General features: G+C 69.6%; 58 protein-coding genes (1 of these 58 running past the window's edge). 21 read left to right on the forward strand and 37 right to left on the reverse strand.

Features of this window, described 5'->3' with window-relative positions; genetic code table 11:
* From AB0J95_RS47250 to AB0J95_RS47270, 5 genes are all read right to left on the reverse strand, one after another.
* Positions 1 to 542, reverse strand: the 5' portion of a protein-coding gene (locus AB0J95_RS47250; RefSeq protein WP_364772897.1) for a RecB family exonuclease. 316 nt of this gene lie to the left of the window's left edge; the window shows 542 of its 858 coding nt (coding positions 1–542); the start codon lies at positions 540 to 542; the stop codon falls past the left edge of the window.
* 43 nt (positions 543 to 585) lie between these two features.
* Entirely contained in the window at positions 586 to 1,431 is an 846-nt protein-coding gene (gene hisG, locus AB0J95_RS47255) for an ATP phosphoribosyltransferase (RefSeq protein WP_364772899.1), read from the reverse strand.
* An 11-nt stretch (positions 1,432 to 1,442) separates the two neighbouring features.
* The gene (locus tag AB0J95_RS47260; RefSeq protein WP_364772901.1) at positions 1,443 to 1,706 is read right to left on the reverse strand and encodes a phosphoribosyl-ATP diphosphatase; all 264 of its coding nucleotides are present in this window, start codon (positions 1,704 to 1,706) and stop codon (positions 1,443 to 1,445) included.
* 82 nt (positions 1,707 to 1,788) lie between these two features.
* Positions 1,789 to 1,962 carry a hypothetical protein gene (locus AB0J95_RS47265; protein WP_364772903.1) on the reverse strand — a complete coding sequence of 58 codons (174 nt, stop codon included), beginning with the start codon at positions 1,960 to 1,962 and terminating at the stop codon, positions 1,789 to 1,791.
* A gap of 41 nt (positions 1,963 to 2,003) precedes the next feature.
* The gene (locus AB0J95_RS47270) at positions 2,004 to 2,663 is read right to left on the reverse strand and encodes an HAD family phosphatase (RefSeq protein WP_364772905.1); all 660 of its coding nucleotides are present in this window, start codon (positions 2,661 to 2,663) and stop codon (positions 2,004 to 2,006) included.
* A gap of 98 nt (positions 2,664 to 2,761) precedes the next feature.
* Between AB0J95_RS47270 and AB0J95_RS47275 the strand changes: the two genes are divergently transcribed.
* From AB0J95_RS47275 to AB0J95_RS47300, 6 genes are all read left to right on the forward strand, one after another.
* A complete protein-coding gene (locus AB0J95_RS47275; RefSeq protein ID WP_364772907.1) occupies positions 2,762 to 3,676 on the forward strand; it encodes a PAC2 family protein in 915 nt (304 codons plus the stop codon).
* A 212-nt stretch (positions 3,677 to 3,888) separates the two neighbouring features.
* Entirely contained in the window at positions 3,889 to 5,073 is a 1,185-nt protein-coding gene (locus AB0J95_RS47280) for a cation:proton antiporter (RefSeq protein ID WP_364772909.1), read from the forward strand.
* A gap of 56 nt (positions 5,074 to 5,129) precedes the next feature.
* On the forward strand, positions 5,130 to 6,554 hold the full coding sequence (locus AB0J95_RS47285) for an NAD(P)/FAD-dependent oxidoreductase (protein ID WP_364772910.1): 1,425 nt from the start codon (positions 5,130 to 5,132) through the stop codon (positions 6,552 to 6,554).
* Positions 6,551 to 7,954 (forward strand): NAD(P)/FAD-dependent oxidoreductase, encoded by a 1,404-nt coding sequence (locus tag AB0J95_RS47290; protein ID WP_364772911.1) that lies wholly within the window; start codon positions 6,551 to 6,553, stop codon positions 7,952 to 7,954. Before AB0J95_RS47285 ends, AB0J95_RS47290 begins: the two co-directional genes overlap by 4 nt.
* Entirely contained in the window at positions 7,951 to 8,976 is a 1,026-nt protein-coding gene (locus AB0J95_RS47295) for a methyltransferase (protein WP_364772913.1), read from the forward strand. The genes AB0J95_RS47290 and AB0J95_RS47295 overlap by 4 nt, the downstream gene beginning before the upstream one ends.
* Positions 8,973 to 10,022, forward strand: a complete 1,050-nt coding sequence (locus tag AB0J95_RS47300) for an FAD-dependent monooxygenase (protein WP_364772915.1) — start codon at positions 8,973 to 8,975, stop codon at positions 10,020 to 10,022. The genes AB0J95_RS47295 and AB0J95_RS47300 overlap by 4 nt, the downstream gene beginning before the upstream one ends.
* Here AB0J95_RS47300 and mshC read toward each other — a convergent pair.
* The 3 genes from mshC to AB0J95_RS47315 form a co-directional block, all read right to left on the reverse strand.
* Positions 10,019 to 11,257: a cysteine--1-D-myo-inosityl 2-amino-2-deoxy-alpha-D-glucopyranoside ligase gene (gene mshC / locus AB0J95_RS47305; RefSeq protein ID WP_364772916.1), complete on the reverse strand. Its 1,239-nt coding sequence runs from the start codon at positions 11,255 to 11,257 to the stop codon at positions 10,019 to 10,021. The genes AB0J95_RS47300 and mshC overlap by 4 nt on opposite strands.
* Positions 11,258 to 11,327: 70 nt before the next feature.
* Complete coding sequence (locus tag AB0J95_RS47310; RefSeq protein ID WP_364772918.1) at positions 11,328 to 11,711, reverse strand: hypothetical protein; 384 nt, start codon at positions 11,709 to 11,711, stop codon at positions 11,328 to 11,330.
* Positions 11,708 to 12,196 carry a SigE family RNA polymerase sigma factor gene (locus tag AB0J95_RS47315; protein WP_364772920.1) on the reverse strand — a complete coding sequence of 163 codons (489 nt, stop codon included), beginning with the start codon at positions 12,194 to 12,196 and terminating at the stop codon, positions 11,708 to 11,710. The genes AB0J95_RS47310 and AB0J95_RS47315 overlap by 4 nt, the downstream gene beginning before the upstream one ends.
* A 103-nt stretch (positions 12,197 to 12,299) precedes the next feature.
* On the opposite strand from AB0J95_RS47315, the gene AB0J95_RS47320 reads away from it, so the two are divergent.
* Positions 12,300 to 12,953 carry a hypothetical protein gene (locus AB0J95_RS47320; protein WP_364772921.1) on the forward strand — a complete coding sequence of 218 codons (654 nt, stop codon included), beginning with the start codon at positions 12,300 to 12,302 and terminating at the stop codon, positions 12,951 to 12,953.
* Here the strand turns inward: AB0J95_RS47320 and AB0J95_RS47325 are convergent.
* The 5 genes from AB0J95_RS47325 to AB0J95_RS47345 are packed head-to-tail and all read right to left on the reverse strand — an operon-like array spanning position 12,934 to position 16,859.
* The gene (locus AB0J95_RS47325) at positions 12,934 to 13,710 is read right to left on the reverse strand and encodes an alpha/beta hydrolase (protein WP_364772923.1); all 777 of its coding nucleotides are present in this window, start codon (positions 13,708 to 13,710) and stop codon (positions 12,934 to 12,936) included. The genes AB0J95_RS47320 and AB0J95_RS47325 overlap by 20 nt on opposite strands.
* Before the next feature lie 10 nt (positions 13,711 to 13,720).
* Positions 13,721 to 14,746 carry a nucleotide disphospho-sugar-binding domain-containing protein gene (locus AB0J95_RS47330; RefSeq protein WP_364772924.1) on the reverse strand — a complete coding sequence of 342 codons (1,026 nt, stop codon included), beginning with the start codon at positions 14,744 to 14,746 and terminating at the stop codon, positions 13,721 to 13,723.
* Entirely contained in the window at positions 14,683 to 14,949 is a 267-nt protein-coding gene (locus AB0J95_RS47335; protein WP_364772925.1) for a glycosyltransferase, read from the reverse strand. The genes AB0J95_RS47330 and AB0J95_RS47335 overlap by 64 nt, the downstream gene beginning before the upstream one ends.
* The gene (locus AB0J95_RS47340; protein ID WP_364772927.1) at positions 14,946 to 16,115 is read right to left on the reverse strand and encodes a cytochrome P450; all 1,170 of its coding nucleotides are present in this window, start codon (positions 16,113 to 16,115) and stop codon (positions 14,946 to 14,948) included. The genes AB0J95_RS47335 and AB0J95_RS47340 overlap by 4 nt, the downstream gene beginning before the upstream one ends.
* A 48-nt stretch (positions 16,116 to 16,163) precedes the next feature.
* Positions 16,164 to 16,859 (reverse strand): TetR/AcrR family transcriptional regulator, encoded by a 696-nt coding sequence (locus tag AB0J95_RS47345; protein WP_364772928.1) that lies wholly within the window; start codon positions 16,857 to 16,859, stop codon positions 16,164 to 16,166.
* A 130-nt stretch (positions 16,860 to 16,989) separates the two neighbouring features.
* Between AB0J95_RS47345 and AB0J95_RS47350 the strand changes: the two genes are divergently transcribed.
* The 5 genes from AB0J95_RS47350 to AB0J95_RS47370 all read left to right on the forward strand — a co-directional run bounded on the left by AB0J95_RS47350 (position 16,990) and on the right by AB0J95_RS47370 (position 21,310).
* On the forward strand, positions 16,990 to 17,448 hold the full coding sequence (locus tag AB0J95_RS47350) for a nitroreductase/quinone reductase family protein (RefSeq protein ID WP_364772930.1): 459 nt from the start codon (positions 16,990 to 16,992) through the stop codon (positions 17,446 to 17,448).
* Positions 17,449 to 17,543: 95 nt separating this feature from the next.
* A complete protein-coding gene (locus AB0J95_RS47355; protein ID WP_364772932.1) occupies positions 17,544 to 18,515 on the forward strand; it encodes a pyridoxal-phosphate dependent enzyme in 972 nt (323 codons plus the stop codon).
* Positions 18,512 to 19,567 (forward strand): D-alanine--D-alanine ligase family protein, encoded by a 1,056-nt coding sequence (locus AB0J95_RS47360; RefSeq protein WP_364772934.1) that lies wholly within the window; start codon positions 18,512 to 18,514, stop codon positions 19,565 to 19,567. The genes AB0J95_RS47355 and AB0J95_RS47360 overlap by 4 nt, the downstream gene beginning before the upstream one ends.
* Positions 19,564 to 20,226 (forward strand): M15 family metallopeptidase, encoded by a 663-nt coding sequence (locus tag AB0J95_RS47365; protein WP_364772935.1) that lies wholly within the window; start codon positions 19,564 to 19,566, stop codon positions 20,224 to 20,226. Before AB0J95_RS47360 ends, AB0J95_RS47365 begins: the two co-directional genes overlap by 4 nt.
* Positions 20,219 to 21,310 (forward strand): acyltransferase, encoded by a 1,092-nt coding sequence (locus AB0J95_RS47370; RefSeq protein ID WP_364772937.1) that lies wholly within the window; start codon positions 20,219 to 20,221, stop codon positions 21,308 to 21,310. The genes AB0J95_RS47365 and AB0J95_RS47370 overlap by 8 nt, the downstream gene beginning before the upstream one ends.
* 2 nt (positions 21,311 to 21,312) lie before the next feature.
* On the opposite strand, the gene AB0J95_RS47375 is transcribed toward AB0J95_RS47370, so the two are convergent.
* The 5 genes from AB0J95_RS47375 to AB0J95_RS47395 all read right to left on the reverse strand — a co-directional run bounded on the left by AB0J95_RS47375 (position 21,313) and on the right by AB0J95_RS47395 (position 26,948).
* The gene (locus AB0J95_RS47375) at positions 21,313 to 21,987 is read right to left on the reverse strand and encodes a response regulator transcription factor (RefSeq protein ID WP_364772939.1); all 675 of its coding nucleotides are present in this window, start codon (positions 21,985 to 21,987) and stop codon (positions 21,313 to 21,315) included.
* Positions 21,988 to 22,049: 62 nt separating this feature from the next.
* Positions 22,050 to 23,183, reverse strand: a complete 1,134-nt coding sequence (locus AB0J95_RS47380; RefSeq protein ID WP_364772941.1) for a winged helix DNA-binding domain-containing protein — start codon at positions 23,181 to 23,183, stop codon at positions 22,050 to 22,052.
* A gap of 42 nt (positions 23,184 to 23,225) precedes the next feature.
* The gene (locus AB0J95_RS47385) at positions 23,226 to 23,552 is read right to left on the reverse strand and encodes a YnfA family protein (RefSeq protein ID WP_364772943.1); all 327 of its coding nucleotides are present in this window, start codon (positions 23,550 to 23,552) and stop codon (positions 23,226 to 23,228) included.
* 64 nt (positions 23,553 to 23,616) lie between these two features.
* Positions 23,617 to 25,560 carry a VWA domain-containing protein gene (locus AB0J95_RS47390; protein ID WP_364772944.1) on the reverse strand — a complete coding sequence of 648 codons (1,944 nt, stop codon included), beginning with the start codon at positions 25,558 to 25,560 and terminating at the stop codon, positions 23,617 to 23,619.
* On the reverse strand, positions 25,557 to 26,948 hold the full coding sequence (locus AB0J95_RS47395) for an ATP-binding protein (protein WP_364772946.1): 1,392 nt from the start codon (positions 26,946 to 26,948) through the stop codon (positions 25,557 to 25,559). Before AB0J95_RS47395 ends, AB0J95_RS47390 begins: the two co-directional genes overlap by 4 nt.
* A 187-nt stretch (positions 26,949 to 27,135) precedes the next feature.
* Between AB0J95_RS47395 and AB0J95_RS47400 the strand changes: the two genes are divergently transcribed.
* Positions 27,136 to 27,879 (forward strand): hypothetical protein, encoded by a 744-nt coding sequence (locus AB0J95_RS47400; protein ID WP_364772947.1) that lies wholly within the window; start codon positions 27,136 to 27,138, stop codon positions 27,877 to 27,879.
* On the opposite strand, the gene AB0J95_RS47405 is transcribed toward AB0J95_RS47400, so the two are convergent.
* Positions 27,845 to 28,942: a hypothetical protein gene (locus AB0J95_RS47405; protein ID WP_364772949.1), complete on the reverse strand. Its 1,098-nt coding sequence runs from the start codon at positions 28,940 to 28,942 to the stop codon at positions 27,845 to 27,847. The two genes, AB0J95_RS47400 and AB0J95_RS47405, sit on opposite strands and share 35 nt — an antisense overlap.
* A 75-nt stretch (positions 28,943 to 29,017) precedes the next feature.
* Here AB0J95_RS47405 and AB0J95_RS47410 point away from each other — a divergent pair, with 75 nt between their 5' ends.
* Positions 29,018 to 29,812 carry a hypothetical protein gene (locus AB0J95_RS47410; RefSeq protein WP_364772950.1) on the forward strand — a complete coding sequence of 265 codons (795 nt, stop codon included), beginning with the start codon at positions 29,018 to 29,020 and terminating at the stop codon, positions 29,810 to 29,812.
* Here the strand turns inward: AB0J95_RS47410 and AB0J95_RS47415 are convergent.
* The 12 genes from AB0J95_RS47415 to fabG form a co-directional block, all read right to left on the reverse strand.
* Positions 29,702 to 30,802, reverse strand: a complete 1,101-nt coding sequence (locus AB0J95_RS47415; protein WP_364772951.1) for a BadF/BadG/BcrA/BcrD ATPase family protein — start codon at positions 30,800 to 30,802, stop codon at positions 29,702 to 29,704. The genes AB0J95_RS47410 and AB0J95_RS47415 overlap by 111 nt on opposite strands.
* The gene (locus AB0J95_RS47420; protein WP_364772953.1) at positions 30,799 to 32,076 is read right to left on the reverse strand and encodes a 6-phospho-beta-glucosidase; all 1,278 of its coding nucleotides are present in this window, start codon (positions 32,074 to 32,076) and stop codon (positions 30,799 to 30,801) included. The genes AB0J95_RS47415 and AB0J95_RS47420 overlap by 4 nt, the downstream gene beginning before the upstream one ends.
* 2 nt (positions 32,077 to 32,078) lie before the next feature.
* Positions 32,079 to 32,966: a carbohydrate ABC transporter permease gene (locus AB0J95_RS47425; protein WP_364772954.1), complete on the reverse strand. Its 888-nt coding sequence runs from the start codon at positions 32,964 to 32,966 to the stop codon at positions 32,079 to 32,081.
* The gene (locus AB0J95_RS47430) at positions 32,963 to 33,850 is read right to left on the reverse strand and encodes a sugar ABC transporter permease (protein ID WP_364772956.1); all 888 of its coding nucleotides are present in this window, start codon (positions 33,848 to 33,850) and stop codon (positions 32,963 to 32,965) included. The genes AB0J95_RS47425 and AB0J95_RS47430 overlap by 4 nt, the downstream gene beginning before the upstream one ends.
* 117 nt (positions 33,851 to 33,967) lie before the next feature.
* Positions 33,968 to 35,311, reverse strand: a complete 1,344-nt coding sequence (locus AB0J95_RS47435) for an ABC transporter substrate-binding protein (protein WP_364772957.1) — start codon at positions 35,309 to 35,311, stop codon at positions 33,968 to 33,970.
* 28 nt (positions 35,312 to 35,339) lie between these two features.
* Complete coding sequence (locus AB0J95_RS47440) at positions 35,340 to 36,545, reverse strand: ROK family transcriptional regulator (RefSeq protein WP_364773068.1); 1,206 nt, start codon at positions 36,543 to 36,545, stop codon at positions 35,340 to 35,342.
* A 309-nt stretch (positions 36,546 to 36,854) separates the two neighbouring features.
* Complete coding sequence (locus AB0J95_RS47445; protein ID WP_364772958.1) at positions 36,855 to 37,733, reverse strand: pyridoxal-phosphate dependent enzyme; 879 nt, start codon at positions 37,731 to 37,733, stop codon at positions 36,855 to 36,857.
* Positions 37,734 to 38,255, reverse strand: coding sequence for an AAA family ATPase (locus AB0J95_RS47450; protein ID WP_364772960.1), 522 nt, complete (start codon positions 38,253 to 38,255; stop codon positions 37,734 to 37,736). It lies immediately after the preceding gene.
* An 8-nt stretch (positions 38,256 to 38,263) separates the two neighbouring features.
* Positions 38,264 to 39,295, reverse strand: a complete 1,032-nt coding sequence (locus AB0J95_RS47455; RefSeq protein ID WP_364772962.1) for a ferrochelatase — start codon at positions 39,293 to 39,295, stop codon at positions 38,264 to 38,266.
* Positions 39,296 to 39,314: 19 nt separating this feature from the next.
* Entirely contained in the window at positions 39,315 to 40,907 is a 1,593-nt protein-coding gene (locus tag AB0J95_RS47460) for a Na+/H+ antiporter (RefSeq protein WP_364772963.1), read from the reverse strand.
* Positions 40,908 to 40,950: 43 nt separating this feature from the next.
* Positions 40,951 to 41,718 (reverse strand): enoyl-ACP reductase FabI, encoded by a 768-nt coding sequence (gene fabI, locus AB0J95_RS47465; protein WP_364772965.1) that lies wholly within the window; start codon positions 41,716 to 41,718, stop codon positions 40,951 to 40,953.
* Between the two features lie 26 nt (positions 41,719 to 41,744).
* Positions 41,745 to 42,449 (reverse strand): 3-oxoacyl-[acyl-carrier-protein] reductase, encoded by a 705-nt coding sequence (gene fabG, locus AB0J95_RS47470; RefSeq protein ID WP_364772966.1) that lies wholly within the window; start codon positions 42,447 to 42,449, stop codon positions 41,745 to 41,747.
* 178 nt (positions 42,450 to 42,627) lie between these two features.
* Between fabG and AB0J95_RS47475 the strand changes: the two genes are divergently transcribed.
* A complete protein-coding gene (locus AB0J95_RS47475) occupies positions 42,628 to 45,090 on the forward strand; it encodes an FtsX-like permease family protein (protein ID WP_364772968.1) in 2,463 nt (820 codons plus the stop codon).
* Here the strand turns inward: AB0J95_RS47475 and AB0J95_RS47480 are convergent.
* Both AB0J95_RS47480 and AB0J95_RS47485 read right to left on the reverse strand, forming a co-directional pair.
* Positions 45,075 to 46,355: an alkaline phosphatase family protein gene (locus tag AB0J95_RS47480; RefSeq protein WP_364772969.1), complete on the reverse strand. Its 1,281-nt coding sequence runs from the start codon at positions 46,353 to 46,355 to the stop codon at positions 45,075 to 45,077. The genes AB0J95_RS47475 and AB0J95_RS47480 overlap by 16 nt on opposite strands.
* A 78-nt stretch (positions 46,356 to 46,433) precedes the next feature.
* Entirely contained in the window at positions 46,434 to 46,658 is a 225-nt protein-coding gene (locus AB0J95_RS47485) for a nuclear transport factor 2 family protein (RefSeq protein WP_364772970.1), read from the reverse strand.
* Between the two features lie 111 nt (positions 46,659 to 46,769).
* Between AB0J95_RS47485 and AB0J95_RS47490 the strand changes: the two genes are divergently transcribed.
* The 5 genes from AB0J95_RS47490 to AB0J95_RS47510 all read left to right on the forward strand — a co-directional run bounded on the left by AB0J95_RS47490 (position 46,770) and on the right by AB0J95_RS47510 (position 51,387).
* The gene (locus tag AB0J95_RS47490; protein ID WP_364772971.1) at positions 46,770 to 48,077 is read left to right on the forward strand and encodes an MFS transporter; all 1,308 of its coding nucleotides are present in this window, start codon (positions 46,770 to 46,772) and stop codon (positions 48,075 to 48,077) included.
* Entirely contained in the window at positions 48,052 to 48,708 is a 657-nt protein-coding gene (locus tag AB0J95_RS47495; protein ID WP_364772972.1) for a response regulator transcription factor, read from the forward strand. Before AB0J95_RS47490 ends, AB0J95_RS47495 begins: the two co-directional genes overlap by 26 nt.
* Position 48,709: 1 nt before the next feature.
* Complete coding sequence (locus AB0J95_RS47500) at positions 48,710 to 50,077, forward strand: HAMP domain-containing sensor histidine kinase (protein ID WP_364772974.1); 1,368 nt, start codon at positions 48,710 to 48,712, stop codon at positions 50,075 to 50,077.
* The gene (locus tag AB0J95_RS47505) at positions 50,074 to 51,000 is read left to right on the forward strand and encodes a TAXI family TRAP transporter solute-binding subunit (RefSeq protein ID WP_364772975.1); all 927 of its coding nucleotides are present in this window, start codon (positions 50,074 to 50,076) and stop codon (positions 50,998 to 51,000) included. The genes AB0J95_RS47500 and AB0J95_RS47505 overlap by 4 nt, the downstream gene beginning before the upstream one ends.
* A gap of 114 nt (positions 51,001 to 51,114) precedes the next feature.
* Positions 51,115 to 51,387, forward strand: coding sequence for a GlsB/YeaQ/YmgE family stress response membrane protein (locus AB0J95_RS47510; RefSeq protein WP_364772976.1), 273 nt, complete (start codon positions 51,115 to 51,117; stop codon positions 51,385 to 51,387).
* A 200-nt stretch (positions 51,388 to 51,587) separates the two neighbouring features.
* Here the strand turns inward: AB0J95_RS47510 and AB0J95_RS47515 are convergent, their stop codons facing one another.
* Genes AB0J95_RS47515 through AB0J95_RS47530 form a run of 4 tightly spaced genes read right to left on the reverse strand, consistent with a single transcriptional unit; the run spans position 51,588 to position 55,218 of the window.
* Complete coding sequence (locus AB0J95_RS47515) at positions 51,588 to 52,184, reverse strand: DUF5655 domain-containing protein (RefSeq protein WP_364772977.1); 597 nt, start codon at positions 52,182 to 52,184, stop codon at positions 51,588 to 51,590.
* Positions 52,185 to 52,211: 27 nt separating this feature from the next.
* Positions 52,212 to 53,195, reverse strand: a complete 984-nt coding sequence (locus AB0J95_RS47520) for a VWA domain-containing protein (protein WP_364773070.1) — start codon at positions 53,193 to 53,195, stop codon at positions 52,212 to 52,214.
* An 8-nt stretch (positions 53,196 to 53,203) separates the two neighbouring features.
* Positions 53,204 to 54,088, reverse strand: coding sequence for a DUF58 domain-containing protein (locus AB0J95_RS47525; protein WP_364773072.1), 885 nt, complete (start codon positions 54,086 to 54,088; stop codon positions 53,204 to 53,206).
* A 53-nt stretch (positions 54,089 to 54,141) separates the two neighbouring features.
* Entirely contained in the window at positions 54,142 to 55,218 is a 1,077-nt protein-coding gene (locus AB0J95_RS47530) for an AAA family ATPase (RefSeq protein WP_364772978.1), read from the reverse strand.
* Positions 55,219 to 55,459: 241 nt separating this feature from the next.
* Between AB0J95_RS47530 and AB0J95_RS47535 the strand changes: the two genes are divergently transcribed.
* A complete protein-coding gene (locus tag AB0J95_RS47535; RefSeq protein WP_364772980.1) occupies positions 55,460 to 55,627 on the forward strand; it encodes a hypothetical protein in 168 nt (55 codons plus the stop codon).
* Positions 55,628 to 55,794 lie beyond the last annotated feature (167 nt).

Genomic DNA, 55,794 nt, shown 5'->3' on the forward strand with positions numbered 1-55,794 from the left:
AACTTCATCTGGAACAGGGCCTTCGCCTCGCCGATCTCGCGCGGCGCGGCGCCGGTCTTGTAGTCCACGACGCGGATCTCGCCGGTCGGCGCCACGTCGAGGCGGTCGATGTAGCCGCGCAGCAGCACGCCGGAGGGCAGCTCGGCCTCCACCAGCAGCTCGCACGCCTCCGGCTCCAGGCGGCGCGGGTCCTCCAGGGTGAAGTAGCCGTCGATTAACTCGTCGGCCGAGGCCAGCCAGTCATCCAGGGAGGTCTCGGCGAACAGCCCGGCCAGCTCCGGGGCTTCCTCGCTGAGTCTCGCCCAGGTGGGTTGCAGCAGTTCATGGGCCTTGGCCGGGACACGGTCGGACGCGGGCAGGGCGTACAGCTGTTCCAGCACCGCGTGCACGACAGTCCCCCGGACCTGGGCCAGGCTCGGGGTCTCCGGCAGCCGGTCGACCGCCCGGAAGCGGTAGAGCAGCGGGCACTGCTTGAAGTCACTCGCACGGGAAGGGGACAACGCCGGCCGCCGCCGGACCTGTACTTCCTCAGTCACCGTCACGCCCCGAACAGTAAAGGAGGGGTACGACAATTCCGGGGACGCCTCACAGGCGGCAGAACCGGATGTCCGACGCGAGGATGGCCTTGGCGCCGATCGCGGACAGCTCGTCCATCACCGGGTTCGCCCGCTTGCGCGGCACCATCGCGCGCACCGCCACCCACTCCGGGTTGGCCAGCGGCGCCACGGTCGGCGACTCCAGGCCGGGCGTGACCCGCAGGGCCTCGTCCAGCAGCGCCTTGGGGCAGTCGTAGTCGAGCATCATGTACTGCTGGGCGAACACCACGCCCTGCAACCGCGCCTTGAGCTGCTCGGCGTCCGCCGATGGGGCGACATCGCGGCGGTTGATCAGCACCGCCTCGGACACACAGATCGGTTCGCCGAACGCCACCAGGTTGTGCTGACGCAGCGTGCGGCCGGAACCCACCACATCGGCGATCGCGTCGGCCAGACCGAGCTGCACGGAGATCTCGACGGCGCCATCAAGGCGGATGACGTCGGCCTTGATGCCGTGCCTGGCCAGATCGTCCTTCACCAGCCGGGGGTACGCGGTCGCCAGGCGCTTGCCGTCGAGCTGCGCGACCGTCCAGTCGGTGCCTGCCGGAGCGGCGTACCGGAACGTCGAACCGCCGAACCCCAGACCCAGCAGCTCCCCCACCGGGGCGCCGGAGTCCAGCGCCAGGTCGCGGCCGGTGATCCCCAGGTCGAGGTCGCCGGAGCCGACATACGCGGCGATGTCCTTGGGGCGCAGGAAGAAGAACTCGATGTCGTTGCCCGGGTCGAGCACCGTCAGGTCGCGCTGCTCGGCGCGCTGCCGGTACCCGGCCTCGATCAGCATCTCCGACGCGGCGACAGCCAGCGCGCCCTTGTTCGGCACGGCCACACGCAACATTCTGGGAACTCCTAGAGGTACCGGTAGACGTCTTCGAGGGTCAGGCCCCGGCCGATCATCAGCACCTGGACCCGGTAGAGCAGCTGGGAGACCTCCTCGGCCAGATGCTCGTCGTCCTCATGCTCGGCGGCGATCCAGACCTCGCCCGCCTCTTCCAGCACCTTCTTGCCCTGCGCGTGCACACCCGCATCCAGCGCCGCCACCGTCCCCGACCCAGCCGGCCGGTTCTTCGCGCGATCGCTGAGTTCGGCGAACAGCTCGTCGAACGTCTTCACACCCCGATCCTTCCATCCCGCCCGGTCAACCGATCGAGTGACATCCGATACAGGCGCCCGCCGATAGCCTTGATCCGCGGGATCAGGGAGCCCTGGCGGGCAGAACACGCGAATCGCCGACCGGATCGCGGACGTCTTCGAGACGTGTCCGCTCGACGCCGAGGCCGCGGCGGAGCTCGCCCGCGCGGTGCGGGAGCTCCGAACGGTCGATCGGCTTGCCGAGATCATCGAGGCCCATCCGGAGTTCGGCGACCACCTCGGCCGAGTGGTCGGCGAACTGCGCGGGCGACCGATGGGTCAGAGCGCGCCGAGGGTGTAGGCGTCCACGCCTTCGAGGGTTTCGCGGACGGTCCAGGCGGGGCCGGGGGCGATGGGGACTTCGGCGGGGACCACCAGCACGGTGCAGCCCGCGGCCACGGCCGAACGCATGCCCATCAGGGAGTCCTCCACGGCCACGCAACGACTCGCTGGCAGGCCCAGCTGTGAGGCGCCCATCAGGTACGGGGTGGGGTCGGGTTTGTTGTGGCCGTTGACCTCGTCGCCGCAGATGCTCGCCCGGAAGTAGTCGCGGCCGATGCTGTCCAGCGCGATCTCGGTCAGCGACCGCTCGGTGGAGGTCACGAGGGCCATGGGGACGTCGTGGGCCTTGAGTGACTCCAGGGCCTCGCGCGCTCCCGGCCGCCACGGCACGCCTTGGCGGAACAACTCGGCTGTGCGCTCACCCAGCCAGACGCCCGCCTTGTCCATGGCCGTCTTCTCCAGCTCCAGCCCCAGCGACGTGAACATCACGATCATGGTGTTGTCCATGTTCGAGCCGACCACCGCGTCGCGGGTCTCCTGCGTGAGCACGCCGCCCAGCTGCGCCGCCAGCTCGTGCAGGCCGATGTCCCACAGCTTCTCCGAGTCGATCAGGGTGCCGTCCATGTCCCACAACACGGCGTCCGGCACTCGTCTCACAGGTCCTCCATCCTCAGGGCGGTCACAACCCCACCCTACGATCCGACACGACCTCGACAGGTAGTCCAGGTGGGGGTGTGGGGTCGTAGGCTTGGCAAGTGACCGATCACGACTCGCAGACGCCCGCCGAACAGCCCCGCCTGGTCGACCCGGTACTGGTGGCCGCCTTTGAAGGCTGGAACGACGCGGGGGACGCAGCGAGTACGGCGGTCGAGCACCTGCAGCTGACCTGGGACGCCACCCCGCTGGCGGACATCGACCCGGACGACTACTACGACTTCCAGGTGACGAGACCCACAGTCCGCCTGGTGGACGGGGTCACCCGGCGCGTGGAGTGGCCGACCACCCGGCTGTCCACCTGCCGGCCGCCCGGCTCGGGCCGCGACATCGTCCTGGTGCACGGCATCGAACCGAACATGCGCTGGCGGAAGTTCTGCGCGGAGCTGCTGGAGCACATCGAGCGCCTCGGCGTGACCACGGTCGTCACCCTCGGGTCGATGCTCGCCGACACCCCGCACACCCGGCCCGTCCCGGTCACCGGGACCGCGTACGACGCCGCGTCGGCCGCCCGGTTCGGCCTGGAGAACTCCCGCTACCAGGGCCCGACCGGGATCATCGGCGTGCTGCAGGACGTGTGCGTACAGGCCGGCATCCCGGCGATCACGCTGTGGGCCGCGGTGCCGCACTACGTGTCCCAGCCGCCGTCGCCCAAGGCGACCCTGGCGCTGCTGCACCGGGTCGAGGAGGTGCTGGACGTCGAGGTCCCGCTGGGCGCCCTGCCCGAGCAGGCCGAGGAGTGGCAGCGCACGGTCAGCGAGATGGCCGAGGAGGACGAGGACGTGTCCAACTACGTCCGCGCCCTCGAGGAGCGCGGCGACGCCCAGATCACCCTGAACGAGACCAGCGGCGACGCCATCGCCGCGGAGTTCGAGCGCTACCTGCGCCGCCGCCGTCCGGGCGGCCCGGGCCCCGGGCCGGGACCCGGCCGAGGCCCTCGCCCGTCGTCGAGCTGACCGCGTAACCCCGACACATTCCAGCCACCGGCGCCCGCGCCGGTGGCTGGTTTCGTTCCCGCGTACCAGCGGCTTCACCGGAACGCGCCCCGCGTAACGGCCGGTTGCTGGCTGATTCGCGCCGCCCATTGCCTGGTCATCCGTGGTTAACGTGGATTCACAGCACTTTTGATCGATCTCGCGTCGAATCCACCCGGAGAACCTCGCCCACCATGACCTCGCACCAGGCCGTCTTCCTCCTGCTCGGGCTCGCCGTGGTCCTCGTGGTCACGAGGGCCGCGGGCGTGCTCGCCCGGCGGCTGCGCCAGCCGCGGGTGGTGGGCGAGATGGCGGCGGGCATCCTGCTGGGGCCGACGTTCTTCCACGGTGTCGTGGCCAGGGCTGTGTTCCCCGTCGATGTGCGGCCGATGATCGCCGCGCTGGCGAACGTCGGGGTCGCGGTGTTCATGTTCATCGTCGGCCTCGAGGTCGACCACCGGCTGCTGCGGCGCGACTCGGCCAGCGCGCTGACGGTGGCGCTGGGCTCGATCCTGGTGCCGTTCGGTCTCGGGTTCGGCGCGGCGTACCTGATCGGCGGCCCGGATGCGCGGATGCCCGGGTCCGCGCTGTTCCTCGGCACCGCCATGGCCATCACCGCTTTCCCAGTGCTGGCAAGGATTCTCCGGGACCGGGAGCTCAGCCGGACCCGGATCGGCGGGCTGGCGCTGCTGGCCGCGGCCGTCGGTGACGTGATCGCGTGGTGCGTCCTGGCCGTGGTGATCACGGTGACCGGCACACAACAGGACCAGTGGCGGGCCGCGCTGCTGATCCCGTACCTGCTGCTCCTGGTCTTCGCCGTGCGGCCGTTGCTGCGCAGGCTGCCTCCGACGACCAGCGGCCTGGTCCTGGCCATGGCCGGGCTGCTGGTCTCAGCGAGCGCGACGGAGTGGATGGGGCTGCACTTCATCTTCGGCGCGTTCGCCTTCGGCCTGGTCATGCCCCGCAGCGGGGTGACCGCGGCGGTGCACGAGCGGGTGGAGACGTTCGGCACCGCGCTGCTGCTGCCGGTCTTCTTCGTGGTCTCCGGGCTGAACGCCGACCTGTCCGGGCTGAGCACCGACGGGCTGTGGCAGCTCGGGCTGATCCTGCTGGTCGCGATCGGCGGCAAGATCGCCGGCGCCTACCTCGGCGCCCGGCTGCGCAAGCAGACGCCCCGCGACGCGGCCGTGCTCGCGGTGCTGATGAACACCCGCGGCCTGACCGAGCTGATCGTGCTCGCCGTCGGCCTGCAGATCGGGGTCCTGGACGTCCGGCTGTACTCGCTGCTGGTGGTCATGGCGCTGGTCACCACCGCGATGACCGGCCCGTTGCTGAGCCCGCTGATGCGGCGCGGCGATCCGGCGTTCCTGCCCGCGTAGTCACAACGTCCACATAGGACTGACATTTTCCAGACAGAACAAGGGGTTTCTTTGTGATGACCAAGAACACACGGGTTCTCGTGGTCGGCGGCGGGCCGGCCGGCTCGGTCGCGGCGGCCGCGCTGGCCCAGCAGGGCGTCTGCGTGCGGTTGATCGAGGCCGCGCAGTTCCCGCGCTACCACATCGGCGAGTCGCTCACCCCGTCCTGCCGGACCATCTTCGAGCAGATCGGCGTGGCGGCGAAGCTGGACTCGGCCGGGTTCGTGGCCAAGCACGGCGGCGTGATCCGCTGGGACGCCGACAGCTGGGTGTTCGACTGGGGCGCGCAGATCAACGCCCGGTCCTGGCAGGTCGACCGCGGCGAGTTCGACGCGTTGCTGTTGGACCACGCCAAAAGCAGCGGCGCCGACGTCTCGATGGGCGTCGCGGCAAAGGAAGTCGTGTTCACCGGGCAGCGGCCAACGGCAGTGCACTGCGCGGGACCGGACGGCGAGTTCACCATCGACGACTTCGACTACCTGATCGACGCGACCGGCCGCGCGGGCCTGCTCAGCGCACGCCACTTCCAGGACCGCTACCCGCACCGCAACCTGCGCAACGTGGCGATCTGGGGCTACTGGGAGGGCGCGAAGGTGCTGCCGGGCACGCCGACCGGCGGGATCAACATCATCTCCTCGCCCGAGGGCTGGTACTGGATCATCCCGTTGAGCGGCGGGCGGACCAGCATCGGCTTCGTCACCGGCAAGGACGACTTCGCGGCGCGCAACGCCCGGCACGACTCGGTGGAGTCGATCTACCGCGAGCTGCTCGACGAGTCGGAGGCCGTACACGACCTGGTCGACGGCGCGAACTACCAGGGCCACGCCAGGGTGGAGACCGACTATTCGTACGTCAGCGGCCGGTTCAGCGGACCGGGCTACCTGATCGTCGGGGACGCTGCCTGCTTCCTGGACCCGCTGCTGTCCTCGGGCGTGCACCTCGCGGTGTACAGCGCCTTCAACGCCGCCGCCAGCATCGCCTCGGTGGCCCGCGGTGAAGTGTCCGAAGAGGACGCCACGGCCTACTTCGAGCACGCCTACCGCCGCGCCTACACCCGGCTGCTGGCGCTGGTCAGCGTGATGTACGAGCGTTACCTGGGCAAGGACGGCTTCTTCCACACCTCCGACCGCCTGGTCGGCACCGCCACACCGGGACAGGCCGACTCACTGTCCTTTGTGGAGATCATCGCCGGGGTGTCGGACATGCGCGAGGCCACCGACGCGTCCACCCGGATCCTCACCGAGCGGCTGGTGGACGAGGCCATGCGGATCCAGCAGCGGTTCGTCTCCGGCGAGGAGGGCGGGCCGGGCATGCCGGACTTCTCCTCGGTGCTGGAGAACCCGTTGCGGGACGCCGAGTCCGTGGAGTTCCGCCTCGTTACCGAGCCCCGCCTCGGCCTGCAACGCGTCCCGGTGGACGAGCGCGTGGAGTCGGCGGTATGAGCGAGCACGCCGACGTCCTCGTCATCGGTGGCGGCCCGGCCGGGTCGACGGCCGCGGCCATGTTGGCGCGCAACGGTTTCACCGTCGTCCTGCTGGAACGGGAGGTGTTCCCGCGCTACCACATCGGCGAGTCGCTGCTGGCGTCCTGCCTGCCAACGCTGCGGCTGTCCGGCGCGTTCGACAAGGTCAAGGCCGCCGGGTTCACCGTCAAGCGCGGGGCCGTTTTCCATTGGGACGACGACGAATGGCTGCTGGACTGGCGCAAGCTGGTCGACCCCGACGCGTGGTCCTGGCAGGTCGACCGCGCCAGCTACGACGACATCCTGCTGCGCAACGCCGCCGACCAGGGCGCGACCGTGGTCGAGGAGGCAGGCGTCCGGCGGGTGGTGTTCGACGGTGACCGGCCGGTGTCGGTCGAGTGGACCCGGCACGGCACCACGCACACGACGTCGTTCGACTTCCTCGTCGACGCGTCCGGCCGCAACGGTGTGCTGGCCAGGAAACACTTCGACATGCGCACCCCGCACGCGCAGTTCCAGAACGTCGGCGTGTGGGGATACTGGACGGGCGCACGGCTGCTGCCAGGCAGCCCGGAGGGCGCGATCAACGTCGTCTCCTCCCCCGACGGCTGGTACTGGCACATCCCGTTGTCCGGCGACCGGTGGAGCGTCGGCCTGGTCACGCACAAGAACCGGTTCGCCGAGCAGCGCAGCCACTACGACTCGGTCGCCGACTACTACCTGGACATGGTCCACGCGCCTGAGCAGCTGCGGAACCTGTTGCAAGGAGCAAAGTTCGAGGGGCAGGTCCGGGTCGAGCAGGAGTACTCCTATGTGGCCGAACGGTTCTGCGGGCCGGGCTATGTGATCATCGGCGACGCGGCGGCCTTCCTGGACCCGTTGCTGTCCACAGGTGTGCACCTGGCGCAGTACAGCGCGATGGTGGGCGCCGCCGCGGTCGCGACCACGCTGCGCGGCGAGATGCCCGAGCCGGATGCCTTGGCGTTCTTCGACTACACCTACCGCCGCGCGTACTCCCGGATGCTGGTGCTGGTCACCCGGATGTACCGCGACTACATCGGCACCGACGACTACTTCGGCCAGTCCCAACGCCTTGTGCACGACGACGGCGACCAGCCGGTGCAGTCTTTCACCAAGATCACCGCGGGGCTGACCGACGTGCGCGAGGCGTCCGGGAGCACGGCAAGGGTCGCCACAGCGGCGATTCTCGAGGCGGCCGAGGACGTTACCCGGCCGAACGAGCGGTACATGGGCGGGATCGACATGTCGCCGGTGTGGAACATCTGGCGAGACCCGCTCGGCCCGGACACCGCCATGGGCGACATCCGCATCACCACCGAGCCACGGCTCGGCCTCTACCGCCACGGGAGCGCCTCATGACCGCCACCACCCCCAGCCCGTTGCCGTTGATGGAACTCAGCTCCGGGCTGTTCGTGGCCAAGACGCTGTCCGTCGCGGTCCGCCTGGGGCTGTTCGCGTTGATCGATGAGCAGGGCGCCCTGACCGCCGCCGAGTTCGCCACCAGGAAAGGCCTGCACCCCCGGCCGGCGGAGATGCTGCTCACCGGGTGTGTGAGCCTCGGCCTGCTGGTCAAGAACGGCGACCGGTACGGCAACTCGGCGCTGGCCGGGCTCTACCTCGTGCCCGGTGGCCGGTACTACTTCGGCGACTACCTGATGATGCTCGACGGACGGGCCTACGGCGGCTGGATGCGGCTGGCCGAGGCGGTCGAGGAGAACCAGCCCACCACTTGGGATCCGAGGGTCCAGGAGTCCATTTTCGACGCCGGTGACCCGAAGATGGTCGAGTTGTTCTGGCGGGGCATGCATTCGCTGGCCGTGTTCACCGCTCGCGCCTTGGCCGAGGCGTACGACTTCTCGGGCGTCCGGCGGTTGCTCGACGTCGGTGGTGGCGGTGCGGCGTACACGATCGAGCTGTGCCGCGCGTACCCGGACCTCACCGCGACCGTGTTCGACCTGCCGTTCGTGTGCGAGCAGACCACCGAGCGGATCGCCGAGGCCGGGCTGAGCGACCGGATCACGTGTGTGGGCGGCGATTTCTTCACCGACGACCTGCCGGCCGGGCACGACGTGGCGTTGCTGTCCTCCGTGATGCACGACTGGAGCGAGCAGGAGGACCTGTCGATCCTGCGCCGGGTGCGGGCCGCGCTGCCGTCCGGCGGCCGGATCATCATCAGCGAACTGCTGATGGACGACGACAAGACCGGCCCGGTGCCCGCGGCCATGTTCAACCTGCTGATGCTGGTGGAGACCCAGCGTGGCTGGAACTACACCGGCGCCGAGTACACGAGGTGGCTACGTGAGGTCGGCTGCACCGACGTCACCCGGGTCGACGTGCACGGCCTCAGCGCGAATGGGGTCATCGTCGGAACGGTCGGATGACGGTCCTGATCGTCGGCGCCGGTCCGGCCGGCCTGGTGCTGGGCAACGCCTTGCTCCAGGCCGGTGTGGACTGCGTGATCATGGAACGCCGAGACCGGTCGCACGTGGAGAACCGGGCGCGGGCCGGGATCACCGATCATCGGACCCGGCTGATCCTGGAACGCCTCGGCCTGGCCGATGGCTTGCTGGGCAACGGAACGACGCAAACCAGCTGTGAGTTCCGGGCCGGGGATGAGAGTTTCGTGGTCCCGTACGCCGAACACACCGGCGGGATCGGGCATTACGTGTACCCGCAGCAGCTTCTGGTCCGCGACCTGATCGAGGCGTTCGGCAAGGCGGGCGGCGATCTGCGGTTCGGCACCACGGTGGACGAACCGCCGCCAGGGTCCATTGTGGCCTGCTGCGACGGCAATCCCAGCATCGGCCTGCCCCGGAATGCGACCGTCCACACGCGACAGTACCCGTACCGCTGGCTCACGGTGGTGGCCGACGTCCCGGCGACCGGGCTGGTCTACGGGCTGCATCCGGACGGGTTCGCCGGGCAGATGCCGCGCACGGAAGGCCAGTCGCGGTTCTACCTCCAGTGCTCACCCGATGAGAACCCGTTGTCCTGGAACGAGGACAAGATCTGGACCTTGCTGGCCCGGCGCCTGCCTGGGACGACGCCCGGACGAGTCCTGCACCGGGCGATCCTGGACCTGAGCACCCAGGTCACGGAGCCCATGCGGCACGGTGACGTCTACCTGGCCGGGGACGCGGCGCACATCCTGCCGCCCACCGGCGGCAAAGGGATGAACCTGGCCATCGCCGACGCGCACACCCTGGCCCGGGCGCTGATCCACGGGGACGTCGACTACACCGCCGCCCGTCTGCCGGACGTCTGGCGCGCGGTCACGTTCGCCGACTGGCTGTTAGCCCTGGTCAACACTCCCCTGCAGCTGCCCCGCGCGGACATCGAGGCCGACTACCGGATGCGGGTGAACCGGGTGACCGACCTGGTCGAGTCACCCGGCTGGTTCGCCCGCGCCTACACCGGGACGGCTTAGAGGTCGATGCCCAGCAGAGCGTCTACGGCGTCCCGCAGGTCGGTCGGACCGGTCGGGTCGCTGCCGCGGCCCGCGAGGGCCTCGTTGGCCCAGGCGTCCACGGCCAGCAACGCCGACGGGGTGTCGAGGTCGTTGGACAGGTGGTCACGCAACCGGGCGATGGTGTCGGTCGCCGTGGGACCGGTGTCCAGCAGCGCCGCGTCGCGCCACCGGCCCAAGCGGTGGATGCCCTCGTCGAGCAGTTGCCGGGTCCACGCCCGGTCCGACCGGTAGTGACCGGCGAACAACGCCAGCCGCACGGCCATCGGGTCGACCTGGTCGGCCCGCAGCCGGGACACGAACACCAGGTTGCCCTTGGACTTGGACATCTTCTCCCCGTCCAGCCCGATCATGCCCGCGTGCACGTAGTGCCGGGCGAACGGGTGCTCGCCGGTGAGCGCCTCGGCGTGCGCGGCGCTGTTCTCGTGGTGCGGGAACACCAGGTCGGAGCCGCCGCCCTGCACGTCGAAGGCCGTCCCGAGCCGGTTGAGCGCGATCACCGAGCACTCCACGTGCCAGCCGGGGCGGCCGGCCCCGAGCTCGCTCTCCCATGACGGCTCCCCCGGCCGCTCGACCCGCCACAGCAGCGCGTCCAGCGGGTGCCGCTTGCCCGGCCGGTCCGGGTCGCCGCCCCGCTCGGCGAACAGTTCCAGCATGGTCTCGGCCGGGTACTGGGACTCGTAGCCGAACCGGCCGGTGGCGGTGTGGTCGAAGTAGATGTCCGGGTGCTCGGCGTCGTCGACGCGGTAGGCGTGCCCGCCGGCCAGCAGCTTCGCGATGGCCTCGGTGATCTCCGGGATGGACTCCACCGCGCCGATGTACGACCGGGGCGGCAGCACCCGCAGCGCCACCATGTCCTCGCGGAACAGCGCCGTCTCCCGCATGCCGAGCACGACCCAGTCGTCCTGGTCGCGCTCGGCCCGCTCCAGCAGGGGATCGTCGATGTCGGTGACGTTCTGCACGTAGTTCACGTCGTGCCCGTTGTCCAGCCACTGCCGGTGCACCAGGTCGAACGCCAGATAGGTGGCGGCGTGCCCCAGGTGGGTGGCGTCATACGGGGTGATCCCGCAGACATACAGGCCCGCGGTGGATCCGGGGGCGGTGGGCCGCACCTCACCGGCCGCAGTGTCGTAGAGCCGCAACGGACGCGGGGTGCCCGCGACCCTAGGAACCGGTGTGGATGCCCAAGTCTGCATGTCCGCCAGGTTAATCGGCATTCGCCGAACCGGAAGACCGTTCAGAGGGTGAGACCGGCGATAGCGCCCCCTACTTCGCCAAGCACATCCCTGCCACCGAGGGCGGCCCGCTCACGGCGGCTGTTGGCGGTGTTGGGCTGCGGTGGCTCGTGGTCGGCGGCCGGCTGGAGAGGGTTGTCGACGGGGGCTCGCTCGGGCTGACCGAGGCCCCGCAGTTCGCTGGTGAGGGCGGGGTGGCGGGGCCGAAGCCGGCGGGTGGGCGGGGTGCGGTGATGAAGACGGCGGCGACTGCGACCGCGGCGACGCCGACGGCCGCTCCACCGAGCATCGTCGAACGGCGGTAGACGGCCTCGCGGCGCGCGAGGGCCAGCACCTTCCCGGCGTCCAGGCCGAGCTCCGGCTCGGTGCCCAGGGCTCGCTCCAGCAACTGGCGGGCCTCGATGTTCTCGTTCATTCGGTCTCCTCCAGCACCAGCAGTGTTCGGCGAAGCGTGGCGAGGCCCTTGGCGCACTGGCTCTTGACGGTGCCGGGCGCGCAGCCGAGCAGGCGCCCGACCTCCTCGACCGGGAGGTCCTCCCAGTACCGCAGCACGACGGCGGCGCGTTGCCGGACCGGCAGGGCGGCCAGTGCCCGGCGGACGTCCATCGACTCGTCGGTGTCCACGACGGACGTCGGCGTGTCCGGCAGGTCCCCGGCCGCCGTTTCGCGGTGCCAGAACCGGCGCGAGTCGTCGATCGCCACCCGCACGAGCACCTTGCGGACGTACGCGTCCTGCTCGCCGGGCCGCACGCGTGCCCACGCCCGGAACGCCTTGAGCAGCGCGTTCTGCACCAGGTCCTCGGCCTTGTGCCAGTCCCCGCACAGCAGGAACGCCGTCCGCCGCAGCGCGGCCATCCGTGACCGGACGAAATCGGCGAACTCGTCGTCCTGGTCCCCCATCGGCAGCTCCTCTCGCCTCGGCCATGAGTACGAGGTGGGACCGCTGGGAGGTTGCCCGGACAGTGCGGCCGCGGCCGAAACGTTCCGGCTCTAGCGTCACGGCATGGACATAGCCGACCCCAGGACCGTGCAGGCCATCATCGCCGACCCGCGGTTCGCGCCGCCACCACCCGAGCCCGGGCCGATGGGCACCATGCGCTGGCTACGGTCGTCGGTGGTCCGGTTCAGCAGCGGCGAGACGCACGCGAGGCGCCGGGCGCTGGTCGAGCGGGACCTCGCCGCCCTCGATCCGGCGGTCCTCCGAAAGCGAGCCGCGGAGTCCACAGTGGACCCTGAAGACGTGCCGACCGCCGTGCTGGCCGGGACTTTGGGCTTCACCGACGTGCCCGCGGCCCTGGAAGCGGTCCGTGAGGTGGCGGCGGCGTACCACGGCGGTGCCGAACCCGACGAGGCCGTGGCCACCCTGGTGAAACTCGCCCCGCCCGCCGAACCCGAGGTGCTGGCCAACCGGATCGGCCTGCTGATCCAGGCGTACGCGGCGACGGCCGCCATGATCACCAGCCCGGGCGAGCCCCCGGTCCGGTTCACCCGGCGCCAGGCGCTGCGGGACGCCGAGATCGACGGGGTCACGATCCCCGCCGGAACGGTGGTACGGCTGGACATCAGCACATTCCCGTTCGGCGGGGACGCCCGCCCCTGCCCGGGCCGCGAGCACGCCTTGGCGCTCGTAGCCGGTGTCAGTCAAGGAAAGCGTTGAGAATGCCCGCGTACTGCTCGGGGTGCTCCAGGTAGACGAGGTGGCCGCAGTCCATCTCGCGCACGGTCAGGCTGTCGCCGAGCGCGGCCCGGAACGCCTCGATGTGCTCGAACGTCACGAAGTCCGCGCCCTTGGCCGGCACCAGCAGGGTCGGGATGGACGCGGGCGGGGTGACCAGCGGGCGGGCCATCTCGCTCCAAGCGGTCACGCCCATCGCCGGGGAGTAGCGCCGCCGCCAGGTGCCGTCCTCGGTGTTCTGGTGCATGCCGTCGCCCAGTTCGTCGGACAGCTGCTCCTCGCTGGCGAACGGCCACCGCTCGGCCTGGGCCGCGCGGGCCTCGTCCAGGGTCGCGTAGACGTCCTCGGTCCGGGCGTCCTCCGCGTCCTGCAACGACTCCGCGGGGTCCAGGCCGATGGCGGGGTCGGCCAGGATCACCTTGCTGATCCGGTCCGGGGCCAGCCGGGCGAGGTACACCGCGATCGCGCCGCCGAACGAGTGGCCCATCACCGGCACCGGCCCCAGCCCCAGATCGTCCAGCACGGCGAGCACGTCCTGCGCGAACGTCTCCAGCGTCCACGGCGGGTTCCACGTCGACCCGCCGTGCCCCCGCAGGTCCGGGGCGATCACGCGCCAGCCGGGCAGGTGCGTCGCGGCGAACCGGCGCCAGCGGGCGCCGTGGCCGGTCAGGCCGTGCAACGCCAGCAACGGGCGGCCGTCGGCGGGACCGAACTCGTGGACGAACAATGGTGAGCTCACGCCTGGGAATTTACGCGGCGCGCACCAGCGCGGCGATCCTGCCCGCGCCGTCCTCCGCCCGCACCTGCCTGCCGACCGCTCGCGCTTGGGCGGCGTGCTCGGGTGCCTTGCCCAGCAACGTGGTCAGCGCCGCCGAGGACAACTTCCGCATCAGCACCGACCCCGGGCTCACGCCGATCGCCGCCAGCCGCGCCGCCCAGAAGGGCTGGTCGGCCAGCACCGGAACCGGCACGACCGGAACCCCCGCCCGCAACCCGGCGCCCGTCGTCCCCGCCCCGCAGTGGTGCACGACCACACTGACCTGCGGGAACAGCCAGTCGTGCGGCACCGTGTCGATGGTCAGCACGTCATCCCCGGTCGCGGTCAGCCCCGACCAGCCCGCCTGGACCACCGCGCGCATCCCGGTCCGGCGGACCACTGTGGACACGATGTCCGACAACCGGTCGCCGTCCGCGAGCGACATGCTGCCGAACCCGACGAACACCGGCGGCGGCCCGGCCGCGAGGAAGTCCACCAGGCCGGCCGGTGGGGTCCAGCCGGGCAGCCGCTCAGGCCACCAGTAACCGTCCACCTCGATCCCCGGCCGCCAGTCCCGCGGCCGCGGCAGCAGGACCGGGCTGTAGCCGTGCCGGATCTCGAAGTCCGACTCGAGCATCTGCCTGCGCACCTTGGCCAGCCCCAGCGGCGGCAGTCCGAGCTGGACGCAGAACTGCTTCACCAGACCGTCCAACGGCGTCGGCGCGTTCAGCGCGAGCTTGGGCAGCCACCAGTTCAGCAGACCGCCCAACGACTTCCCGCCGAACGCGGGCAGCATGAAGTCGTGGCTGGGCACGCCGGGGAACAGCTCCAGCGCGATCGCCCGGATCCCCAGCGCCTGGGCCACCAGGTAGCCGTGGATGAGCGCACCTCGTTGCAGCATCAGCAGATCCGCGCCCGAGGCGACGTGGGCCACCCCAGCGGCGACATCCTCCATCAGCCGGCGGCCGAACTCGATGTTCGTCCGCACGCCACGCAGCCGGTGCCGTTGCGCTGCCACTTCTGCCCGTCGGCCGAGGCCAGGTCGGTGCGGATGTCACCGGGCATCAACCGGAACTGCGCACCGCACGCGTTGACCATCGCCTCGAAAGCCCCCTGGGTCGCGATGGCCACGTCGTGCCCGTCCGCCATCAGCCGCACGGCCAGGCCGGTGTAGGGCGCCACGTCGCCGCGCGACCCGACGGCGATGATCACGATCTTCATGCGTTGTCCCAGGTGACCGGCAGGGTGTACACGCCGTAGATGGCCATCTCGGAGCGGAACCTCACGTCCCCGGCCAGCCGCAGCGACGGGAACCGGCGCAGCAGCGCGGAGTAGCCGACGCGCATCTCGATCCGCGCGAGCTGCTGGCCGAGGCACTGGTGGATGCCGTGGCCGAACGCCAGGTGCCCGTGCGCGTCGCGGGTCAGGTCGAGGGCGTCCGGGTGGGCGAACTTGGCCTCGTCGCGGTTGACGGCCGGGACCGAGATGGTGACCGACTCCCCCGCCGCGATGTGGTTGCCCTCGATGTCGACGTCCCGCAGCGCGGTCCGCACCGGTCCGATGTGGATGATCGAGAGGTAGCGCAGCATCTCCTCCACGGCCCTGGCCGGGTCGTCGAGCATCGCCTGACGCTGGTCCGGGTGCCGCAGCAGCGCGTACGTGCCGAGCGCGAGCATGTTGGCCGTCGTCTCGTGCCCCGCGATGAGCAGCACGGTGGCGATCGTGACGAGCTCCTCCCTGGTGAGCTCGTCCTTCGCGCACAGCCGGCCGAGCAGATCGTCGGTGGGCTGGGCCAGCTTGGCGTTGACCACCTCGGTCAGCAGTGCCCGCAGCTCGTTCCACGCCTTGATGGCGACGTCGGCTGCCACGTCGATGCGCAGCATCGTGGCGGCGGACTGCTGGAACGTCTCGCGGCGGTCGTACGGGATGCCGAGCAGCTCGCAGATGACGAGCGACGGGATCGGCAGCGCGAACGCGGGCACGAGGTCGGCGGGCGGGCCCATCCGCTCCATCTCGTCGAGGTGCCGCTCGGCGATCTCGCTGATGTGCGGCGCCAGCTGGTTCATCCGGTGCACGGTGAACTCGCTGATCAGCAGCCGGCGGACGCGGGTGTGGCCCGGCGGGTCCATCCGGTTGAACATGCCGGGCGGGATCCGGAAATCGGCGTCGGCCGCGATCGCCCGCGGGACCGGTGACCGGGCCAGGTCGATGCGGTTGCTCATGGCCGGGCTGGCGAGCACCTCGCGGGCCTCGTGCCGGCCGGTGACCAGCCAGCCCTCGTGGCCGTCCGGGTAGGTCATCCGGACGACCGGCTCCAGGCCCTTCAGGCCGTCGGCGGGATCAAGGGGACATCGTCGTTCGGTCGGCAGACCGTTGATGTGTGTCACCCTTCAAGCAATACTCGTCATTCACAAACTTGTGAAGTTAAGGAAGTGTCAAAACGGGGACTTGAGACCGACGAAGTCCGCCATCTGCCCGACAGCGTGGGCGAAGAACTCGTCAGCCGGGTCCACCGAGCCGACGAACTGACCGAACAGCTCGAAGCTGAGCATGCCGAACAGCTGGGACCAGACGATCCCGCCACGGTTGAGCACCTCGACCGGCAGTTCGGGCGCGACCTCCCGCCCCACGTCCGCCCACTGCTGGGCCAGGCCCGGCGTCAACGGCGGACTCGGTTCGCCATACTCGACCCGCATCCCCTGCCAGGCCTTGCTCAGCAGCCCGATCAGCAGGAGCGGCACGCGAGCCGCGGCCGCGACAGTCTCCCGCGGGGCCTTGTAGCCGGGGATCGGCGAGCCGTAGATCAGCGCGTACTCGTGCGGGTTCTGCTTGGCCCAGGCACGCACGGCGTGACACGCGGCGATCCACGCCTCTCGCGGCGCCCCCTGCGCGGCGTCCTCCGCGGCCTGCCCCATGGCGTTGTACGCGTCGATGATCAAGGCCGTGAGCAGGTCGTCGCGGCTCGGGAAGTAGCGGAACAGCGACGAGGACACCATCTCCAGCGCGCGCGAGATGGACCGCAGGGACAGCTTCTGCGGCCCGTCCACCGCCAGCTGCCGCCGGGCCTCGTCCTTGATCGCCTGCGTCAGTTCCATCCTCGCCAGTTCGCGAGCCGTCCGTGTGGCACCCATGGCCTCAGTCTGACAGTGCCGAGAGCACCAGTCAATTTCGAGAGCACTGCTCTTGACAACAACCGGCGCTCTCATGTCTACTGGTCACAACAGAGAGCACCGCTCTTGAAACAGATCAGGAGTCCCAGTCATGAACGACACCCGCAACATCCAGCCCACCGGCGCCGACAAGATCTTCAACAACGCCGTCCGCTGGCTGGCCAAGGTCGGCGTGAGCCTGTACGGCACCCGCCTGCTGGCCGTGAAGGGCCGCAAGAGCGGGCAGTGGCGCACCACCGCGGTCAACCCGCTGACCATCGACGGTGAGACCTACCTGGTGGCGCCGCGCGGCCACACCCAGTGGGTGCGCAACATGCGGGTGGTCGGCGGCGGCGAGCTGCGGCTGGGCCGCAAGCGCCAGACGTTCACCGTCACCGAGCTGGCCGACCAGGACAAGCCCGACATCCTGCGGCTGTACCTGAAGAAGTGGGCCTGGGAGGTCGGCAAGTTCTTCGGCGAGGGCATCAGCCACGAGTCCAGCGAGGAGACCCTGCTGGGCATCGCCCCCGGCTTCCCGGTGTTCCGCCTGCACCTCCAGTCGGACAAGTGACGCCGGTCACCTACGGCGACTAGTCGCCGTCACTGTTACACGTTCATGACATTGCCAAGACGTGACGCGGACGTGCGCCGCTGATCATCGCGGGCATGCTCTCCCTGCACACCGACTCACCGCCACTGGCCCGCGCGGACGTCCTGGCAGCGGCCCGCGGCCTGGCCGGGACCCTCGTGCGGACCCCGGTGCTGCACTCGGCCGGCATCGACCGGCTGGCCGGCCGCGAGGTCTGGCTGAAGGCCGAGAACCTGCAGCGCGCGGGCTCGTACAAGCTGCGCGGCGCGCTGCGAGCGGTCGGCCGGGTGGCCGGGGAGCGATCGTTTCCCGGGGTGGTCGCGCAAAGCACCGGGAACCACGGCATCGCGGTCGCCGTCGCCGCGAACCAGTTCGGACTGCCGGCCACGGTCGTGCTGCCGGAGGACGCGCCCGCCACCAAGCTCGCCGCCATCCGCCAGGCCGGTGCCGAGGTCGTGCTGGCCGGGACAACGCTGGCCGACCGGGTCGGCCGGGTCGCGGAGATCCGGGCCCGGACCGGGTACGCCGTGGTCGACGCCTACGACAACCCGGATGTCATCAGCGGCCAGGGCACGGCGACCCTGGAGCTGATCGAAGAGGTTCCGCGGCTGCGATCGGTGGTCATCCCGGTCGGGGGCGGCGGCGGGATCGCCGGGGCCTGTCTGGCCACTATGGACACCGGCATTCAGGTCTATGGGGTCGAACCGGTGGGCTGCGACTCACTGACGCGGAGCCTGGCCCGAGGCGAGCGCACACCGGTGGCGCCCTGCACGACCCTGGCGGACGGGCTGAAGCCGTCGACCGTCGGCGAGCTGCCGTTCGCCATCGGCCGCCGGCACATCACCGAGATGATCACCGTCGACGACGACGAGATCGCCGGTGCGCTGCGGTCCGCCTTGTTCCACGCCAAAGTCCTGCTCGAACCGTCGGCCGCGGCCGGCCTTGCCGGGGTGTTGAAGCACGCCGTGCCCGGACCGGTCGGCGTGGTGCTGACCGGTGGCAACGTCGATCCGGCGGTGCTCGCCGGGATCATGAACGGAGACAAGTGAATCCCCGCACCCGAGTGGGCCTGCTGTTCGGCGGGCCGTCCGCGGAGCACGAGGTGTCCTGCGCGTCGGCGCTGGCCGTCGCCCGAGCGCTGTCCGCTGAGAAGTACGACCTGACCGTCGTAGGCGTCACGAAGGACGGCGGCTTCCGGCACGTTCCGCAGGACCTGCTGGACAAGCTTCGCGACCAGCCGCCCGGCGCCCGGGCCATCGACGACCACCTGGAGGTCGCCGGTCCCGAGGTCGGCGTCGAGTTCCTGCGCCAGTTCGACGTCGTGTTCCCGGTGCTGCACGGCCCGTTCGGTGAAGACGGTGTGCTGCAAGGCCTGCTGGAGTGGCTGGGCGTGCCGTACGTGGGCTGCGGTGTGGCGGCGTCGGCGACCGGGATGGACAAGGTCGCGATGAAGCGGGCGTTCCGCGCCGAGGGCATCCCGGTGACCAACTACGTCGTCACCAACAAGGACCAGACCGCGCAGCAGCGCAAGGAGCTCGTCGCCGGGCTGAAGCTGCCGCTGTTCGTCAAACCGGCCAACATGGGCTCCTCCATCGGCATCTCCAGGGTGACCGACATGGACGACCTGGAAACCGCGGTGCAGCAAGCGTTCTCGTACGACCCGGTGGTGCTGGTCGAGCAGGGCGTCACCGCCCGCGAGCTGGAAACCGGTGTGCTGGGCGGGTTCTCCCCCGCGGCCTCGGTCACCGGTGAGGTCACGGTGGCCGGTGGCTGGTTCGACTACCAGCAGAAGTACTACGGCGACGCCGACCCGATGATCGTGCCCGCGCAGCTCCCGGACGGCCTGGACGAGCAGCTGCGTGAGCTGTCCATCCGCGCATTCCAGGCAGTTGGTTGCTGGGGTCTGGCCCGCATCGACTTCCTCTACGACGAGGCCAACAACCAGCCGTACGTCAACGAGCTGAACACGCTGCCGGGGTTCACCGCGCACTCGATGTACCCGAAGGTGTGGGCGGCCAGCGGAATCGGCTACGCCGAGTTGCTGGACAAGCTGATCGCATTGGCGTTCGAGCGGCAGGCCTTGCGCAAGGGGGCCGCGTGATCCTGCTGTCCGACCCGAAGATCCGGCGGCTCGAGTCCGCCGACTGCGGCGCGCCCATGGTGGACCTGCGTCACCAGCCGGACCTGTTGCTGGACAAGCGAATGGCCGACGAGGACGGTGCGTTCGCCCGGATCCGCAAGCCGGTGGCCGAGCGGCTGCTGGCCGCGCAGGACGCGTTGCCCGACGGGCTGCGGCTGCTGATCGTCGAGGCGTACCGGCCGTTGCACCTGCAGCAGGAGATCTTCGACGGGTACTGCGGCAGGCTGCGGCGGACCTACCCGGACTGGGCCGACGAGCGGGTGCACGTCGAGGCCAGCAAGTTCGTCTCGCCGCCCGAGGTCGCCCCGCACTGCACCGGCGGCACGGTCGACCTCACCCTGTGCACTGTGGACGGTGAAGAACTGGACATGGGCACCGCGATGAACGCCACCCCGGAGGACTGCGCGAGCGCGTGCTTCACCGCCGCCACCACCATCTCGCCGGACGCCCGCGCCAACCGGGAGCTGCTGGTGAAGGTGATGACCGGCGCCGGGATGGTGAACTACCCGACCGAGTGGTGGCACTACTCGTACGGTGACCGGTACTGGGCCCTGCACCACGGCCTGGCCGCCACCGAGTTCGGCCCGGTCGACCTGGAGACAGCGCTTCAGCATGGTTGAGGTCCACGCCAGGCCGGCGGACCGGCTGTACGAGATCGACGCGCTGCGGATCTTCGCGGCCCTCGCCGTGGTCGTGTACCACTACACGTTCTCCGGGTTCGCGGGCGGTCACACGCCGGTGTCGTTCCCGGCGCTGAGCGAGGTGACCCGGTTCGGCTACCTCGGCGTCGACCTGTTCTTCACCATCAGCGGGTTCGTGGTGCTGATGAGCGCGTGGGACCGGCGGCCGGGCGCGTTCGTGGTCTCCCGGATCACCCGGCTCTACCCCGCGTACTGGGTCGCGGTGACGCTGACCGCGATCGTGTCGATCCTGTTCAGCAACGGCCACTTCCGGGTCACGGTCGGGCAGTACCTGGCCAACCTGACCATGTTCAACTCGCTGGCCAACCTGCAGAACGTCGACGTCGTGTACTGGACGCTGTGGGCGGAGCTGCGGTTCTACGCGCTGATCTTCGTGCTGTGCGTCCTCGGTATCACCCGCCGCAAGGTGCTCGCGGTGCTGTGGGGCTGGCTCGCGCTGACCGTGCTGATGGAGCTGGGCGTGCTCCCGGCGGCGGCGGATCTCGTTGTGCAGAGCCAGTTCTCGCACTACTTCATCACCGGCATGGCGTTGTTCGTCGGCTACCGCTCGGGGTTCAGCTGGCAGGTGGTGGCGATCATCGCGATCTGCTGGGACAACGCGATCATCCGCGGCATCCAGTTCAGCGAGGACGTCGGCACCCGCTACCAGACCGAGATCAACCCGTTCGTGGTCAGCGCGATCATCAGCTGCGTCTTCCTGGTGATGCTGCTGATCGCGACCCGGGTGACCCGGCCGCTGGGCCGGCCCGGGTTCGTGCACGCCGGGGCGCTGACCTATCCGCTGTACCTGGTGCACGCGCATATCGGGTTCGTGATCATCGCCAGGATCGGTGACGCGATCAATCCGTACGTCTTGGCCGTGGGCACGATTCTGCTCATGCTCGGCCTCGCCTACGCGATTCACACCCTGGTCGAAAAGAAATTCGCGCCCGTGCTCAAACGGGCATTGCAGCGAATACCCTGGCTCGCCCCCAAGCCGCGAAAAGCGCAGCCCGCGACTTAGTTTCAGACAGGGCCGAAACGGTAACCGAAACCACGCACGGTCTGGACCAGGACCGGCCGGGCGAGGTCGTCCTCGATCTTGGCCCGCAGCCGCTGCACGCTGGCGTCGATCAACCGGGAGTCACCGAGGTAACCGCGTTCCCACACCGCTTCCAGCAGGTACTGGCGGGACAGCACCCGGCCGGGTGACGCGGACAGTTCGAGCAGTAGCCGCAGCTCGGTCGGGGCCAGGGTGACCGGGACGCCCCGCTTGCTCACCACGAGCCCGGCCCGGTCGATGGTCAGCTCGCCGTACTGTTCCAGGTTCTCCGGCCGCTGGCGGACACCGCCCCGCCTCAGCACGGCCTTGATCCGCGCGTCCAGCACCCGGGCGCGGACGGGCTTGACCACGAAGTCGTCGGCGCCCGCCTCCAGGCCCGCGACCACGTCCATGTCGTCCTCGCGGGCGGAGACCATGATGATCGGCACGCTGCTGGCGGCCCGGATCCGCCGGGTGACCTCGAACCCGTCGATGCCCGGCAGCCGCAGGTCGAGCAGGACGATGTCGGTCCGGTCCAGCTCGCACAGCCCCAGTTCGCCCGACTCGACCGCGTGCACGGTGTGCCCGTTCCGGCGCAACGCGAGTGACAGAGAGTTACGTATCGTCTCGTCGTCGTCGATGAGCAGGACGCGGGGCATGCCGCCATTTTTCGGATTTCCCCGCGCGATTCCCATGCCATTCGGGTGGCGGGTTCTGGCCATCAGGCGTGCGGACCGACGGTGACCGTGCCGATCGTCAAGGTGGCCTTTCCGTCCTGGATTTCGCCGGCGCGGTCCACTTGGCCTTCGAGGTCCTTGTGTTGCCGCGCGGTGAGTTTCCCGAACGGTTCCACGGTCACGTCGATCTTGCGTCCGCTACGGCGTTGGTGCCACACGCCCTTGATGACGCCGTCCACCAGCAGCACCGGGTAGTTCCCGGCCTGGCCCCGGTTGAGCACCCGCTCGAACGCCCGGCCGGGGAACACCAGCTCACGTGGGAAGCAGCCGACCGTGTAGGCGTCGAAGTACGGCAGCAGCCGGACGCCTTGGACGTTCTCGCCGCTTCCCAGCGTATCGCCAGCCGCGAGCCAGGCCGGAGTGCCGGCCACGTCGACCTGCCGCAGGTCGAGCGAGGCGAACAGCTTGGCCGCCCAGGCCGGTGACGCGGACAGCCAGCGGGCGAACTGGGCGGGCGTGGCCGGGCCGTAGGCGTGCAGGTAGCGGTTGACCAGCTCGGCGAGGGCCTGATCCGGGTCCACCGGCTGCAACCCGGGCAGCCAGCGGTGCGGGTTGGTGTACGTGACCTTGCGGCCTTTGTTGAGACCGAAGCAAAGCACGCCGCTGTTGGCCGCTTCGGTGGTGGCTTGGCGCCAACGCGGCCAGAAGGTCTGGAACGCGGGCATCACCTTCTCGCCGGCCCACGGCCCGGCCAGGTCCACCAGTGCCTCGGTGAGCTCGTCGACGGTCAGCTCGGCGTCCTTGAGGGCGATGCCGATCGCGTCGATCACCTGCCGGGTCTGGTCCGGCGTCATCCGGACACCTTCGGCGAAACCCGAGGCCTGACCGGGGATCGCGGACAGTGCGGCCGTCCACAGTGGAAGGTCGGCGGTCGGCAGGAAGTGGACCGTGCCGCGCGGCCCGAACGTCTTCACCAGTGTCCGGTCGTGCCACAGGGCGTGCTGCACATCGCCGCGACTGGCGTTGGTCCGGATCCCGACCGAGAGTTCCCCGGCCGCCATGATCTGCGCGTGCGCCCCGCACATCGCGCGCACGACCTCCGTTAGGTCGGTGTGCGGCCGCAGCAGGTGGTGCCGGGCCAGGCGTTGCGCGCAGATCTGGGTCCAGTCGAGGCTCACGGGCTCACGCTAGCGGCCATTGCGGTCAGCTCCCGTCCGCATTCACCCACGGGGTGAGTACATGATCACGCCGACCCCGGCCAGGCAGATCAGGGCGCCGATCACGTCGTACCGGTCCGGCCGGAACCCGTCGGCGACCATCCCCCACGCCAGCGACCCCGCCACGAACACCCCGCCGTACGCCGCCAGGATCCGGCCGAAGTTGGCGTCCGGCTGCAGGGTCGCCACGAATCCGTACAGTCCCAACGCGATCACGCCCGCGCCGACGAAGATCCAGCCCCGGTCGGCCCGAACACCCTGCCAGACCAGCCACGCCCCGCCGATCTCCAGGACGGCGGCCAGCACGAACAACAGAATCGACCGGAGCACGCGGGTCACGGTACTGGCAGTGGTGACCGCCAGCCGCCGGGAACTCGCGGCTGGCGGCACTCGATCACCTGCGTCGGTTGCGCAGGTAGTCGCTGACCACGGCGGCACCGAGGCCGTCGAGGTCGGGGTTGACCACCCGGCCGCCGCTGCGCCGGGCCACGATGTCCACGAACGCTTCCAGCTTGGGGTCGTCGCCCAGCATGAACACCGACACGGACGCGCCCAGCCGGGCGAGCTTGTCCACCTCGGCCAGCGTGAGCCGGAGCGTGCGGGGCAGTGGCGGGTAGTTGAACTCCGCCTCGCCGTCCGGTTCGAGGTGCGCGGTCGGTTCGCCGTCGGTGACGACGATGACCACCGGCTGGGCGTCCGGGTGCCTGCGCACGTGCCGCCCGGCCAGCAGCAGGGCGTGGTGCAGGTTCGTGCCCTGCTCCCAGACCCCTTCCAGCGCGGTCAGCTCCGCGATGTCCACTGTGGACGCGTGGCGGCCGAACGTGATCAGCTCCAGCGCGTCGTTGCGGAACCTGGTGCGCACCAGGTGGTGCAACGCCAGCGCGGTGCGTTTCATCGGCAGCCAGCGGCCGTCCTGGACCATCGACCACGAGGTGTCCACGCACAACGCCACGGCCGCGCGCGCACGCTGTTCCGTCTCAACGATCTCCACGTCTTCGACGTCCAGCGTGACCGCGCCGCCGGTGGTGGAGGCGGTGCGGAGAACGGCGTTGCGGACCGTCCGGGACACATCCCACGGCTCGGTGTCGCCGAACTGCCATGGCCGGGAGCTGCCCGTGGGCTCGCCCGCGGCACCGGCCTTGGCCGTGTCCCGTTCACCCCGGCGGGCCGACAGGGAGTTGACCACGTCCTTCAACGCGGTCTGCCCCAGCCGGCGCATCGCCTTGGGGGACAACTGAAGCGAGCCGTCCGGGGCCCGTTCCAGCAGACCCTGGTTGCGCAGCTCGCGTTCCAGCTCCTGCAGACGGCGAGCGTCCACTCCTGTCTCCGGGCCGAGCTGGCGTTCCAGCGCCTCCAGGTCGATGTCCTCCAGGCGGGCACCCGGGTAGGACTGGCTGAGCTGTTCGGCCAGCGCGTCCATCTCGGCCAGGTCCTGCATGGCCTGCGCGCCCTCGCCCATGCCCATCGGGTTGTTGCCGCGGAACCGGCCCGAGGAGGTCCAGTCCTCGCCCGGCCGCAGCGACTGCAGCTGCGCGTCCAGCCGGGCGACCTCGCCGGCCAGCCGCGGATCGCCGAACGCCTGCTGGATGAGTTCGCTCAGTTCGGCGCGTTGCTCCGCCGACATCGAGTTCATCATCCGCTGGGCCGCGGCGGCCCGGGCGGCCAGCGCGTCGATCAGCTCCTCGACATTGCGCGGGTTCTCCGGGAAGAACTCGCCGTGCTTGCGCATGAACTGCTCGAACTGCTGCTGGGTGTCCCGCCCTTGGGCATGCGCCGCCAGCAGATCGTTGAGATCCGACATCATCTCGCGGATCCGCTCGACGTCCTGCGGGGTCGCGTTCCGCAGGGCCTCCTTCATGCCCTTGAACCGCGACTCCATCAGCTCCTGGCCGAGCAGGTCCTGGATCTTCTGGTAGTTCTCCCGGCCGGTCTGCGACTGCCAGTCGTAGTCGGCCAAGTCCCGCACCTGCGCGGCGGTCCCGGCCGGGAGGTTGTCCAGCTGCGCCTCCCGGAACCGGGCGTCGTCCGACGGGTCCGGGAACAGGTGCCGCTTCTCGGCCTCCAGCGCCTCCTGCAGCAGCCGCTGCACCTCCTGCAGGGTGCCGTCGAGCCGGTGGCGGCGTTGCAGGCGGGACCGCTGCTGCCAGAGCCGCCGGGTCATCTCGTCCAGGCCACGTGTGCCGCGGACACCCTGGCGGAGCAACTCCTCCAGCGCGGTCCGCGGCGACGAGCCCTCCATCACGTCCCGGCCGATCTGGTCGAGCGCCGCCCGGATGTCCACCGGCGGCGCCAGCGGGTCAGGGCCGTCGTGCCAGGGGCGGTACGCGAAAGTGCTCACGGCCCGTACACCGCCGTGCCGTCCTCGGCGTCCTTGGCCAGCCTGCGCGACAGGTACAACGCCTCCAGCGCCAGCTCGACCGCCGACGCGATCCGGCCCGGCGGGTCGGTCGGGCTCACGCCGACGCGCTCGGCGACCTCGTGCAGCACCGGCAGCTCCGGCAGCGCACCCAGGACCTCCGAGGCCGGGACGCGCTCGCCGGTGGTGACGATCCGGCCCTCGTTGATGGCGTCCTGCAGCGGTTTGAGGTCCAGCCCGGCGAACGCGCCGCGGGCCGTCTCGGCGACCGACACCCGCAGCAGGTGCACGAGGTGCTCGATCTCGCGGCCCTCCTCGCCCGCCTCGAACTCCAGCTTCCCTTGCAGGACAGCGGGAATGGCGTCGAGGTCGATCGGCCGCGCGACCGCGGGCTCCTCGCCGGTGATGGCCGCCCGGCGCAACGCCGCCGCAGCGAGGGTCTCCGCCGCCGCGACCGCGAACCGCGCGGACACACCCGAACGCTGGTCGATCGCGCTGGACTCGCGCAGGTTGCGAACGAACCGGGCGACGACCTCGATCAGCGCGTCGCCGACCTCGGCGACCAGGTCGGCCTCCTGGCGGACCAGGTCCATCTCGTCGGCCACCTCGAGCGGGTAGTGCGTGCGCACCTCCGCGCCGAACCGGTCCTTCAGCGGCGTGATGATCCGGCCCCGGTTGGTGTAGTCCTCCGGGTTCGCGGTGGCCACCAGCAGCACGTCCAGCGGCAGCCGCATGGTGTAGCCGCGGATCTGGATGTCCCGCTCCTCCATCACGTTCAGCAGGCCGACCTGGATCCGCTCGGCCAGGTCCGGCAGCTCGTTCACCGCGATGACACCCCGGTGCGCGCGCGGGACCAGTCCGAAGTGGACGGTCTCGGGGTCGCCCAGGCTGCGTCCCTGCGCCACCTTCACCGGGTCCACGTCGCCGATCAGGTCACCGATCGAGGTGTCCGGCGTGGCCAGCTTCTCGGCGTACCGCTCGTCCCGGTGCACCCACCGCACCGGCAGGTCGTCGCCCAGCTCGGCCGCCCGCCGCCGCGACTCGGCGGTGATCGGCTCGAACGGGTGCTCGTTCAGCTCGGACCCCTCGATCGCCGGGGTCCACTCGTCCAGCAGGCCCACGAGGGTCCGCAGCAGCCTGGTCTTGCCCTGTCCCCGCTCCCCCAGGAGCACGATGTCGTGCCCGGCCAGCAGCGCCCTTTCCAGCTGCGGCAGGACAGTCCGGTCAAACCCGACAATTCCCGGCCAGGGGTTCCGGCCCGACCGCAACGCGGCCAGCAGGTTCTCCCTGATCTCGGCCTTGACGCCCCGCACCCGGTGGCCGGCCGCCCGAAGCTCGCCGACCGTGCGCGGCTGATTCCCACGATTCACGTGTTCGAAGTTACGTCGGATCTTGGTGGGTGCCAACGTGGAGCAGCTCCGGACACCACCCCATGAGAACCGACGAATCGCCACACCGGGGTATTCCCGGTTCGTGTCAGCTCAGAGCGTAATCCGCAGGTTGGCGTGGTTGTGCCGGAGCCGGTATCCAGCCGCCCGGCACGCGATCATTGACGGCGTGGGATTCGCAGACGAGATCCGGGCCGCGTTCCGGCGCGGGGACAGCGCTGAGGTGTCGCGGATGGCGATGGCCGAGGTCGAGCGGGCGCGGGCCGCCGGCGACCCGGCCGGGGAGGTCGAGGCGCTCTACGCGATGAGCCGGGTGGCCATCCGCGGCGGCGAGCTGACCCGTGCCGGGGACCTGGCCCAGGAGGCCCTCGCGGTCGCGCGCGGAACCGGCGACCGACGGCTGGAGGAACGCCCCCGCCACGTCCTCGCCGCGGTCACCCGGATGTCCGGGGACTTCGTGCGGGCGCGGGAGCTGTACCTGGCGAGCATCGCGCTCAACGAGGAACTCGGCCAGCCCGGGATGGTCAACTCCGAGTACCACAACCTCGCGTTCACCGAGCTGCACCTCGGCAATCTCACCGCCGCACGGGAGTTGTTCCGCGAAGGGCGGGAACGGGTGTTCCGGGAGGGCTACGACTCGTTCGTGCCGTATGTCTGTGTCGCCGGCACAGCCCTCGCCACCGCCGAGGGCGATCATGCCCGCGCCGCGCTGATGGTCGGCGTCAGCGAGAGCGCTTTCGCCGCCCTGGGGCAGGTTCCCGACCCTGACGACGCCATCGAACTGCAGAACGCCCGCGAGGCGGCCATCCAGGCGCTCGGCGCGGACCGGTTCGAGCGCGAACGGGCCGCCGGCGCTGCTTTGAAACCCGTGGAGGCGTTCAGCGCACGCGGTGGTGGCGGCGGAGGGTGGTGAGGAGGGTTTGCCACTGCCCGGTGCCGATCATGTAGCGCGCGTTGTGGCGGGTGGGTGTGGCGTGTTTGGGGGGTTTGGCGGTCCAGGCGCCGATCAGCAACGGTTTGTGCCCGGCGATCCGCAGGTCGAGGACCGCCATGGTCGACCGGCCGTACCGGCTGGCGATCGACTTCGTGTGGATGGTCGCCGACACCGCGGTCCAGTCCGCTCGCGCGAGTTCGCCCGGCCGCCACGAAGGGCCGGTCAGCACGACTCCCTCCGGACGTAGGTGCAGGAGGACCACGTCTGAGGGCGCGCCGCGGGCCGAGAGGGCGGTCCACAGGATGCCGAGGAGGACCACCACGACGGTCACCGAGGCGAGGATGAACCGGCCTCGCGGCGTGACGTCGATCTGGTCACCCAGCCCGGAAAGCCCGAGGAACACGCCGAACCCGCTCAGCACGGCGATGGTGATCAACCAGGGCGCCATCATCCGCAGCAGGCCACGCGGCCGTTGGGTGTTGCCGATCAGGTCGACGACCGGTTCGGCGGCGAGGACGGGATCGGGATGCTGGTTCAGGTGCGCCAGCAGGCGGTCGAAGTCGGCGCGGTCCAGCCAGAAGTCGCACTTGGTGCTGCTGGGCACGTCCAGGCGGTAACCGAGGCCGTCGTGGTCCAGTCCACCGATCTTCACCGTCCGGTGGCCATAGGGGATGAACGCGATCATGCCCTTCATGGTGTGCAGCGGCGCGACCTCGACCCACCGGCCGAACGTGACCCCGCCGCCGACCACGACCGGCCCGCCCAGCCACGAGAGCCCCAGTTCTCCGCCCGGCCCCAGCGTCGCCACACCGGACCGCGTGATGTTCGCGATCACCACCGTGACCCAGAAGAAGACCGGGGTACCCCAAAGGATTCCGGTGAGCACGCCGCCCGGCACCCTCGGCCCGTCCGGGTCCGGCCCGCCGGGCCACTGGTGGAACCTCAGCCCGATCACCACCACCGCGACCCCGGCCAGCACCAGCCCCAGCACCCCGAGCCGCACCACCCGCCGGCCCGGGCGCCTGCCCCGCACCTGAAGCATGGACGTGAACGCTATACATGCGCGGATGGACCGGTCTGACCACCCGCGCGATCGGGGGTCGGTACGCTTGCGGCCGTGCCATTTCCTAGTGCCACGTTGGCTGTGTGGGGATCCGCTTGGTTGCACGGGGTCGCCGCGCCCGATGACGCCCTCGACGCGCTGCAGGTGTGGGCCGAGATCCACGAGGTGGTCGCCGACGACGATGGCACCGCGACGGCGCTCGACCTGCCCGCCAAGGACGAACGGGCGACACAGCTCGCCGGGTTGTTCGCCGCGCTGCGCAAGGCCGGGGCCACGACTGCGCGGCTGGTGATCCCGGTGCCCGGGGATGTCCGCGGGCTGGGTGGGTCCATGCCGTTGGCGCAGGCGGGGATGCACGCCGGTCAGGTCATCGTGCTGCCCGAGGCGAACGTGGGGATCGTGCCGGACACCATCGCCGAGGACGTGATCCGGTGGACCGTGTTCGACCTGCCCACCGGCGGGCCCGCCGAGTTCACCCCGCTGGGCGAGGCCGACCACGGCCTGTCCGCCGCCATGCGGGAGGCCGCCGGCACACTGGCCTCGCTGGACCTGGCCAGCAGCCGTCCCGGGGTCCGGCAGGAGATCAAGGAGCGGGCGGCCGTGACCGCCCGCGCCCGGTGGCCGATCGGCATGCCGCAGAAGGCGTTGCGGGTGCTGCAACGGGCCAGTGAGGTCGCCGCCATCCTCGAGGTGGCGGCGGAGGACGACCCCGGCGGTGCGTTGTCGTCCTCCGCGGCGCTACGACGCGCCGAAGCTCTCCGCCCGCTCGCCGACGCTGTCCGCGTCGCCCGGTGCGCTGCCGTTGACGACGCCGTCCGCGCCCTGTCCGATCACGCCGGACGGCACTGAGCTCAGCAGTCCGGCGGAGGCCCGCAGCCGCTTCTTCGCGGCCAGCTCGGCGCCGATCGCGTCCAGGCCCATCAGCGCGGCGCCCACGACCGGGGGCAGGTCCACGACGCGGACGTCGGCCCGCGGGGCGACGGCGCAGATCCGCCGGGTGATCTCGGCCAGCAGCGCGCCGCTCTGGCCGGTCAGCACGCCGCCGCCGAGGATGATCGCAGGGGCCTCGCCGGTCATCTCCAGCTTGCGTAACGTCACCGTGGCCATCGTGACCACCTCGGTGACGAGGGTCTCGACGATCTGCCCGGCGACCTGGTCGCCGCCCTGGGCGACGGTGAACAGCAACGGCGACAGCTCGTGCAGCACCGACCGGTGCAGGCCCTCGAAGTGCAGCCGCTCCACCACGTCGAAGATGTCCCGCACGTCGAAGTGCTCGATCACCGCGGGCAGCAGCTCCGTGTGCGGGCCGCGCCCGTCGGCGGCGCGCACCGCCGACCAGAGCGCCTCCTCGCCGAGGTGCAGCCCACCGCCCCAGTCACCGGAGATCCGGCCCAGAGCGGGAAAACGGTGCACCTTGCCGTTCGCGGACACACCGACGCAGTTGATGCCGGCCCCGCACACCACGGCGACGCCCACGCCGTCGGCTGTACCGGCCCGCAGCAACGCGAACGTGTCGTTGCCGACCACAATGGACGGTGACCAGCCGCGCTCGGCCAGCGCCCGCTCGAGGACCTCCTCCTCCTTGGGCAGGTCCGCGCCCGCGAGGTAGGCGGCCGTGTGCGCGCCGAACGGCGGGCTCATCGGCGTGCCCGCCTGGGCCGCGGCCTCGATCACCAGCTGCTCGAACGTGTCCAGGCTCTTGCGCACGCCCACCGTCTGCGGCGAGGCGCCGATACCGCGGGCACGGCCGAGCACCCCGCCCGAACCGTCCACAAGCAACACATCGGTCTTGCTGTTGCCGCCGTCAATCGCGATGACAACGATGTCGGAGCCGCTCATACCGCGGCCCACGGCAGATCGGCGCGGTTGGCGGCCACGAGGTCGTCAGCCAGCCGGTCCGCGATGGCGTACTGCCCGACCAGCGGGTGGGCGAGCAACGCGTCGGCGACCCGGTCGCGGCCGCCCTTGCGGGCCGCTTCCAGCGCCAGGAACTCGTACGCCGTCACATGCGAGATCAGGCCGGAGAACCGGGGCTCGACCGGCTTGACCGGCAGCGGGGCGGCCCCCTTGCCGTCCACAGTGGCCGGAACCTCGATCACCGCGTCGTCCGGCAGGAACGGCATGGCGCCGTTGTTGCGGACGTTGACCACGTGCTCCTCCGCGGGGCCGCCCGCGGTCAGCGCGTGCACGAGCTGCACGGCGGCTTCCGAGTAGTACGCGCCACCGCGTTTGGCCAGGCTCTCCGGCTTGGTCACCACGTCCGGATCGGCGTACTGGCTGAGCAACTCGTTCTCCACCTCGATCACGACGTCCGCTCGCGGCGGGCTTTCCAGCTGGTCGGCGAGCACATCGTCGTGCGCGTAGTAATACTTCAGGTAGTAGGACGGGATGGCGTTCATCCGGCGCATCCAGTCCAGCGGGGCGCTGATCTCGTCGGCCACCCGCCGGCCGAACTCGCCGAGCAGGTCGCCGATCCGCTCCACCGGACCGTCCGGAGTGGACACCTGGACGCCGCGTTCCCACGTGAGGTGGTTGAGTCCGATGTGGTCCAGCCGAACCGCGTTGGTGTCCACCCCGAACCACGCGGCGAACTTGCGCTGCAGCCCGATGGCCACGTTGCACAGTCCCACCGCCTTGTGGCCCTCCTCGAGCAGGGCTCGGGTGACGATGCCGACCGGGTTGGTGAAGTTCACGATCCAGGTGTCCTCGCCGGCCACCCGGCGCACGGTCCGGGCGATGTCCAGCACCACCGGAACCGTGCGCAGCGCCTTGGCCAGACCGCCCGCACCCGTTGTCTCCTGGCCGATACAGCCGCACGCGTGCGGGAAGGTCTCGTCGGAGCGCCGGGCCTTCTGGCCGCCCACCCGCAGCTGGAGCAGGACCGCCGAGGCGCCCTCGGCACCCTGCTCCAGGCTGGTCGTGGTGAGCACCTTCGCGGGGTGCCCGGCGTGGTCCAGCAGCCGCTGGCAGAACGAGCCGACGATTCTCAACCGGTGGGTGTCCGGGTCGACGAGGACGATCTCGTCGACATCCAGGCTGGCACGCCGGCCGGCGATGCCGTCGACCAGCTCCGGTGTGTACGTGGACCCGCCACCCACGACGGTCAGTCTCATGCTCAACCCTTCACTCCCGTGAACGTGACGCCCTTGACGAACGACTTCTGCGCGAAGACGAACAGCACGATGGCCGGGAGCATCGCGACGACGGTCGCGGCCATGGTGAGGTTCCACTCGACGTGGTGCATCCCGCGGAAGGAGGCGATCGCCAAGGACAACGTCCAGTTGTCCCTTGCCTGAGCGGTGTAGAGCAACGGCCCGAAGTAGTCGTTCCAGGTGTACAGGAAGCAGAACATCGCCGCGGCCGCGATGCCCGGCTTCGCCATCGGAACCACCACCCGGTAGAGCACCTGCAGCTCCGAGCAGCCGTCGATCCTGGCCGCGTCGAGATAGTCCTTCGGAATCGTCAGGAAGAACTGGCGCAGCAGGAAGATGCTGAACGCGTCGAACAGGAAGTACGGCGCGATCAGCGGAACCAGCGTGCCGGTCAGGCCCATCCGCACCCACATGTCGAACAGCGGCACGATGACCACCTGCGGGGGCAGCATCATCGCCGCGACCACCGCCATGAACGCCCAGGTCTGCCCGCGCCACTTGAGCTTCGCCAGCGCGTACGCGGCCGGGATGGCCGACAGCAGGATGCCCAGGGTCGCCAGCAGCGAGTAGGTCATGCTGTTGATCAGGTAGGTGAGCATGGGCGCCCGGTTGAACACCTCGACGAAGTTCTCGAAGTGCCATTCGTTCGGCCACCAGCTCGACGTCATCGCCTGGTCGCTCTTCATGAACGCGGTGAGCAGCACGAAGATCACCGGCAGGGTGAACGCGATGCCCATCGCGAGACCGAGCGCGTGCGTGGCCACCCAGTAGAGCGTCTTCTGCCAGGAAGCCTTGCGCCGCACCAGAACCGGCGAACCGCCGGTGCGTGGAGGGGTGAGGACTGCTGTCATGCCCCCTCCTCGACATGAGAAGCCCGGCGGAGTTGCCGGACGAGGATCGCGGTGAACGCGAACGACACGACGAACAGCAGCACGGCCATGGCCGCCGCGTACCCCATGTTGGAGTACCGGAAGCCCTGCACGTACAGCCACACCGGGTAGGTCAGTGTCGAGTTCTGCGGCGCGCCGATGAACTTGGTGTTGCCCGCCACGTCGGCGGTTCCAGCCGCGGCCGATCCGGCCACCACCGCCTGGGTGAAGAACTGCAACGCGAAGATCATCGAGTTGACGATGCCGAACATCAGCACCGGCGAGATGGACGGCAACGTGATGTGCCAGAACCGGCGGGCCGGCCCGGCGCCGTCCAGCGACGCCGACTCGTACTGCTCCTGCGGCACGTCCAGCAGTGCCGCCAGGATGATGATCATCAGCTCGCCGGAACCCCACAGCACCAGCAGGGTCAGCGACGGCTTGGACATGGCCGGGTCGTTGAACCACAGCCCGCCGTCGATGCCCAGCCAGCGCAGGAACCGGTTCACCGGGCCGAACTCCGGGTTGAGCACGAAGACGAACACCAGCGTCGCCGCGGCGGGCGGCGCCAGTGCGGGCAGGTAGCACAGGGTGCGGATCAGCCCCAGTCCCCGGCGCAGCCGGGAGATCACCGAAGCGGTGCCGAGCGCGAAGATCACGCGGCACACCGTCAGCACGATCACCAGCCACAACGTGTTGTAGGCGGCCGTGCCGATCAGCGGCTCGGAAGTGAACATCCGGACGTAGTTGTCGAACCCGATCCACTCGGGCGGGTTGATCAGGTCATAGCGGGTCAGCGAGAAGTAGACCGTGGCGATCAGCGGGTAGCCGAAGAAGATCAGGAACCCGAGGAGCGCCGGTGCCATGAACCCGAGCACAACCCACCGGCGGCGGGAACGGACCCGCCCGAGGCCCCTCGCGGGGGCCGCGGCCGAGTCCGTGTCCGGTCGATGCAAAGTCGCTGTCATCGCAGGATTTTCGTGCTACTTCTGCGCCAGCGCGTCGTTGATCTGGTCGTCGACCTTCTTCAAACCGGCCTCCAGGTCGGGGATCTTGCCCGCCACCCACTGCTCGGCGAAGTCGTTGACCGCCTTGAGGTGGGCGTCACCGATGGCGGTGGACGGCTTGGTGACCAGCTTGCCGCTGCCGTAGATGTCCAGGAACGTCTGGAACTGGGCCTCGTGCTTGAGGTTCGGCGACTTCAGCGAGTCGATCGTGCTGGGCAGGTTGTTGATGCCGTTGGAGAACGCCACCAGCGAGTCGGTGTCCAGGGTCAGGTGCTTGATCAGCTCCCAGGACGCGCCCGGGTTCTTCACGCCCTTGGGGATGGCGATGATCGTGCCGGTGACCAGGCCGCCGCCGTACATCTTGGAGTTGTTCGGCGACATCGGCGAGGGGGCGGTGCCGTAGTTGAGGCCCTTGGCGGTGTCGGCGATGAACGCGGTGCGGAACTCACCGTCCAGCGCCATGGCCAGCTTGCCCTTGTGGAACGCGTTGTCCGGGGAGTACTCGTCGCCAAGGCCCGCCTTGAACTTCTCCAGCTTGTCCGCGCCGTAGAAGTCGACGAGCTTCTTCTGGAACTCGAACATCTCCTTCCACTGTGGACTGCCGGCCAGGCCGGACTTGCCGTCCGGGCCGAGGTACTTCGCGCCGAACATCGGCGCCCACACCTCGGCCAGGTTGCCGTAGAACGGCATCGAGGCGGAGAAGCCCGCGACCTCGATCGAGCCGTCCGGCCCGAACTTGGTCAGCTTCTTGGCGTCCTCGAACAGCTCGTCCGTGGTCTTGGGCGGGGCGGAGATGCCTGCCGCCGCGAAGAGGTCCTTGTTGTAGTACAGGCCGAACGCGTCCGCCAGCAGCGGCATGGCGCAGCGCTTGCCCTCGAAGGTGGTGTACTCGCGGACCGCCTCCGGGATCTGGTTGACGTCGATCTTGTCCCGGTCGATGTACGGCTTGAGGTCCTGGAAGGCCCCGCTCTTGCACCAGTTGCCGAGGTTGTCGGTGTAGAACGAGATCGCCACGTCCGGCGGGTTGCCCGCCTGGATCGACTGGGTGAGCTTGTCGTCGTCCTGGTTGCCGGTGTGGTGGACCGTGATGTTCGGGTACTTCTTCTTGAAGGTGTCCAGCACCTTGTTGAGCTCACGCTCTTCACGGTCGGTGAACTTGCTGTAGACCTCGAGGGTCAGCGTGGCGTCCTTGGCCGGTGCGGCGCCGGCGCCGCTGTTGTCGCCGCTACCGCCACCGCCCCCGTTGCCCGCCGCACCCGAGCACGAGGCGACGAGTAACGCCACCGAACACAGCAGCACTCGCATGGAGGTCTTGCGCATGAGCCCTCCTGGGAACTCGTAAATTCGATCAGTCACTCGCGACGGCTGAACCGGTCTCCAGCCGCCGCGATGGTTCGGTGATGTCGCCGGTCAGCCCGAACACCTGCTCCCGGACCACGGCGAGGGCGGAGTGCAGCGCACCGGCACGCACCGCGTTGCCGCCGAGCGCGCTGAACGCCACCGGAGTGCGGGGTACCACCATGCTCCGCAGCTCCGCACTGATCAGCCGGCACAGCGTCTCCCCGCCCGCGATGCCGGTCTTCCCGCACAGCAGCACCAGTTCCGGGTCGACCACGCTGACCACGCCCGCGACGCCGGTCGCGACGCGGCGGGCCAGGTCGGCCAGGAACGGTTCCCCCTGCTGCCCCGCCTGGACCGCCTTGGTGACCGCGGTCCAGCCGTTGCGGGCCGCGAACCCGTGCGCCTTGGCCAGTTTCACCACGCTGGGTGAGCTGACCAGGTCGCCGAACCGCGTCCCGCTTGGTGCGATGCCCGTGTCGACCGCCGCCCGGTCGGGCACGTGCATCCAGTCGATCTCGCCCGCACCGCCGGTCGCACCACGCAGCAGCCGGCGGTCGATGACGATCGCGCCACCGATCCCCTGATCCAGCCAGACCATCACGAAGGACCGCGCCTCCGTGGCCTGGCCGGCGATCATCTCCTCGAGCGCGACGAGGTTGACGTCGTTCTCGATGGTGACGGGCACACTCAGCTCCGCGCCGATCCGGCCGGGCATGTCGAAGCCCTCCCACGCCGGCAGGTGCGGCGCGAACCACAGGTGCCCGGTGCGCGGGTTGACCGCACCGGGCGTGCCGACCACGACATGGCGCAGGTCGGCGAGTGTCAGGCCCGCTTGTTCGCAGGCGGCGGCCACCGCGCCGCGGAAGGCGCCGACGACGTCGTCGGGCTCGCCGCGGGGTGGCAGCGGGTACCGGTGCTCGGCGAGGGTCTCGCCGGACACGTCGGCGATGGCGATGTCCAGTCCGCGCGGGGTCAGGTCGATCGCCGCGACGTGCGCGACCGCCCCGTTGACCGCCCACAGCTGCGCGCGGGGGCCCCGCCCGCCGCCGCGCAGCCCTTCGCGGACCACCACACCCTCGTCCTCGAGACGGGCCAGGAGCTGTGCGGTCGCCGGCTTGGACAAGCCGATCGCGTACTCCAGCTCGGAGCGCGTCAGCGGGCCGTCGCGCAGCAACGCGTCGATGGCCGCGCGATCGTTGATCTCGCGAAGCAGCCGCGGGCTCCCGGCTCTCAACTCGGCTCCAATGGGGTCAAATTAATCTGGTAACTTCCCAGACGATTTGTGGTGACGCTAGTCACCAACGCCCAATTGGTCAAGACCATCCTTGTGGTCCTCGCTTCGCTCGGACGGACTTGGTCGCCGGGAGCCGGTCATCCGCGGCTCGCACCACGCGGCCGACATCGATTGATCAGGTCTCGCCTCGGTCTCGGGGCGATGTCGGGCGTGTTGCGAGCCGCGGATGACCGGCGCGACCAAGTCGTGGGTTGAGCTATTTCGTCCAGGCAGGGAACTCTGTCCGGTTCATCCCTGTGAATTGTGTGCCGCTGGGCGGCTGTCCCACTCCCCCGAGCCGGTCACGACCGCTACGACTGTCGTTCCGGCCGCGAACGCACCCCGGGCGGTCAAGGCGTAGAGGCCGAACAGCATCTTGGCCACGTAGACCCAGTCCAGTGCCAGGCCGTGCCGGTCACGGAAGTCGGCGATGAACCCGTCCAGAGCTGTCGTTCTTCGTGCGTAGCCACCGAAGTGGAACTCGTCGTTGACCGTCCAGTTGCGCCGGACCGTGCCCAGCGCGGCTTGCTGGAGGCGGGCCACTTCAGCGGTCAGGAAACCGCCCTTCAGCACCGAGAAGCCAAGGGCGCGTTGGCCTTTGAGACCTGCTGAGAGGCCCGCGAGTGTTCCGCCCGTGCCGCAGGCACACGCGATCACGTCGAAGTCGAAGTCGATCTCCGCTGGGACTTCGCTGCAGCCGCGGACCGCTTCGGCGTTGCTTCCGCCTTCTGGCAACAGGAAGAACTCGCCGAACCGGTTCCTGAGATCGGCGACGACCTCCGGTGAGGTCTTGCGGCGGTAGGTCTCGCGGTCCAGGTAGGTCAACGTCATGCCCTGCTCAACCGCGTACGTGAGAACCGGGTTCAGCGGCAGGTGTTCCTCGCCGCGGATCACGCCGATCGTGCGGAACCCGTACAGCCGGCCGGCGGTGGCGGTCGCGCGGATGTGGTTGGAGTAGGCGCCGCCGAACGTGAGCAGCGTTCCCATTGCCTGTGCCGCCGGGATGTTGTGCTTGAGCTTGCGCCACTTGTTGCCCGGCAGGTCCGGGTGGATGAGGTCGTCGCGCTTCAGCACCAGGCGGACGTCACCGAGCCGGGCGTCGTGCAGCCGCACCAAAGGCGAGGGCATCTAGGAAACGTACTGGCTGATGAACGCGACGCGCTCGTCCACGCTGACCTTGGGCAGCTCGATGACCTCGTAGCCGTGCTCGATGTAGCCCAGCGAGATCTCCTCGTGGGTGCGCAGCACCTCGTCGAAGTCGTGGGTGCGTTCCTCGTCGCGGTCGTTGATCTCCGGCCACGGCGGGGTGATGAACACGCGCTGGTGGTAGCGGAACATCGCGGTCGCGGTCAGCACGTGCGGCGGCACCGGCAGGCCCAGCAGCCGGTGGTAGCCGACCAGGTCCGGGATGCCGCGGTCGAAGAACACCAGGCCGCCGTGCTGGCTGGCCTCCCGGTAGGAACGCATCTCCCAGGACAGCATGACCTCGGCGAACAGGGCCGCGTCGGCCTGGTGCAGGGCGCGGCCGCCGATGGCCACCTGGTCGCGGATGATCTCCCGCGCCACTTCCGGGAAACACGTGTACCCGTACTGCCGTAAGGCGTTGATGACCGTCGTCTTGCCACCACCGGCCACCCCGGTGATGATCACGAAGGTACTCAAGGCCTTCGGACCGGTTCGCAGCAGCCGACCGCGCAGGGCGCACCGTTCACCGTGCACCCGGCCGCCGGGAACGACGACAGCTTCAGCGCTTGCTCGCCCGCGATGTGCTCACGGATCAACGCGACCACGAGCTCGGCGAACCGGGGGTCGGCGTTCGGGGTGGCCGCGCGGGCGAACAGCATGCCCAGCTCGGCGGCCTTCTCGGCGGCCTCGTTGTCCAGGTCCCAGATCACTTCCAGGTGATCGGAGACGAACCCGATCGGGCACACCGCCAGCGCGCCGACGCCCTGAGCGCTCAACGCCTCCACGTGGTCGACGATGTCCGGCTCGAGCCACGGGATCCGCGGCGGCCCGGACCGCGACTGCCAGACCACGTCGTACTCGGCGACGCCGACCTCGGCCGCCACCAGCCGGGCGGCCTCGGCGACCTGGCGCGAGTACCGGTGGCCGCCCTCCTCGGGCGGACCGGCGGCCTTGTCGGCCGACACCGGCACCGAGTGGGCGGTGAACACCAGCCGGGCGTTGTCGGGCAGCGAGGCCAACGCGGCCCGGACGGAGTCGGCGAAGGCCGCCACGAACAGCGGGTGGTCGAAGAACTGCCGCAGTTTCACCAGTTCAGGGGCAGCGGGGCCGACCGCCGCGCGGGCCCGCGCGATGTCCTCGTCGTACTGGCGGCAGGCCGAGTACCCGCCGTACGCGGACGTCGGGAACACCAGCGCCCGCTTCACCCCGTCGGCAGCCATCTTGGCGACGGTGTCCTCGGCCATCGGGTGCCAGTTGCGGTTGCCGAAGTACACCGGCAGCTTGATGTCCTGCGCCGCCAGCTCGGCCTCGACCGCGGCGATGGCGTCCCGGTTGAGCTCGTTGATCGGGGAGACGCCGCCGAAGTGCTGGTAGTGCTGTTCGACCTCGTCGAGGCGTTCGGGCGGCACACCCCGGCCGCGGGTCACGTTCTCCAGGAACGGCCGGACCTCCGCGGGCCCCTCCGGCCCGCCGAACGACAACCACAGCACGGCGTCAAAACTCACGGCCCTATCCTGGCATTTGTCACTCCACGATCTCCCGCCGGGACAGCCGCACCTCCTCCACGTCGAGCTTGCTCTGCACCTCGCGCACCACGATGTCGTCGATCAGCCGTTCGTCGCGCAGCCGCAGCAGGGTCTCCCGCTTGCGCGCCAGCAGGGCCAGCCGCAGCTGCTTGTACTCGTCCTCCAGCCGCCGTTCGGTGTCGTCGATGTCGTCCTCGCCGGCGCCCTCGGTGCGCAGCATGGTGAGATGCCGCTGGTACTCGGTCTGGGTGCGCTCCAGCACCATCGGGTCGACCTCCAGCTCGGCGGCCAGCCGCGGCAACGCCTCGAACGCCTCCTCGGAGGAGACGGTGATGGCCAGCGAGCGTTCCTCGTCGAGCTGGGTGTCCGGCGGCAGGTGCGCCCAATGGACCACGAACGGCAGGATCACGCTCTGGATCACCAGGGTCAGCACGATCACACCCGCGGTGACGAAGATGATCACGTCCCGGTCCGGGAACGGGTCCTTGGCGTTGGTCAGCTCCGGCACAGCCAGTGCCGCGGCCATGGACACGGCCCCGCGGAACCCGGACAGCGCCATCACGACGCGCGGCCGTGGGCCCGCGCGCCGCAGCCGTTGCTGGGGCCGCCGGTCGATCGCGCGGATTACGTACGGCGTGGTGAAGTTGTAGACGAACCGCGCACCGATGACGACCGCCGTGACGATCCCGAGCAGGGTGAGCGCGCGGGTCAGCTCGCTGGACGAGAGGTCGCGGACGGCGGCGTTGGCCTGCAGGCCGATCAGCACGAACAGCGATCCGTTGAGCAGGAACGTCGTCAGGCCCCAGAACGCGTTGGCCTGCTGACGGGTGTCCGCGCGCACGATCCGGGGCCCGATCTGGCTCAGCACGAGCCCGCAGACGACCACCGCGAGCACCCCCGAGGCCTCCAGACGCTCCGCGAGGAGGAACGCCACGAACGGGGTCAGCACGCTGACGACGTTCTCCAGGGTCGGGCTGTCCAGCCGCCGCCGGGCCTGGATGGCGAGCCACGCGGTCAGCAGCCCGGAGGCCGCGCCGCCGACGTACGCGAGCACAAACAGCCAGCTCACATGCCCGGGGCCGTAGGACCCACCGCCCTGCGTCACGCTCACCGCGATGCCGTAGATGACCAATGCGGTGCCGTCGTTGACAAGGCTCTCCGCACGCAACACGGTCATCGTGCGCAACGGCAGTGCCCGTGCGATGACGCCGACAACGGTGGCATCCGTAGGCGCGATGGCAGCGCCGAGGATCCACGCGGGACCCCACGGCATACCTACGGCATGCGCTACCGCTGCTACAGCGGCTGCTGTGACGACGACGAGCACTGTGCTGGCGAGCACGATGATCCGGAGGTTGTTGCGGATCTCCCGCAACGACGTGGTCAGGCTCTCCCAGTACAACAGCGCCGGCAGGAACACCAGCAGCATCGTCTCGGGCGGCAGCGACACCTCACGCAGTGCGGGGATGAACCCGACCGCCACCCCGACGACGACCAGCAGCACCGGCGGCACCACGCGCAGCCGCCCGGCGGCGACCGTGCAGACCAGCACGGCCACCCCGAGCACAACGACGATCTCGAGACCTAACAACTCCGCCCACCTTCAAGTCTCACGTGGACGGCTCAGGCGGTGGCTACATGCCGACCGCGTGGAACCCGCCGTCCACCCACACCATGGACCCCGTGGTCGCCGGCAGCCAGTCCGACAACAGGGCGCACACGCTCTTTCCAACCGGCTCGGGGTCGTCGACCTTCCAGCCCAGCGGCGCGCGCGGGCCCCACTGCTCCTCGATGTCCTTGAAACCGGGGATCGACTTGGCCGCCATCGTGCGCACCGGGCCGGCCGCGACCAGGTTCACCCGGATCTGCTTCGGGCCCAGCTCCTTGGCCAGGTAGCGGGTGACCGACTCCAGCCCGGCCTTGGCCACGCCCATCCAGTTGTAGGCCGGCCACGCCTGGCGCGCGTCGAAGTCCATGCCCACCACGGACGCACCCTCGTGCAGCAACGGCAGCAGCGCCTTGGTCAGCGACATGAACGAGTACGCCGAGACCTGGACCGTGGTGGCCACGTCCTCCCACGGCGCCTCCAGGAACGGGTTGCCGAGGCAGGACGCCGGGGCGAACCCGATCGAGTGCACCACCCCGTCGATGCCGTCGACGTGCTCGCGGACCTTGTCGGCCAGGCCGTCGAGGTGCTCCTGGTTGGTCACGTCCAGCTCGATCACCGGGGCGGGCGTGGGCAGCCGCTGCGCGATCCGCTCCACCAGGCTCATCCGGCCGAACCCGGTCAGCACCACCTGGGCACCCTGTTCCTGGGCGATCTTGGCCACGTGGAACGCGATGGACGCGTCGGTGATCACACCGGTGATCAGCAGCCGCTTGCCTTCGAGCAGTCCGCTCACTTGTTCCCTCTCCCTAGATCTCTCTCTCAGTGGCCCATGCCGAGGCCGCCGTCGACGGGGATGACCGCGCCGGTGATGTACGAGGCCGCGTCCGAGGCCAGGAACGTCGTGACCGAGGCGATCTCCGCGGTGTCGGCGTACCGGCCGAGCGGGACCTGCGCGATGATCTCGGCCTTGCGGTCCTCGGACAGCACGGCGGTCATCTCGGTGGCCACGAAACCCGGCGTGATCACGTTCGCGGTGATGTTGCGGCTGCCCAGCTCCCTGGCCAGCGACCGGGCGAACCCGACCAGGCCGGCCTTGCTGGCCGCGTAGTTGGCCTGGCCCGCGCCGCCGGAGAGCCCCACCACCGACGAGATGAACACGATCCGGCCGAACCGCTGCTTGAGCATGCCCCGCGAGGCGCGCTTGACCACGCGGAACGCGCCGGTCAGGTTGGCGTCCAGGACGCGGGTGAACTGGTCCTCGGTCATCCGCAACAGCAGCGTGTCGTCGGTGATCCCGGCGTTGGAGATGAGCACCTCGACCGGGCCGTGCGCCTCCTCGACCTGCTTGAACGCGGCGTCCACCTGATCGGCGTCGGTCACGTCGCACTTCACCCCGAGCAGGCCCTCCGGCACGTCCGAGCCGCGGTGCGTGACCGCCACCTTGTCACCCTGCTCGGCGAACGCACGGGCGATAGCCAGACCGATCCCCCGGTTACCACCTGTGACCAATACTGACCGTGCCACGCTCAACTCCTCCGCGCCCCGATGGTGCCTCTCGCGGGCACAGGCTACTGGCCGACGGCGGCGATGGTAGGGCTAGCCCCCCGGTAAATCGGCTGTTCAGCACCATGGGGGCGACACCGTTGACGGCAATAGCGTCGAGCCACAAACAAGGGGCTCGAGATTTGGGGACGGTGTCGGCATGCTGCGCCTGACGTTGCGAACGCTGCGCTACCGCAAGGGCGGTTCGGTGGCGACCTTCATCGCGTTGCTGCTCGGTTCGATGATCGTGATGGCGTGCGGCGGCCTGATGGAGACGGGCGTGCGCACCGCCGTCCCGGCCCAGCGGCTGGCCGGCGCGCCGATCGTGGTGACCGGGGACAAGCACTACGACCTGCCGAGGAAGGACCCGTCCGACGAGGACGAGGACTCCGAGCGCGGCCGCCTGGTCGAGCAGGTCACCGTGTCACCCGCCGTGGCCGACAAGGTCGCGTCGACCGCGGGCGTGGCGTCCGTGCTGCCGGATGTGACGTTCCCGGTGGTCGTCGGCGGTTCGGCGACTTCCGGCCACGGTTGGGACTCGGTCGCGCTCGGGCCGCACAACTACTCGGGTCCGGCTCCCGGCGCCGGTCAGGTCGTCCTGGACGCGTCCATCGGACGGCACGCCGGTGACCAGGTCGACGTGTCCATCCGGGGCGTCACGCAGAAGTTCACCGTGGCCGGGGTGGGCACGTTCGCTCAGCCGGACCTGTACTTCTCGTCGGCGGACGCGGGCCGGTTCGGGCGCGTCTCCGCTTTGGCCGTGACGGTCAAGCCGGGGACCGACGTGCCGGCGCTCGCGTCTTCGCTGGAGGACTCGCTGAAGGGTCAGGCGATCGTGCTGACCGGCGAGGACCGTGGCGTCGCGGAGTTCCCGCAGACGCTTGCCAGCAGTGAGATGTTGATCGTGCTGGCGGGGGTGTTCGGCGGGTTCGCGGTGATGGTCGTGATGATGGTGGTCGCCAGCACGCTCGGGTTGTCGATCCGCCAGCGTCGCCGCGAACTGGCTCTGCTGCGGGCGGTGGGGACGACGCCGCGGCAGGTTCGGCGGATGGTGTTCGCCGAGGCGCTCGTGGTGTCGCTGCTGGCCAATTTGGTCGCCTGGATACCGGGGTCCTATCTGGGCGAATGGCTGTTCTCGCAGCTGACTGGCAAGGGCGTGGTGTCGTCGCTGATCGAGTTCCACCAGGGCTGGGTGCCTTCGGTGACCGGGATCGGCGTGGCCGTGCTCAGCTCCCAGTTCGCCGCCATCGCCGCTGCTCGCCGGGCCGCGCGGACTCGGCCGACCGAGGCGCTCGCTGAGGCCGCTGTGCTGCGCAAGTGGCTCAGTGGCTTCCGGGTTGTGTTGGCGGCGTTGGCTTTCGGCGGCGGTCTGGCGTTGGCGATCCTCACGCTGACGGTGATGGGCGACCGCGGTTCGCTCGCCGCTTCGACCGCCGGGCCTGCGGTGTTGATGTGGGCGCTGGGGCTGACAATGATCGCTCCGGGGGCGACTCGCGTTGTGATGGCGGCGCTGCGGTGGCCGGTTCGCGCGGTGACTTCGGTTCCCGGGTATCTGGCGTTGAACAACGCTCGGGTGCGGCGGATCCAGCTGGCGGCCGCGATCGCTCCGGTGATGTTGTCCGTCGGGTTCGCGACCGCGCAGATCTACATGCAGACGACTTCGGTGGCGGCTTCGGAGCGTGAGTACGCGTCGAGCCTGCGGGCGGACTCGGTGTTGCAGTCCACCACCGGCGGGTTCTCCCCCGCTGCCGTGTCCCAGGTGCAGCACCTTCCCGGGGTCACCGCGGCTTCGGAATGGGTGACCAGCACTGGTTTTGTCGAGGCGCCTTATGACTCCGCGTTGAGCGATGATGGTTTGGCGCTGCAGGGCGTCACCGCTTCCGGTGCTGCCGCCCTTTCCGCGGTGCCGGTCTCCGCTGGATCGCTCGATGCATTGTCGGGCAACACTGTCGCGCTGCCGAAGTCGCATGCGTCGGACATGGGAGTGGGCATCGGTGACACCGTCACCCTTCGGTTCGGGGATGGGCAGTCCGGTTCGCTGCGGGTCGTTGCTTTGCTCGACTCGAAGAAGTCCGCGGAGGCCGCGTTGCTACCCGCCGGACTGCTTGCCTCGCACACCACCGCGGGCGCGCCGACGCAGATCATGGTTCGTGGCACGGTGTCCTCGTTCCCGGACGCGCAGATCGTCGACCGGTCCGTGCTGACCGCGGCCTACTCCGAGGACCAGCAGACCGGCGCGTGGATCAACTACCTGCTGGCCGGGTTGATCATCCTGTACACGGCCATCTCGGTGATCAACACGCTGGTGGTCGAGACCGCCGACCGGCGGCGGGAGTTCGGTCTGCTGCGGCTTTCCGGCGCGCTGCGGGGCCAGATCGTCCGGATGGCGGCGGTCGAGGGCACGATCATCGGCCTGTGCGGGCTGGTGCTCGGGACCGTGATCTCCGGGGCGACGCTGCTGCCGTTCAGCCTGGCGGTCAACGGTTCGCTGTTCCCGGTCGGTCCGCTGTGGATCTTCGGGATCATCGCGGGCGCGGCGGGTGTGCTCACCCTGTCGGCCACCGTGGTGCCGGCCTGGCTGGCCACCCGCTCGCGCCCGCTGGCCAGTCAGGGTGTGGGCTGAGGGAAGCCCAGGGCCCTGGCCCTGGCGCCGAGGTCGGGCCAGTCCTCACCGGAGTGGGCGTGACTCTCCAGCAGGCAGCCGAAGGTGATCGGCAGGGGGACGTTGTAGCGCGGCGCGGACAGCTTCGGCGGGTTCTCGAAGTCGAGGACCTCGGCGAGGTTGTTCGCCGCCGCGTCCCGCACGGTCAGGGGGTCGAGGCCGAACCGCCACTCGATCATCTTGAGGATCGAGGTGTGGTCGTAGAGGCCGTGCGCGACCGTGGACCGCTTGGCCCGCGGCGAGATCACCAGGCAGGGCACGCGGAATCCGCGCAGGCCGGCGCCGAGATCGGGGTTGGGGTCGGGGCCGACCGGCGGGGGCACGTGGTCGAAGAAGCCGCCCCACTCGTCGTAGGTGATCACCAGGACCGTTCGTTCCCAGTTCGGGCTGGACACCACGGCGTTGTAGACGGTGTCCAGGAAGTGTTGTCCCAGGCGGATATCCGCCAGCGGGTGTTCATCCTGGGACAAGCCGGGCAGGGCCTCGCCGAAGAACCCGGGTTCCACAAAGGACACCGGCGGCAGCGTGCCCGCCTTGGCGGCGGTGTAGAAGTTCGAGATCAGCTTGGAGATGCCGAGATACCTGGTCCCCCACAAGGCGGTGTACGGGACGTCGGTGAAGTAGTAGCGGCCGGTCACGCCTTTCGCGGCCAGCCGGTCCCAGATCGCCGGCATCGTCGCGATCTTGTCCACCGACGTGGTCGTGCGGTCGGTCTGCGCGGCGTGCAGGAAGAACCGGTTCGGGAAGGTCGGGGCCATCATCGCGGCGAAGTACCGGTCGCACACCGTCCAGTCCCGCGCGGCCCGGCCGTAGAACCCCAGATCGGCGGCCTCGAAGTAGCCGATCGAGAAAACATCGTTGTTGCCCGCGCGCAGCCACCCATCACACGCACCGTTGTTGAACTCGATCCGGCCACCCTCATACGAGTGGTCCGGATCGTTGAAACCACACCCGTGCGGCACCGTGAGCCGGTGCGTCGGATGCGAAACACCGTTGGCATCAGTGAAACTCAGCCCCGCCTGCCGCCCATCCGCACCGGGCAACCAGCCGAGATAGTGGTCGAAGGAGCGGTTCTCCATCATCACCACGACAATGTGGTCGATCCCCGAATCCTTGGGATCGGGTAAAGCCGCCGCCTCAGCGGGGAGGGTCGACGCCGCCGCGGCCGTCACCGCCACCGCACCCGCCGTGCCTACCAGGAACTTCCGCCGGGTCACATCGTTCATCCGAATCTCCCGTCAGTGTCAGGCCCGGCAGCCCAGCATGCCACTTTGAGAATGGTGGGCAACCAACCAACGGATGAACTACACGGGTAACACTGTCCACCTATAGATCTGGTTGTCCCGTAGCTCCGTTTCGATTGGAGCGTCCACAGTGGAGAGAGATTCGAGGTGCGCCAGGACGTTCTTGCGACCCCGGATCGTGTGGCCGTCCTCGGTCCAGTGCAGGTACGGATGGAGGAGCGGCTTCAACGCCGCCCAGTCCCGCTTCTCGATGGCCTGCAGGGCCTGCCGCACGATCGGATCCACCGCCGAAGTAGACCACGACATGCCTAAGTGAGTGTTAGGTCTGGGCTGACCTGCTTGTTCTCCGGGCTTCGGGGCTCGACCGTGATGGCAGTCACGTGACGAGGAGGTCCGATGGCGGTCATCAGCCAGACCGGGGAACGCCGAGTGGTCGGCAATGTCATCCGGGGGTCGATCGGGAATCTGATCGAGTGGTACGACTGGTATGCGTACACGGCGTTCAGCATCTACTTCGCCAGTACGTTCTTCCCGAAGGGCGACCAGACCGCCCAGCTGCTGGACACCGCGGGGATCTTCGCGGTCGGCTTCCTGATGCGGCCGATCGGGGGGTATCTGCTCGGGCGGTTCGCGGATCAGTTCGGGCGGCGGAATGCGCTGACGTTGTCCGTGGTGTTGATGGCGGCCGGGTCTTTGTTGATCACCGTGACGCCCGGGTATGCGTCGATCGGGGTGGCGTCGCCGATCATCCTGTTGCTCGCCCGGTTGCTGCAGGGGTTGAGTGTCGGTGGGGAGTACGCGACCTCGGCCACGTATCTGTCCGAAGTGGCCACTGCGGGGAAACGGGGTTTCTACTCGAGTTTCCAGTACGTCACGTTGATCTCCGGGCAGCTTGTCGCGCTGGGGCTGCAGATCGTGTTGCAGCAGGTGCTCACCGACCACCAGCTCACCACGTGGGGGTGGCGGGTGGCGTTCGCGGTCGGTGCCACGGGGGCGCTGATCGTGATGTGGCTGCGCCGCGGGATGGACGAGTCCGAGAGCTACCAACGGGAAAAGACCGACACCAAGCAGCGCGGCACGCTCAAGGTGCTGCTGCAGTACCCGAAGGAGTGCCTGATCGTCGTCGGCCTCACCCTCGGCGGCACGGTGGCGTTCTACACCTACAGCACCTACCTGAAGAACTTCATGGTGAACACCAGCCACATCGACAAGGGCACGGTCACCTGGATCAACTTCATCGCGCTGGCCGTGTTCATGGGCATCCAGCCGCTCGCCGGCCGGTTGTCCGACCGGATCGGGCGGCGGCCGCTGCTGAAGTTCTTCGGCATCGCGGGCACGCTCGCGACCGTGCCGCTGCTGAGCATCCTCGCGGGCACGAAGAACCCGGTGGTGGCGTTCCTGCTGATGATGATCGGCCTGTCCATCGTCACCGGGTACACCTCGATCAACGCCATCGTGAAGGCGGAACTGTTCCCCACCAGGATCCGCGCGCTGGGCGTCGGCCTGCCGTACGCGCTCACCGTCGCGATCTTCGGCGGCACGGCCGAGTACATCGCGCTCGGCCTGAAGAAGGCGGGACTGGAGCAGCTGTTCTACTGGTACGTCTCGGCGTGCATCCTGGTCTCGCTCATCGTGTACTGGACAATGCGGGAAACGTCTTCTGCATCGGAGCTGGAACATGAGGGTGCTGCTGGTCGAGGATGACGACGGGGTCGGCGACGCGCTGAGCGAGGCGCTGGCCGCACGCGGGCACGTCCCCACCAGAGTCAGCCGCGGGGCGGACGCCCTGGGCAAGCACCACGACGCCGACCTGGTCCTGCTCGACCTCGGCCTGCCGGACACCGACGGCCTGGAGGTGCTGCGCATGCTCCGCAAGGTCGCGGACGTGCCGGTGCTCGTGCTCACCGCCCGCGGCGACGAACGTTCGGTGGTCCGCGGTCTTCGCCTCGGCGCGGACGACTACGTGGTGAAACCGGTGCGGCTGGCCGAACTGCTGGCCCGGATGGACAACATCACCATGCGTGCGGCCAGCCGGGCCCGGCCGGTGCGCGTGGTGCGGGTGTCCGATGTGGAGATCGACCTCGCCGCCCGCCGGGTGACCGTCGGCGGCGAGGAGATCACTTTGACTACCAAGGAGTTCGATCTGCTAGCAGTGCTAGCCACCCGGATCGGCACGGCCGTCAGCCGCCAGCAGCTGATGGACGAGGTGTGGGGCAACGCTTATGTCGGGGTCTCGCGGTCGTTGGACGTGCACATGACGCAGCTGCGCGGGAAACTGCACCGCCCGGGCCTGCTGGCGACCATCCGCGGGTTCGGCTACCGGCTGGAAACCTGACATGCGCACCCGTCTGCTGGTGGTGCTGCTGGTGCTGTCGGCGGCGGCGCTGGCCGGGTTCGCGTGGCCGCTGCTGACCAGCACGGCCGCGGCCCGCACCCAGCAACTGGTGATCTCCCGGACCGCCGAGCTGGACCGGTTCGCCGCGCTGGCCCAGCAGGCCGGGGACACCGGCGACACCGCCCAGGTCAGCGCCGAGGTCCGGGCGTACAGCGAGCTCTACAACGAGGGCGTGCTCGTCGTCGACGCGCGCAAGCGGCCGGTGGTCGAGGCCGGGCTCAAGGCGGACGATCCTTCGCTGATGTCGTTGCTCGACGGGGCTTTGCGCAACCAGCCCGGTCCCGCGCCCGCCGTGATCAAGCCGTGGTCCAGCGGGGATGTGCTGCTGGTGCGTCCGGTCGGCGCGGGGACTCGGGTCGCCGGGGCGGTGGCGTTGCGGGCTTCGGTGGGCGCGGCGGCTTCGGATGTGGCGCACGACTGGTTGTTGATCGTGCTCGGGGCCTTGGTCGCGGCGCTGTTGTTCGTGCTGCTGGCTCTGGTGGTGTCGCGGTGGGTGCTGCGGCCGTTGGCACAGCTGGAAAAGGGTGTCCGGGCGTTGGCCGCGGGTGAACGGCATCCCCACGTTCCGGCGCGGGCCGGACCACGGGAGCTGCGGGCGTTGGGGGCGTCGTTCAACCAGATGTCGGACGCCGTGGACGAGGCCGCCGAGCAGCAACGGCGGCTGGTCGCCGACGCGTCGCACCAGATGCGCAACCCCATGGCGGCGCTGCGGCTGCGGGTTGACTCGTTGGCGGACCAGGTGCGGCCCGACGGGCAGGCCACCTACCGGGGGTGTGTCGGGGAGGTGGAACGGATGGAGTCGTTGCTGGACGGCCTGTTCGCGTTGGCCTCGGCGGAGAACGTCAAGCTCGCGCCGGGTGAGGCGAGTGACGTTCCGGCGCTGTTGTGGGAGCGTTCGGATGCTTGGAAGGCCGCTGCCGCGGCTGTGGGGTCGCGGATTTGCGTGTCTGTCGTGGATCCGGCGCGGGTGTCCATGCCGGACAGTGAGCTGGCTCAGGTGCTGGATGTGTTGCTGGACAACGCTATCAAGTACGCCGGGCCGGGTGCGCGGGTCGAGGTGACCGGGACGGTCGACCACGAGATCGCGACGATCACGGTGTCGGACAACGGGCCGGGGCTGTCGGCGGATGATCGGGCGCGGGCTACTTTGCGGTTCTGGCGGGCTGGGGATGCCGGGGCGGAGGGAACGGGCCTCGGGTTGGCCATCGCCGAGCGGCTGGTGACCGCTCGGGGTGGGCGGATGCGGTTGGATGAGGTTGCGCCGCATGGGCTCGCGGTGCACGTGACTCTCCCGTTGGAGGCGTCATGATCTCGCGGCGGGCTTTCGTGCTGGCTACTGCCGGTTTGTTGGCGGGGTGCACCCGGGGGTCGGATCGGCCGTTGACGATCGCCGCGGGTGAGGAGGGCGGGTTCTATCTGGCGTTCGCGAAGTTGCTGGCGGACCAGGTGAACCAGGCCGATGTCGGTCTGCGGTGTACCGCCGTGCCGACTCAGGCCAGCGTTGCCAACTTGGAGCTGCTGCAGTCCGGCAAGGCCGATTTGGCGCTGGTGCTGGCCGATACGGCGTTGACGGCGTCCAAAGGCAACAGTCCTTTTACGACTGCCATGCCATTGCGGGCGTTGGGGCGGGTCTACGAGAACTACATGCAGCTTGTCGTCCGGCAGGATGGCCCGATCCACTCGCTGGGTGATCTCGCTGGCAAGACGGTGTCCTTGGGAGCTGCTGGTTCGGGGGCCGCGCTGTTCGGCACCCGGATGGTGGCCGCCGCGGGTATCCAGCCCACGGTTTCGCATCTGCCGCTGGCTGACGCGGTGTCCGCGCTGGCCGAGGACCGGATCTCGGCCCTGCTGTGGTCCGGCGGGGTGCCGACCCCCGCTCTCGCCGACCTCGACAACCGGGTGGGTATCCGCTTGTTGTCCCTCGATGGGGTGACACCCGCGCTACGGGCTGCGCACGGTTCGGTCTACGAGTCGGTGCTCGTGCCGTCGGGCGCGTACCAGCACGTGCGGGACACCCGGACGATCGGGGTGGCAAACCTGCTGGTCAGCGCCCCTTCGTTGCCGCCAGAGGTGGCCGGCGCGGTGGTGTCCGTGCTGGTCACGCGGGCCAGCCGGCTGGTGCCGCAACAGGCGGTCGGCACCCAGTTCCTCGACGCCCGCACCCTCATCGGAACAGCCGGTGTCCCCCTGCACCCAGGCGCCGCGGAAAGGTACCGTGAGCTGCACGGGTAACGTTTTGACCCTTCTGAGACACAGTTCGGCGGTTACGGGATGCCGAAACGGGGGACCCCTGGGACCGTAGTACCGAGTGGCTTTCACCCGACTCTGGACCCAGGAGCGTGTGCCATGACCATCCAATCGATCATCGGTGCGATCGTGATCGGCCTGATCATCGGCGCGCTGGCCCGGCTGATCCTGCCCGGCAAGCAGAACATCCCCATCTGGCTGACGATCGTCGTGGGTATCGTCGCCGCCTTCATCGGCAGCCTCATCGCCCGGTGGCTGGGCGTGCAGGACACCGCCGGTATCGACTGGATCGAGATCCTGCTACAGGTTGGCGCGGCTGTAGTGCTCGTCGGAATCGTTGGCGGGCTTTACGGCAGTCGACGGGTTCATTGACGCGTGAGTCGGCGGCTCGCTCCTTCAGGGGCGGGCCGCTGACTCATGTCTGGGGGCGTTTGGGATGGCTGGGTGAAAAGAGTTCGCTCGCCGCTAGGCAGGCCGCGAAGAGGGGCAAGGGACAAGGATCCTTCGGATCCCTGTGGGCTGGTGGGCGAAGGGCACCCCTGTTGCGCGCTTCCGCGCGTGGGTTGGCTTCTTTAAGTGTTCTGCTCGTATGCGACCGCCAGCCAATAGCAGACCTCGTCATCCACGTCTTCCAGGCGGGTCAACGGGATTCTGTGCGTCATGGTCTCGTCTCTGAGTATCTTGGCTGACTGCAGTCTTGCGGCGAAGCGGGTGTGGCCTTCGTGCATGGTGACTATGCGGAGGCCGAGGTCGACCCTTGTTTTGGTGGTGGGTTTGATGACGGCGAATTTTCGGCGTTTGGTTCGGAGGGTGACGTAGGTTTTTCTGGCCTGGACCTCTACGAGGCCTTGGTGGGCTATGCCTATGCCTGCTTCTACCAGTTCGTCGAAGACCGGGCGGAGGTGTTGGCGGTCGGCGAACTGTTCGTCGACCAACTCTTCGGCTGTTTTCAGGAGGAATTCGGGGTAGCCGAAGCGTTCCATGATCAACAGCTGTTGGGCGTAGCCGTTGATGTTGCGGGTCTTGAGCCAGAGCTGGAGCTCGTCACGGGAGGTGATGCCCGTGTCCTTGATCCTTCTGTTCCAGTCGTCGACGGTGTGGCCGGTCTGACGCTTCAGGAGCTGGGCGGACCACTCATGCATCTCGCGCCAGTCCTTGGCGTCGACCATGGGGGTCCTCCTGCGCTGCTGCGGCTCCTAGGGCAGGCGCTGCCCGATGAACAGCGCGCTGGCCGCGGCGCTGATGGCCGCGATGGTGCCCAGTATCAACCATGGGCGGCTCGCGTCGGCGTCTTTCACCTCATAACCGATTTGTTCACCCAATGTGTCGTAAACCTTGCGCAGCTCGTCGGCGGTGGCGGCCTTGTAGAACTCGCCGCCGGACAGCTTGGCGACCTCCTGGAGGGACTCGTCGTCGACGGGCACGGGGGTCCGTCGACCGTCGATGTCGACCGTGCCGTCGGTGGTGCCGAACGAGATGGTCGAGACGGGGATCTTCTGGTCGGCGGCTGCCCGTGCGGCGGTGAACATGCCGCGCGGGTCGTCCTGGTTGTCGGTGGGGATGGTCTGCTTGCCGTCGCTCATCAGCACGATGCGGGCCGGGGGCGGGCCTTCGGGGCCGCCGACGACCTGGGAGAAGCCCTCGATGGACTGCAGCGCGCTGAAGATCGCCTCGCCGGTGGCGGTGGACTGCGCGAGGCGGAGGGTGTCGATGGCCTTCACGACGCCCTGGCGGGAGGTGGTCGGGGAGACCAGGACGGTGGCTGTTCCGGCGAACGAGATCAGGCCCAGGTTGATGCCGGGGGTGAGGCCGTTGGCGAACGACTTGGCCGCCGCCTGAGCGGCCTCCAGGCGGTTGGGTTTGACGTCGGTGGACTCCATCGACAGCGACACGTCGATCACCAGCATGACCGTGGCCCGGTTGCGCGGGACCTTGGCCTCGGCGGTGGGGCCGGCCAGCGCGATGGTGAACAGCGTCAGGGCGGTCAGCAGCAGCGCGATGGGGACGTGCCGGGTCCGGCGCGACCGTTTCGGCGCGACCCGCTCCAGCAGCGCGAGGTTGGTGAACCGCATGGTCTTCTTGCGGCGCCTGCGCTGGGCCAACACGTACCCGGCCACCAGCCCGGCGACCAGGATCAGCAGCAGGAACCACCACGCGTCCGCGAACCGCGTGAAACTCAGGCCGAACATCAGGCGGCACCCCCTCCGGACCAACGACGTTTGCGGGCGACCACGAACCGGACGGTGTCGGCGACCCAGTCCGAGTCCGTGCGCAGCACCAGGTGCCCCGCCCCCGCACGGCGGATCGCGGCCGCGACCTCGGCCCGGTGGTGGGCGGCGGCCGCGGCGAACTCCCGGCGCAGCAACGGGGTCGCGTCCACCTCACGCTGCCGTCCCGTCTCCGGGTCGGACAGGACGACCGTGCCGATGTCCGGCAGGTCGACGTCCCGGGGGTCGACGACCTCGATCGCGATCAGGTCGTGCCGGCCGGACAGCCCACGCAGCGCGCGCTGCCAGTTGATCTCGCCCAGGAAGTCCGAGATCACCACGGCCAGGCCCCGCCGGCGCGGCGGCCGGCGCAGCTGTTCGAGCAGCTCGGCGAGATCACCGGAGGTGCCCTCGGGCGGGCTCGGTGTCTCGGCGATCTTGCGGATCAGGCCCCGCGCGTAGGCGAGCCCGCCGCGGGCCGGGATGCGGTTCATCTGCGCGCCGGTGGACACCACCGCGCCGATCCGGTTGCCGCCACCGCGAGTCAGGTGCGCGACCGCGGCGACCGCGGCCACGACAAGGTCCCGTTTCTCGCACGCCGCCGTGCCGAAGTCCAGGCTGGCGGACAGGTCCACGGCGAGCCACGTCTCCAGCTCGCGGTCGGCGACCGTCTCCCGGATGTGCGGGGTGGTCGTGCGGGCCGTGACCGCCCAGTCCATCCGGCGGACGTCGTCACCCGGCTGGTAGGGCCGGGCCTCCCCCGGTTCGGTACCGGGCCCGGGCACCAGTCCGAGGTGGTTGCCCTGCAACAGGCCGTCGAGCTTGCGCCGGACATCCAGCTCCAGCAGCCGCAGCCCGGCCTCCATCCGCTCGCCGCGCAGGATCGGCGGGGTCCAGGACGGCCGCTCCTCCTTCTTGGTCACGGCCGGCCAGACATGCCTGCGGGTGCGGGGTGTCCTTGCTGCGGCGCGGCTTGCGGCCGCGCGGACACCTGGGGCAACGGAACGGTCTGCAGCACCCGGGTGATGATGTGGTCCAACGGAACCGCGTCGGCCAGCGCGTCGTACGACAGCACGAGCCGGTGCCGCAACACATCCGGAACGACGTCGACAACATCCTGTGGCAGCACGTAATCCCGGCCGCGAACGAGCGCGAGCGCGCGGGCGGCGGCCACGATTCCCAAGCTGGCACGGGGAGAAGCACCGTAGGCGACCCAACCGGCCACATCGGACAGACCGTGCTCGGCCGGGGTCCGGGTGGCGAGCACCAGGCGCACCACGTAGTCGACGAGCGCGTGGTGCACGAAGACCTTGGACGCCACGCCCTGCAGGCGGGTCAGCTCGGCCGGGGTGAGCACCTCGTGCGGCACCGGGGGCTGCACGCCCATCCGGTACACGATCTCGCGCTCCTCCTCGGCCGTCGGGTACTCGACGATGATCTTGAACAGGAACCGGTCGCGCTGCGCCTCGGGCAGCGGGTAGACGCCCTCGTTCTCGATCGGGTTCTGGGTGGCCAGCACCAGGAACGGGTCGGGCATCGGGAAGGTCTGGCCGCCGATGGACACGTGCCGCTCGGCCATCACCTCGAGCATCGCCGACTGCACCTTGGCCGGCGCGCGGTTGATCTCGTCGGCGAGCACGAAGTTGGCCACCACCGGGCCCAGCTCGACGTCGAACGACTCGCTGCCCTGCCGGTAGATCCGGGTGCCGAGGATGTCGGCGGGCACCAGGTCGGGGGTGAACTGCACGCGGGAGAACGAGCCGCCGACCACCCGGGCGAACGTCTCCACCGCGAGGGTCTTGGCCACACCGGGCACGCCCTCCAGCAGCAGGTGCCCCTTGGACAGCAGGCCCACCAGCATCCGCTCGACCAGCCGGTCCTGCCCGACGATCACCCGCTTGACCTCGAACACCGTGCGCTCGAGCAGCTGCGCGTCATGGGCCGGGGTGCTGGCGGCGCCACCTGCCTCCGTCTTTCCGGCCTCGGGCTCCGTCACGGGCGAACCTCCTCGAAAACACACGTATCCGCGATGACCATGCAAACGGATCGCCAGTGTGACCGCTGTGAAGAGGGTCAGGTGTGCCCGCGGGATCTCGATCGGTGGGAGTCCGCCCCGAAACCGGACTTCAGCGAGGTGGTTCCAGGAAGGTCCTCATACCGGGCGTATTCGGGCCTCCCGCGGGGGCATCAGCGCCCCCGCTATCGCGATCCCGCGGACACGCCCTCGCTGTACGGACGTGGAGGGCCAGGAACGCGACTGGCAGGTGGTCGGCTGGCAGGTGGTCGGCTGGCAGGCGGTCGGCTGGCAGGCGGTCGGCTGGCAGGCGGTCGGCTGGCAGGTGGTCGGCTGGCAGGTGGTCGGCTGGCAGTGGGTGACTGCAAGCGCAGTGTGGCCGCGGTGGTGAGTTGGGCAGCCATAGCGGCCAGGAGCTGGGACGGCGCAGAGGGAGTCCGCGCAGAGGGAGTCCGCGCAGCCGGAGTCCGCGCAGCCGGAGTCCGCGCAGCCGGAGTCCGCGCAGCCGGAGTCCGCGCAGCCGGAGTCCGCGCAGCCGGAGTCCGCGCAGCCGGAGTC

The sequence above is a fragment of the Actinocrispum sp. NPDC049592 genome (genome assembly GCF_040675465.1).
In the GTDB taxonomy this organism is placed as follows: domain Bacteria; phylum Actinomycetota; class Actinomycetes; order Mycobacteriales; family Pseudonocardiaceae; genus Kibdelosporangium.

Excerpts from the sequence above, each read along its gene's own strand:
- hisG (WP_364772899.1), bottom strand. The coding sequence starts at position 1,431 with ATGTTGCGTGTGGCCGTGCCGAACAAGGGCGCGCTGGCTGTCGCCGCG.
- AB0J95_RS47280 (WP_364772909.1), top strand. The coding sequence starts at position 3,889 with ATGACCTCGCACCAGGCCGTCTTCCTCCTGCTCGGGCTCGCCGTGGTC.
- AB0J95_RS47285 (WP_364772910.1), top strand. The coding sequence starts at position 5,130 with ATGACCAAGAACACACGGGTTCTCGTGGTCGGCGGCGGGCCGGCCGGC.
- AB0J95_RS47290 (WP_364772911.1), top strand. The coding sequence starts at position 6,551 with ATGAGCGAGCACGCCGACGTCCTCGTCATCGGTGGCGGCCCGGCCGGG.
- AB0J95_RS47295 (WP_364772913.1), top strand. The coding sequence starts at position 7,951 with ATGACCGCCACCACCCCCAGCCCGTTGCCGTTGATGGAACTCAGCTCC.
- AB0J95_RS47300 (WP_364772915.1), top strand. The coding sequence starts at position 8,973 with ATGACGGTCCTGATCGTCGGCGCCGGTCCGGCCGGCCTGGTGCTGGGC.
- mshC (WP_364772916.1), bottom strand. The coding sequence starts at position 11,257 with ATGCAGACTTGGGCATCCACACCGGTTCCTAGGGTCGCGGGCACCCCG.
- AB0J95_RS47310 (WP_364772918.1), bottom strand. The coding sequence starts at position 11,711 with ATGAACGAGAACATCGAGGCCCGCCAGTTGCTGGAGCGAGCCCTGGGC.
- AB0J95_RS47315 (WP_364772920.1), bottom strand. The coding sequence starts at position 12,196 with ATGGGGGACCAGGACGACGAGTTCGCCGATTTCGTCCGGTCACGGATG.
- AB0J95_RS47320 (WP_364772921.1), top strand. The coding sequence starts at position 12,300 with ATGGACATAGCCGACCCCAGGACCGTGCAGGCCATCATCGCCGACCCG.
- AB0J95_RS47335 (WP_364772925.1), bottom strand. The coding sequence starts at position 14,949 with ATGAAGATCGTGATCATCGCCGTCGGGTCGCGCGGCGACGTGGCGCCC.
- AB0J95_RS47345 (WP_364772928.1), bottom strand. The coding sequence starts at position 16,859 with ATGGGTGCCACACGGACGGCTCGCGAACTGGCGAGGATGGAACTGACG.
- AB0J95_RS47350 (WP_364772930.1), top strand. The coding sequence starts at position 16,990 with ATGAACGACACCCGCAACATCCAGCCCACCGGCGCCGACAAGATCTTC.
- AB0J95_RS47355 (WP_364772932.1), top strand. The coding sequence starts at position 17,544 with ATGCTCTCCCTGCACACCGACTCACCGCCACTGGCCCGCGCGGACGTC.
- AB0J95_RS47370 (WP_364772937.1), top strand. The coding sequence starts at position 20,219 with ATGGTTGAGGTCCACGCCAGGCCGGCGGACCGGCTGTACGAGATCGAC.
- AB0J95_RS47375 (WP_364772939.1), bottom strand. The coding sequence starts at position 21,987 with ATGCCCCGCGTCCTGCTCATCGACGACGACGAGACGATACGTAACTCT.
- AB0J95_RS47405 (WP_364772949.1), bottom strand. The coding sequence starts at position 28,942 with ATGCTTCAGGTGCGGGGCAGGCGCCCGGGCCGGCGGGTGGTGCGGCTC.
- AB0J95_RS47415 (WP_364772951.1), bottom strand. The coding sequence starts at position 30,802 with ATGAGCGGCTCCGACATCGTTGTCATCGCGATTGACGGCGGCAACAGC.
- AB0J95_RS47420 (WP_364772953.1), bottom strand. The coding sequence starts at position 32,076 with ATGAGACTGACCGTCGTGGGTGGCGGGTCCACGTACACACCGGAGCTG.
- AB0J95_RS47425 (WP_364772954.1), bottom strand. The coding sequence starts at position 32,966 with ATGACAGCAGTCCTCACCCCTCCACGCACCGGCGGTTCGCCGGTTCTG.
- AB0J95_RS47430 (WP_364772956.1), bottom strand. The coding sequence starts at position 33,850 with ATGGCACCGGCGCTCCTCGGGTTCCTGATCTTCTTCGGCTACCCGCTG.
- AB0J95_RS47435 (WP_364772957.1), bottom strand. The coding sequence starts at position 35,311 with ATGCGCAAGACCTCCATGCGAGTGCTGCTGTGTTCGGTGGCGTTACTC.
- AB0J95_RS47445 (WP_364772958.1), bottom strand. The coding sequence starts at position 37,733 with ATGCCCTCGCCTTTGGTGCGGCTGCACGACGCCCGGCTCGGTGACGTC.
- AB0J95_RS47475 (WP_364772968.1), top strand. The coding sequence starts at position 42,628 with ATGCTGCGCCTGACGTTGCGAACGCTGCGCTACCGCAAGGGCGGTTCG.
- AB0J95_RS47480 (WP_364772969.1), bottom strand. The coding sequence starts at position 46,355 with ATGAACGATGTGACCCGGCGGAAGTTCCTGGTAGGCACGGCGGGTGCG.
- AB0J95_RS47490 (WP_364772971.1), top strand. The coding sequence starts at position 46,770 with ATGGCGGTCATCAGCCAGACCGGGGAACGCCGAGTGGTCGGCAATGTC.
- AB0J95_RS47495 (WP_364772972.1), top strand. The coding sequence starts at position 48,052 with ATGAGGGTGCTGCTGGTCGAGGATGACGACGGGGTCGGCGACGCGCTG.
- AB0J95_RS47500 (WP_364772974.1), top strand. The coding sequence starts at position 48,710 with ATGCGCACCCGTCTGCTGGTGGTGCTGCTGGTGCTGTCGGCGGCGGCG.
- AB0J95_RS47505 (WP_364772975.1), top strand. The coding sequence starts at position 50,074 with ATGATCTCGCGGCGGGCTTTCGTGCTGGCTACTGCCGGTTTGTTGGCG.
- AB0J95_RS47510 (WP_364772976.1), top strand. The coding sequence starts at position 51,115 with ATGACCATCCAATCGATCATCGGTGCGATCGTGATCGGCCTGATCATC.
- AB0J95_RS47515 (WP_364772977.1), bottom strand. The coding sequence starts at position 52,184 with ATGGTCGACGCCAAGGACTGGCGCGAGATGCATGAGTGGTCCGCCCAG.
- AB0J95_RS47525 (WP_364773072.1), bottom strand. The coding sequence starts at position 54,088 with ATGGAGGCCGGGCTGCGGCTGCTGGAGCTGGATGTCCGGCGCAAGCTC.